The following is a 52,748-nucleotide window of genomic DNA, read 5'->3' on the forward strand; positions in this document are numbered from 1 at the left end:
TCTCCCCCCCGCCCCTCTCCCGTTTACGGGAGAGGGGCGGGGGGGAGAGGGGCTTTTGTTCGTGCCGCTGCTATTTACCTAGCTGTTTGCAGCAACGGTTCCGCCCTGCTGGGCGGATCCCTTTTGGCAGTCGCCCCAAAAGGAACCAAAAGGTCTTGCCCCGCCATCCGGCCCTACGCTTCGCTCCGGGTTCGTTCGTTCCATCGCCGCTCCAGGGGCACGCCGCGAAGGGCCATCCCTGGCCCATCGCGTCTCTCGCGGCATCCATGCCGCTCAACCCCTTCCGCAACGATTCCACTCACCCTTCTGAAGGGGCGGTTGGCGCTGCTAGATAAGTTAGGTGATAGCAGTTAGATGTGCTTGTGCAAAATTCTGATTTCGTACTCTGATAGGCTTTCAAGTAATTTTGGTTGTAGGCGAATTCTAATTTTTATCTCCTCTAAACTCGTGCAGTCTGCAAGTGATTGTTCGAGTTTTGCAATTATGTCAGATGGCACGCCGGAGTCTTTTAGGGCAATGGCTTGAGGGCTTTCAAATCCATACTGCAGTAAAGTTATGATCCATGAGAGGGAGATTTCTTTCTTCCCTATTTCCTTGGCAGCGAAATTGAATATGCTAGAAAAGCAAGTTAAATATTTCGGGAGGGAAAATTCAAAGTATCTTGCTATGAGTTTAAACGCATTACGGATTCTGGTGTCTTCGCTCTTGCCAGATTGAGTGGCGATCATTTGCTTTATGCTTGGGTGATGATAGATATGAAATTTCACCAGTCTATCTAGTTCGAATAGCGGGAAATTTTTGTCAGTGTGTTCTTTTTGTGAAAAAAGATAAGAGTGGCAGAGCTGCAGAATTGTGCTGAGCTTTTCTTTCTCTGGGTAACTGCCAAGGAAATGAATGCTTTCTATTAAATACGGATTTTGGCGTAACACACTTAGTAGTGCGAGTTGCTTTTCAATTGGGATGTATTTGTTTGATTTCACAAGAGCTAAAGGTATTTTAGCTTTCTCTAATTCTTGTGTTATGAGATTTTTTGTTTGTTTGTGTTCGGTAGTCAGATCTTTGTCTTCTATTCGAAGAATTTCGTCTGTTGCTAAATCTTGGCTGTCAAAGTAGTGGAATAGGATTTCTTCCTTCTCATCTTCGGGGACCTCAACGAGATTTATTACCCTGCCGGTGAAGTGGTGTAGAAAGCGCCCAGCTCTTCCTTTTATGTTCTTGTAGTCGAAGCCTGTTAGCTTATCTGTGCCTTTTTCATTGCTAAGTATGATTATGTTTTTTGCAGTTGTATTTACACCCTCTGTTAGGGTCGTTGTGCAGACTAAAGTGTGAATTTTTTCTGAGTTGAAAAAGTCGACTATCTCGCTCTGTATATGTCTTGGCATCGCCCCATGGTGAAAAGCTATCCCCTTTTTAAGGTACTCAATTAGGCTCCATTTCTCAGAAATGCTTTCTGCTATGTATTTTATTAGCTCTGAGGATTTTTCATCAGGATCGGCCTTTGTGTTGGCGCTGATGTTCTTAGCTATCGTCTCGACGCCGCGAGTATCTTTGTAATAGAAGATTTTTTGATCATTTAGTGCTTGAGAGATTCTTTTGATGTTGGTTGCGTCGGTTTTTGCTTTTGTAAATGATGTATTTCCTAGTCTTATTGTTTCGCCATTTTCTATCTCGGTTAAATTAAACACTTCTTTCTGAACTATTTCCGTAGAGTAACGTAGGAAGGCTGATTTTGTTCTGTTAAGGAAATTTTCGCTGAATCTTTTGAAGTATGGTCCGATTAAGTAAAAATCTGCTCCCGAAGTTATGAGGGTGTAAAGGACGCTTGAGAAAACTGCTCGGCGATCTTTGTCGTCTTGTATTTTGTAGATTTCATCCATGGCAAAGAAATCGAATTTAAGATCTTTGTCTTCATCTAGGAGTAGATCTAGTTTTTCGGGTGTAAGCACAAATATTTTGTGAGGCTTTTCGCTTGCGCTAGATGTATTGTTTATTATGTCGAAGTGGGAGAAATTTGGATTGGCTTTGAACTTTGCTACTGTTTCTGACATGAGGGCGATTGTGGGCATTACAATAGCAACTTGCTGGTACTTCATTTGTAAGATTATCTCTTGGATAGCCATTGTCTTTCCAAAAGATGTTGGTGCGCTTACTACCAGTCGCTTGGATTCTTTGAATTTTTCTATTATCTGTTTTTGTTGTTTAGTGAGGGTTGTGCCATGTTCGGTGGTGTAGAGTGATTTCCTGAATGTACTGAGCATATTTAGCTCTGGTTTAGATTCGGGTTTTCTTTTTTGCAGCATGTCTAGATATAGGTAGTTTCTGGAGGCATCTATGCAATCATGTAGGAGTACGGTTTCTAGTTCGTCAAGCTTGTCTCTTTCGGCTGCGTGACAAATAACGGCAAGTGCTGCATTGAGTTCATGCTCGTCTTTTGAAAACGATAAAAGGTAATGTGCCGCCTCCAAAGCATCTGCTGCAATTGGATTTTTTCCTGACAAGATTTCTTCTGAGAATTTTGTGGCGATAAATGTGGCTTCTGTTCGTGCTTCAGGAGTGTCGAAAATAAAATTCATTTTATGGCTTCTTCCACTGATTCAAGGAAGGTCTTTACTGTGTCTACTGATTTGAATGGGAAGAATATAAAGGCTAGAGATATATTTGGTGGTAATACTATGTTTTTTTGAGATATTTTTAATTTGTTTTTCTCGAAGCTATCTTTTAATAATTCGATTAATTTTCCATCTATTGATTCATGGGTTTGTATAATGTTGCAGTCGTATGTTAAAAGTACTGGTATTTTTATTTTGATATTGCTGATTGATTTTCCTTTGAAGGTATTTTTAAGCTTCAGTAAGTGGCTTTCAGATATGCCTTTATTGGCTTCTATGTTTGTGCCTAATATCTTGAATTCACGATTTAAATAGTCGTGCTCTATGTGTTCTTTAATTGAGCTGATTGCGCCTGCAATAGCATTGTTAAAGGAGTTGTGAAATTTTGCCTCTCCGAGCCATAAACATACTTCATCGTTTTCGATGGTGAAATGGGCGCAGTCAAAGCCTTTGATCTGATCGTTTGTAGAGCTTCTAAGCCTTACTTTTGTGACAAATCTCTCGGGCGTCCCTGTCGGGTAGAAGAAGTACAGGGCGAGGAATAATAAGAGCTCTCCGTAGTCCCCTTTACTGTTTTTTCTAGCGTCCGATATTCTGCTCCAGGCTGTGCGTCGAGCCTCTATCATATTTCCAGTTGAGCTGAATTCTTCAAATTCTTCTGGGGTTAGAGCGAAATACTCAACTGCGTCCCTGATTAGGCGGCCTAGTTCTTTTTCTCGATATACTTTGTTGTCATAGTCGAGATGTAGCTTTTGAAATATATCGCTGTTAATTGTTTCTAGCTTAAATATTTGATTTTCTATATACGGTCTTAGATTTTCTAGGCTTTGCATAAAGTTTCTCTAAGGCTTATATGGATTATTTTTCTCAGGGGATGGCGTTAAACCATGCATTACGAATGGTCGAAGATAAGAGTCGAATGGAATAGACGGATGGAGCGTAGAGGAGGGACAGTTGCGGGAGTCCAGTCTGCATAGCGAGTTCCTTATCGCGCCGAATTGATTCGGCTAACCGACCGATAGGCCGACATCCTGTTCGGCGATGCGGTTGGAGTGGCGCATCGCCAGTAGCGTTATCCGAACTTAGCTAATGCCAACCACGTCACGCAAGTTGTCCTTTCGATCAGTGCGTGAATTTCTTTCTCGGGCAGCTTCTAGCCGCTGCCGCTTCGCTGTCATTCCGACCTTTCACCATGTCCTATGGACAGCGTCTCGCCGTTGTCATAGCGACTTCTTGCTTTATCAACTGACTGAAATTAAAGAGAAAAATACCTGGCACGAAAGCTGAGTAGCTCCAGGCGCAACGCCTACATAACGGAGAACTCAGATGAATCGCTTTGCCTTGCTTGCTTTCAGTGTCGGCCTGTTGGCCGTGCAATCCGCTCAGGCCGCCGAGGTGGTGGCGCAGCAGGAAGAGAACTCGGTCGGCACCGGTTTCGGTGGGCTGACCGGGTTGATGGTGGGGGCCGCAGCCGGTGGCCCGGTTGGGGCTGTGGTCGGTGCGGCGGTGGGTGGCTGGGGTGGGGCGCAGGTGCAGCGCGCCAGTGGCCAGACCGGTACTGCCTACATCGTGCGCGACGACGAGGGCGAGGAGCGCTGGATTCGCTCGCCGCATCAGCGCTTCGAGCGTGGCCAGCGCGTGGACCTGCGCCAGGGTCGGCTCTATCCCCATTGATCCCTGTGTTGCCGCTCCGGGCCTGGTCCGGGGCGCGCTCTTTCTTTTCCTGTTTCGAGGTAGTCATGAACAATCAATTCGAGCAACGCCTGGCGGTGGTGACCGGCGCCAGTTCCGGTATCGGCCTGGCCGTGTGTGAGCAGTTGCTGCAACGCGGCGCGCGGGTGCTGGCGATGTCGCGCAGCCTGGGTGGGCTGCAGCCGCTGTTGGCGCAGTATCCCGAGCGGCTGTTCTGGTGCGAGGGCGACGTGACCCGCGAGGCGTCGCTGCTGGCCCTGGCCGAGCGTGCTGCCGAGCTGGGTCCGGTGGATTACCTGGTGCCCAACGCGGGCATCGCCAAGCTGGCGCCGGGCAGTGATCTGCAGGCGTTCGACGAGCAGTGGCGGGTCAACGGTGCCGGCGCGGTGAATACCTTCTATGCGCTGAAGGCGCAGCTGGCCCGGCCGGCGTCGGTGGTGTTCATCAGCACCTTCCTGCGCCACCTGGGCTTTGTCGGTTTGGGTGCGTACATCGCCAGCAAGGCGGCGCTGTCCGCCCTGGTGCGCAGCCTGGCGCTGGAGTATGCGGGCGAGGGCCTGCGCCTGAACCTGGTGTCGCCGGGGCCGACCGCCACGCCGATCTGGAACAGCCTGGGCCTGCCGGACGAGGCGCTGGCCGGCGTGGCCAGCGAGGTGAACGCGCGGCTGGTGGACGGCGAGTTCCTCAGTTCCGAGGCGGTGGCCGAGGTGGTGCTGTTCCAGCTGTCCCACGGGGCGCGTGGGGTGTACGGCCAGGACTGGGTGGTGGACAAGGGCTACACCCTGCGCTGAGGAACGGGGTGGCCGCACGGCGCATTGGCGCTCCTGCCGGCATGGGCGCAGGGGCGTCGGGCACCTGTTCGGCGCGGTGGCAGCTCGTCCGAACCGACCGGGGGTTGGCGAACTCGGGTGGACTCACGCGGTCTGTCACCCGTCGGTCCGTTTGCGCCTTTGCGGGTGGTCGACGTGGTCGTGCCCGCTTGCGGGCTCCGTTCCCCTGTCTGGTGAAGATTGCCCATGCTCTTGTCCCGTCTGCGTTCCGTGATTGCCTCTTTCTTCCAACCCCGCGTGCTCGGCAGCTGTCTGCTGGGCACGTTGTACGCCGCCGGCGCGCAGGCCGAGGAGGGCGCACAGAATTCGCGCTGGGTCAGCGACAGCCTGAGCACCTACGTGCGCAGCGGCCCCACCGATGGCTACCGCATCGTCGGCTCGCTCGTCTCCGGGCAGAAGGTCGAGCTGCTGCGCAGCCAGGGCGACTACAGCCAGGTGCGCAGCGATAACGGCGACAGCGTGTGGATTCCCACCCGCGACCTGCAGAGCGTGCCCGGCCAGGCCGAGCGCCTGCCGCAGCTGGAGCAGAAGGTGGCCGACCTGAGCGCCGAGCTGAAGGGCATCGACGACACCTGGAAAACCCGCGTGCAGGGCATGCAGGAGACGCTGGATTCGCGCAAGGCACTGATCGATGAACTGCAGGCCACCCGCAGCGACCTGGACAGCCAGTTGAACCAGGCCCAGGCGGAACTGCGCGAGGCCCAGGCGCAGCTGGGCGGCGAGAACAAGCAGGTGCTGATGCGCTACATGGTCTATGGCGGCAGCATCGCCGGCGCGGGCCTGCTGGCCGGACTGCTGCTGCCGACCGTGCTGCGCGTGCGGCGCAAGCGCAACGACGGCTGGGTGTAGGACGCTAGCCCCCCCACTGGCTGTAGAGTGCCGCAAGGATGCGGCCACGCAAGGTCAGCGCTGCATGACCAGGGTGCGTGGCTGGCCGGAGGTCTCGTCGTGGACCTCGATATCCATCAGGCCCTCACGGAAGCTCACCGCGATGATGCGGGCCTTGCGGTATTCCCCTGCGGCGTAGTCGTAGAACCTGATGGTCTCGCCGCTCTTGATCATCGCCCCGCGGTCGATGTCGACGTTGGTCTTGCTCTGCTGATCATGACCGTCCCAGGCCATGGCTGGACCGCTCAGCAGCAGGACGAATAGCAGGACTGCACGCATGGCATCACTCTCGCTCGGGTAGTGGTTGCCCATAAAAAAGCCCCGCATGGGCGGGGCTCTTTCGAAGGCAAGCCTTAGATGGCTTGGACCTGTTCGGCTTGTGGGCCTTTCTGGCCTTTGGCCGCGACGAAGGAAACTTGCTGCCCTTCATCGAGCGACTTGAAGCCGTTGCCTTCGATCTGGCGGTAGTGGACGAAGAGGTCCGCGCCGGATTCGGGGGTGATGAAGCCAAAGCCTTTCTCGGCGTTGAACCATTTGACGATACCGGTTTCACGGTTTGCCATGATGTAGATCTCCAGGGGTAAGGGATCAACCAGAAGAGGGTCCTGGTCGACTGAATGCAAAGTGAAGAGGGTGAGCCGAGGAGATGGGAATCAGAGACAGAACATCAAGACGGTGCCGCTAAACAGGACAGGCAGTGGGCGCAGCATACAGGCTTTGGATTGATTGAACAGTTCTATCTGGAATCGGAAGGTAATTAGGGACAGCCGGTCGCTTTAGGCCGGCAAGGCGGGAGAAGTTTGTATAGTGGGTGCTCACCCGCGCAAGGAGCTCCGCCATGAATGACCCCGTCAACGATCATCTGCGGGCTGCACTCGATGCACAGGTCGAGGCATTCCTGATCACGGGTGGCGAGATCACCCAGGTTGCCATCGGCACCACGGGCATCCCGCTCGATCACAAGAAGGCCCACTGGTCGTCGAGGGCCGGTGCCAAGAAGCCGCCCACCAAGGGCTAGCTTGCGCCAGCGGAGTCAGTCAGCGGCGCCGGCGCGCTTGAGCAGTTGCTTGCAGCGCTCGGACAGGTGCACCACGCGCAGGTGCTTGCCGGCCTTGGCGTAACGATCGCGCAGGGTGTGCAGCGCGGCGATGGCGGAGTAGTCGACGAAGCTCAGGTGGCGGCAGTCCAGCGTCACCTGATCCGGGTCCTGCGTCACGTCGAACAGGTTGAGGAAGGGCGTGGTGCTGGCGAAGAACAGCGTGCCATGGGCGCGGTACAGCTTGCTGCCGTCGGGCTGCGTGTCGCTGTCCACATACAGCTCGCGGGCGTGGTGCCAGGCGAAGTTGAGCGCGGCGATGACGATGCCGCAGAGCACGGCGGTGGCCAGGTCGGTGAACACGGTGATCACGGTCACGGCGCCGATCACCAGCACGTCGTTCAGCGGCACCTTGCCCAGCACGCGCAGCGAGCCCCAGGCGAAGGTCTGCTGCGACACCACGAACATCACCCCGACCAGCGCGGCCAGCGGGACCAGCTCGATCAGCGGCGAGAGGAACAGGATAAACAGCAGGATCATCACCCCGCTGACCACGCCGGACAGGCGGCCACGGCCGCCGGAGCTGAGGTTGATCACGGTCTGGCCGATCATCGCGCAGCCGCCCATGCCGCCGAACGCGCCGGAGACGATGTTGGCCGCGCCCAGGGCCACGCATTCGCGGTTGGTGTGGCCGCGGGTCTGGGTGATCTCGTCGGTGAGGTTGAGGGTGAGCAGGGTTTCCAGCAGGCCGACCAGCGCCATCAGGATCGCGTAGGGCGCGATGATGCGCAGGGTCTCCAGGTTCCAGGGGATGTCCGGCAGGGCGAACTGCGGCAGGCCGCCGGCGATGTGCGCCATGTCGCCGAGGGTGCGCGTGGGCAGGCCGAGCAGGTAGACCAGCAGGCCGACGCCGAGGATCGCCACCAGCGCCGGCGGCACCGAGCGGGTCAGTTTGGGCAGCAGGTAGACGATGGCCATGGTCAGCGCGACCAGGCCGAGCATCCAGTACAACGGCGCGCCCTTGAGCCAGCCTTCGCCTTCATGGAAGTGCTCCAGCTGCGACAGGGCGATGACGATGGCCAGGCCGTTGACGAAGCCGAGCATCACCGGGTACGGCACCATGCGCACCAGCTTGCCCATGCGCAGCACGCCGAACAGGATCATCAGCAGGCCGCCGAGCAGCACGGTGGCCAGCAGGTACTGCACGCCGTGCTGCACCACCAGGGCGACTATCACCACCGCCATCGAACCGGCCGCGCCGGAAATCATCCCCGGCCGCCCGCCGAACAGGGCGGTGATGGTGCAGATGATGAAGGCGCCGTACAGGCCCATCAGCGGGTTGAGCTGGGCGACCAGGGCGAAGGCGATGCACTCGGGCACCAGGGCGAAGGACGAGGTGAGGCCGGCCAGGATGTCGGCGCGCAAGCGGGCGATTTTCATGCGGTACCTGAGGGCGGACCGGCCGGTGCCGGTCGGTCGCTGCGGTGAAAACGGGTGGCGGATGTTACGGGGTGGCGCTGGCCGGCGGCCAGCCGCCAATCAATTCAACCGGTAACGCGCCAGGTCGTCGGCGCTGAGTACCCTCATGCGTTGCGGCTCGATGGCCTGCATGTCGGCGGCCAGGCTGGGCGCGACGCCCATGTCGCGCAGGTAGCCGGCCGGGTCGGCGGGCATGCCGCCGAGGCGCGCCTGGGCGGATTCGCCGGCGGGGAAGTGCGGGCGATGGATGCCGACGTAGCCGCGCACGGTCTTCTTGCGGCCGGCGGCCAGCAGGTAGACGCAGCTGCCCTGACACACGCCCTTGGCCGGCACCAGGGTGTCGAAACCGGTTTCGCGCAGCAGGCGGCCCATGCGCATGGCCTCGGCGGCGCTGCCGCCGATGTTGTCGAGCAGGAGAATCTTGCGGGCGAACTTGCCGGGGTGGGCCTGCAGGCCCTTGAACAGCGCCTCGTAGTCGCCGGGGGCGATGTCTTCGGAGATCTTGGCGATCAGGATGCGGCCGATGTTCTTCTGTTCGGCGGCTTCGACTTCGACCTTGGCGAGGACGGGGCTGGCGCACAGGGCGGCGACGCAGAGGAGGGCGATGCGAATCATGGATCGGCGGTTCTGACTGCTATTACTCGGCCGCAGAAGATACCCGGAGCCACGCCCGCGCGCACCTGCCGCTCGCCGCCTGGACTCAGGGTTCGACGGCCAGAGCCACGTCCGGGCAGCGCGCCTCGTCGGTGATCAGCTGGCGCTTGCCCCAGTTCTCGGCGCGGGTGTACCAGGGCTCGGCGCTGTCATCGAGCTGGGCGATGGCGTCCGCCTCGCCATTGGCGGCGGCCTTTTCCAGCCACAGGCGGCGCTGGTCCTGATCCAGCGGTATTACTCCGCTGCCGAAGCTGTAGGCCTCGGCGAGGGCGGCCTGGGCGCGGGGCAGGCCACCCTGGGCGGCCTTGCACAGCCAGTTCGCGGCCTTGGTGTCGTCATGGGCGTAGTGCATGGCGGTCTCGTCACCGCTGGCGATGCCCATGGGTTCCTCGGCCATATCGCTGCGGTACTGTTCGCTGAGCAGGTACTGGGCCTGCAGGTTGCCCTGCTTGGCGGCGGTTTCGAACCAGAACATGGCGCCGATGCGGTCCTGGCCATCTTCCTTCCAGGCCAGCAGGTAGCTGCCCAGCTCCAGCTGCGCCTCGACCATGCCACGCTCGGCAGCGGCCACCAGCCATTCCTCGTAGATCGCCTGCTGCACGATGTTCTCCGAGGTGGTGCGGTACAGCTCGAGCAGGCGCTGGTCGGAACTCAGGTCGCCCTGCTTGGCCGCGAGCAGGTAGTAGTAACGCGAGTTCATGTACTGCTGCTGGCTATCGGAGAAGCGCGCCACCGTGAGGCTGGCGCACACATCGCCCTCGGCGGCCTTCTCCTGCAGGGCGTGGATGTCGACTATGTCGACGTCGGGGGCCGGCACACAGGCATCGGTCGAAGCGGCCTGGACGTGCAGGCAGGGGAGCAGGGCGAGGGCGAGAACGAGGGCGGGGCGCATGCTGATTCCTTCCGTGGAAATGGGTGGCCGGACGCGTGGCCTGCGGGCGACCATAGCCAACGGCCGGCCACCCGACAAGCCGTGGCCAGTGGCCTTCAGCCGCGCCGTGGAATGCTCAGGCCGCGTACCACCGCCGGGCGGGCGAGGAAGGCGTCGAGCACGCGGCGCACGTTGGCGAAGCGCTCGAATTGCACCAGGTCGCCGGCCTCGTAGAAGCCGATCAGATTGCGCACCCAGGGGAAGGTGGCGATGTCGGCGATGCTGTAGGCGTCGCCCATGATCCAGTCGCGGCCCTGCAGGTGCTGGTCGAGCACGCTGAGCAGGCGCGCCGATTCGGCCACGTAGCGGTCACGCGGGCGCTTGTCCTCGTAGTCCTTGCCGGCGAATTTGTGGAAGAAGCCGAGCTGGCCGAACATCGGGCCGATGCCGCCCATCTGGAACATCAGCCACTGCAGGCACTGGTAGCGCGCGGCGGCGTCCTGCGGCATGAGTTGGCCGGTCTTGTCCGCCAGGTAGACGAGGATGGCGCCGGACTCGAACAGGGCCAGCGGCTCGCCGTTCGGCCCGTTGGGATCGAGGATGGCGGGGATCTTGTTGTTCGGATTCAGCGAGAGGAATTCGGGGCTGAGCTGGTCGTTGGTTTCGAAGCTGACCAGGTGCGGCTCGTAGGCCAGACCGGTCTCCTCCAGCATGATCGAGACCTTGACGCCGTTGGGCGTGGGCAGCGAATACAGCTGCAAAACGTCGGGCCGGGTGGCGGGCCATTTGCGCGTGATGGGGAAGGCGGAAAGATCTGGCATGGGTACTCCGGAGAACTGGCGACGTGGTCAGGATAGCCGGCCACCGACAGCGGCGACATCCTTACCTGACTCGCCGGAAGCCGGTATGGTTCGCCTTTGCTTTTTGTCGACCACGGAGAACCCCATGAGCCTGCACGGAACCTATGACGAGCAGAACATCTTCGCCAAGATCATTCGCGGCGAGGCGCCTTGCTACAAGCTGTACGAGGATGAGGACGTGCTGGCCTTCCTCGATCTGTTCCCGCAGTCCTACGGTCATTGCCTGGTGATCCCCAAGCACGCCCCGGCGCGCAACCTGCTGGAGATCGACGACGCCAACCTGGCCAAGCTGATGGCCGTGGTGCGCAAGCTGACCCAGGCGGTGGTGGACGAGCTGGAGCCGGCCGGCGTGCAGGTGGCGCAGTTCAACGGCGCCCCGGCCGGGCAGACGGTGTTCCACATCCACGTGCACATCGTGCCGCGCTACGAGGGCGACAAACTCGGCATCCACGCCACCCACCAGGGTGATGCGGAAGAGCTCAAGGCGCTGCAGGCGCGGCTGGTGAAGCGCATCAACGGCTGATCGGTAGGGCGGGTGAAACCCGCGAGCGGGACCACGCGGGTTTCACCCGCCCTACGTTCAGCGATACGAAAAAGCCCGGCCTAGGCCGGGCTTTTCTTTTGACGAGTCTCGGAGGGGTAGCCCGGATGCAATCCGGGGCGGAGCTGCCTGCTTCCCGGATTACATCCGGGCTACGTGGCGTGGTTGGTCAGGAAGCCGGAGTGTTCAGTGGCCAGACCGAGAGAGTGATTCGGACGCCGCGCTCCTGCTCGTCCTCCAGGGTGACGGTGAACACACCGGCGGCATTTTCGCCGCTCCACTGGGCGACCTGGCCGTCGTCGACGATTTCGCTATCGCCGGCCAGCTGGCGATAGTGCGCCAACAGGTCGTCGAAGCTGGCGTGGCTGAACAGCACTACTTCGGCACTGCGCACAGGTTGGCCGGAGGCCTCTTCCCAACCGGTATCGAAGATATCGCCGGCCATCGGCGCCGGCGCCACGTATACGCCGTCGCGCATGGCTGTGCTCAGCTTGGCGCGTTTGGGCAGTAGCTCCAGCATGACGTCGGGGAGTGCCAGCTCCTTGCTATCCCAGCCGGGTGCATCGGTATCCGGCTCCACATACTCGACCTTGGTTATCTCCTGTACCTGGCTCGCTGAGCCGCGGGATTCGGCGAGATTGGCCAGCAGCGGTGGCAGCTGGCTGGCCCAGTCGCGCAGCGGCTGGACGCGGTCACGGGAGGTCCCGGCCGGCAGGAAGATGGTCAGAATGCCTGCCGGCTCCTTGTAGTAGCAGGTCACTTCCTGGGTTTCTTCGTCCGGTAAGCAAGGGCCGTGCACCAGGCCTATGGCAACCAGTTTGCGACCCTCGATCAACAGTGCGGCACGCTCGTAGCCGCCGGTCATCTTGTTCTCCGAGGCGATCAGCCGGCGGTCATTGGGCAGTTCGGCCGTGACGATGTCCATGGAGGAGTTGAGCGATTCGAGCACCTGTTCGAGCACCAGCGTGTTGTCACTGATGTAGCTGGCGCTGCCGTAACCCAGCAGTTTCTCTACGGCGCTGCGCACCTGCGGATCTCGGTCCAGGCGGTATCGGTCGCTGCCTTGCTGGGTGGGTTCGAATGTCTTCAGGACCACGCCTTGGCTGGCGGGGTGGAGAACTGGGGCAGCCAGGGCGGAGGTGATGCTGAGGGTGCCGAGCAGCAATGCCTGGAATAGCCGGTGCAAGAGCATATGAGTTCCTTCTCGAAGTAGGGCTCGCCTGTCCTTGGGCGAGTGCCGGGGCATTCTAATCAATGCCCCGGCGCGTCGACATGACCGACGCCACGCTCTGGCGCTGTCGTTGTGCTCAGCGATTGGCGATGGCGCGCTGGTTGGACAGGTAGATGTTGTCCGACTGCGGCACTTCACCGGTCTGCAGGGCGTTGAGCCATTCATCGGTGCTGAGTACAGCGGCGAAGCCGGTGTGCATGACCACGGTGAACACCCGGTGGATCTCCTCGGCGGTGGCCGAACCCATGGCGTTGCTATAGGGCGGTGAGCCGGCGGCGTCGTGCAGCAGCTCGACGTTCCAGCCCTCGTGGTGGGCCTGGCGCACGGTGGAGTCGTCGCAGTTGTGGGTCATGTAGCCGATCACGCTGATGGTGTCGATCTCGTGCTGCTTGAGGTAGGCGGCGAGGTCGGTGCCGGCGAAGGAACTGGCCATCTGCTTTTGGATGAAGTGGTCACGCGGGCGGTCCGCCACCAGCGGGTGCAGCTCGGCGTTGTAGCTGCCGGTGGCGAAGATCGGCGCGCCTTCCAGGGTCAGGTGCTGGATGACGATGACCGGGATGCCGGCGGCGGTGGCGGCGTCCATGGCGCGGCCGATGTTGTTCATCGACTGCTCGATGGGCGGGTATTCGATGCGCAGGTTGCCGGTGACATATTCGTTCTGCACGTCGATGACGATCAGGGCGCGTTTCGGTTGCTGGCTCATGGTGGGTTCCTCTGGTTTGGCGTTGTGGTTGGCGATGGGCAGATTGTTTGCCCGTCGCGCCTGTCGCCGTGAGTGGCCCTGAAGCCAGCTTGCGCTAAGATCGGGCCAAACCTTTGGATCGGGACAACGCCATGTCTGCCCACCGCGTCGCCGTGGTCGCCTTCGACCACATCACGCCGTTCCACCTGTCCGTGCCCTGCCTGGTATTCGGCGACCTGGGGCCGGGTGCCGAGCTGTATGAGCTGCGCGTGTGCGCCAGTGCGCCGGGGGCGCTACCGACCACCGCAGGCTTCGCCCTGCAGGTCGAGCACGGGTTGGAGGCATTGCAGTGGGCGCAGACGGTCATCGTGCCGAGCTGGCACGACCCGGCCGAACGCCCGCCGCAGACCCTGCTGGACGCCCTGGTGGCGGCCCATGCGCGCGGCACGCGGCTGGTCGGCCTGTGCCTGGGCGCCTATGTGCTGGCCGAGGCGGGCCTGCTCGACGGCCTGCGCGCCACCACCCACTGGGCCTGGGCCAGGGACTTCGCCGAGCGCTTCCCGAACGTGACGGTGGACGCCGATGTGCTGTATCTGGACGACGGCGGCCTGCTGACCTCGGCCGGCACCGCCGCCGGCATCGACTGCTGCCTGCACCTGCTGCGCCAGCAGCACGGCGCCGAGCTGGCCAACCGGGTGGCGCGACGCCTGGTGGTGCCGCCGCATCGCCAGGGCGGCCAGGCGCAGTTCATCGAACAGCCGCTGCCGGCCACCTCCCGCGATGATCGCCTGGCCGGCCTGCTGGACTGGGTGCGCGCCCATCTCGACCTGCCGCACAGCCTGGACAGCCTGGCCGAACGCGCACTGATGAGCCGGCGCACCTTCACCCGGCATTTCCGCCAGCTCACCGGCATGACGGTGGGCGACTGGCTGCTGGCCGAGCGCCTGGCCCTGACCCAGCGCCTGCTGGAGAGTAGCGAGCAGAGCGTGGAGGCCATCTCCGGCCTGGCCGGCTTTGGCTCACCGGTGTCGCTGCGCCACCACTTCGGCCGCGCCTTCGGCGTGTCGCCCAGCGCCTGGCGGCAGACCTTCCAGGGACACTGATCGGGCTGGACGCGGAGCGCGGCGCTGGGCAAGGATGACGGCTTTTGCCGGAACCGGATCGCCATGCGCCGCCTGCCTTCACTCACCGCCCTGCGTACCTTCGAGGCCGCCGCGCGCCACGCCCACTTCGGCCGCGCCGCCGCCGAGCTGTGCGTCACCGACAGCGCGGTCAGCCACCAGATTCGCCAGCTCGAGGAGCAGCTCGGCACGCCACTGTTCCAGCGTGACGGCCGCCAGGTGCGTCCTACGCCGCAGGCGCGGCGCCTGCTGCGCAGTCTGCAGCAGGCCTTCGAGCTGATCGGCGAGGCCTGCGACGAACTGCGCGACCCCGGCTCGCAGGCGCAGCTGCGCATCGCGGTGACCGTTGAGCTGGCGCAGAAGTGGCTGGTCGGGCGCCTGGCGGACTTCTCCGAGCGTCATCCGCAGATCACCCTGCACCTGCACGAGCAACCGCTGGAGGCGCCGTTGCCCGGCGCCGAGATTGACCTGGCGATCACCTACGGCACCGGCCCGGAGGACGCCAGTGCCTACTTCGTGCGGCCGCTGCCGACCCTACAGTTCTTCCCGGTGTGCAGCCCCGGCCTGTTCAACCAGCTGCCGCTCAAGCACCCGCGCGATCTGGCGCGTCACTGCCTGCTGCACGACGATCAGGACGGCAAGACCTGGACCGCCTGGCTGACCACCCACGCCGGCGACATCCAACCGGCGCGCCATCTGTACTTGGGCCACGCCGGGCTGACCATGGAGGCCGCCGCTCGCGGCCAGGGCGTGGCCATCGGCGACAACCTGACCAGCGCCGAGGATCTGGCCAGCGGCCGCCTGGTGCGCCCATTCGCGGCCCAGGTGGCGTCGCTCGGGCAGTACGCGCTGGTCTGCGAACGGCTGCGCCTGGACAAGCCGGCGGTGGCGCAGTTCGTTGAATGGTTCACCGATCAGCTAGCCGACCTGTGAATTGAATTCAGCTGTTCCGCGATAATGGTCATTGGTCGCGGCCGCTCTGCCACCGGTACTGTCGAGGCATTCCTCAACCACCGACGAGTACCTTGCAATGGCCCGTTCCCTGACCTCCCTGCCTAAAACCGACGGCTTCCGCCTGCCCGGCGAATTCGAACCCAAGGCCCGCTGCTGGCTCGGCTGGCCGGAGCGCACCGACGTGTGGCGCAACGGCGCCAAGCCGGCGCAGAAAGTCTGGGTGGAAATCGTCAGCGCCATCGCCAGCAGCGAGCCGGTCACCGTGTGCGCCTCGGCCAGCCAGTACGCCAATGCCCGCCGTCAGCTGCCGGCCCATGTGCGGGTGGTGGAGATGACCTGCAACGACACCTGGTTCCGCGACAGCGGCCCGGCCTTCCTGGTCAATGACGAGTCCGGCGAAGTGCGTGGCGTGGACTTCGAGTTCAACGCCTACGGCGGCCTCGACGGCGGCCTCTACTACCCCTGGGACAAGGACGACCAGATCGCCCAGAAGATCCTCGAGATCGAAGGCTACGACCGCTACCGCGCACCCTTCATCGCCGAGATGGGCGGCATCCAGACGGATGGCCAGCGCACCCTGCTGACCACCGAGCAGTGCCTGCTCAACCGCAACCGCAACGCTCACCTGGGCAAGGATGAGGTGACCCGCCGTCTGCAGGACTACCTGGGGGCCGAGCAGGTGATCTGGCTGCCGCGTGGCTGCAAGTTCGATGAAACCGATGGCCATATCGACGACCTGGCCTGCTTCGTGCGCCCTGGCGTGGTGGTGATGCAGTGGACGGACGATCGCAACGACCCGCAGTGGGAGATCTACCAGGAGGCCTACGACATCCTGCGCAGCACCCGCGACGCCCAGGGCCGCGAGCTGGAAATCCATAAGCTGCCGCAACCGCGCGTGCTGGAGTGGACGGCGGAGGAGGCCGAGGGCCTGGACCAGGACGATGCCACCCACACGCGCCATGCCGGCACGCAGATCTGTGCGTCCTACATCAACTACTACGCCGGCAACTCGGCCATCGTCCTGCCGCTGTTCAACGACCCGTGCGACCGCATCGCCCAGGCCACCCTGGCCGAGCTGTTCCCGCAGCACCGCATTATCGGCATCGAAAATTCGCGGGAGATCCTCCTCGGCGGTGGCAACGTCGCCTGCATCACCATGCCGCAGTACGCGGCGCCCGAGCGCTAGGAGGCCAGCATGAAGCTGCATGCCATCGCGGCTCTGGCCCTGGCTGTCTGCGCTCAGGCGCAGGCGGCGGAGCCGGCCAAGCAGGTCAATCTGTACATCTGGAACGAGTACCTGGCGCCGGACACCCTGGCGTCCTTCGAGCAGAAGACCGGGATCAAGGTGGTGGTCGATCACTTCGATTCGCTGGAAACCGTGGAGACCAAGCTGCTCACCGGGCGCAGCGGCTACGACCTGGTGCTGACCGCCGGCCAGCACCTGCAGCGGGCGATCAGCAGCGATGCCCTGCAGCCGCTGGACAAGACCGCGCTGCCGCATTTCACCGGGCTGGCGCCGGAGTTCACCACGCACATGGCGGCGTTCGACCCGGGCAACCGCTACGCCGGGCTGTACGTGTGGGGCACCACCGGTTTCGGATACCAGCAGGAGGCCATCGCCAAGCGCCTGGCCAACGCGCCGACCGACAGCTGGGCGATGCTGCTCGACCCGGCCGTGGTGGCCAAGTTCGCCGACTGCGGAGTGAGCTTCCTCAACGACCCCAACGAAGTATTCGCCGCGACCTTCCGCTACCTGGGCCTGGACATCAACCAGCAGAACCTCGACGACCTCAAGCGCGCCGAGGCGCATCTGGCCAAGGTACGGCCATCCATTCGCTACTTCGACAATGATCGCAACATCGCCGACCTGGCCAACGGCGACACCTGCCTGGCGATGTCGTGGAACGGCAACGTGTCGATTGCCGCCGGCCAGGCGCAGCAGGCCGGCAAGCCGTACAGCCTGCACTACAGCATTCCGAGCGAGGGCACGCTGATCTGGTTCGACGCCATGGTGGTGCCGAAGGATGCGCCGCATCCCCAGGAAGCGCTGGCGCTGATGGACCACCTGATGACGCCCGAGGTGATCGGCGCCATCAGCAACACCATCTACTACGCCAACGCGGTGCCGGCGGCCAACGCCACGGTTGATCCGGCGATCCTCGCCGATCCCGGCACCTATCCGCCGGCCGAGGTGCGCGCGCAGCTGTACACCAAGAACGACAACACGCCGGCATTCAATCGCGCGCTGACGCGGGCCTTCAGCCGGCTGAAGTCGGGGCTGTAGTCGGCGGCGGGCAAAAAGAAGCCAGGCCCAGGGGAGGGGGGCCTGGCGTGAGTGCAACCGGTTCTCAGGAGGCGCCGGCTGGCGTGCAGGTCAGCTTGCCGTCGCTGGTGGCGCCGGCGGCGCGAGCGTCCACGCGCAAGGTGGCGCTTTCACCCGGCTTCAGGCTGACCCGTTGCACCTGGGGATCGGCGGCGGTGGGGCCGGGGTCGACCTCGCATTCCACCGCCTGGGTTTCATGGTTGGTCAGCTTGAGCACCAAGGTGGCGTTGCCGGTGACCGGGCCCGCACCGGTGTTGTCCTGGGCGGTCAGCGGGCTGGTGGCGGTTTCCACCTGCAGGCCATTGAGGTTTTCCGTCAGCTCTCCGTCGGCCATGGCCAGCAGCGGCAGGCAGGTGGCGAGGCCGCCAATCAGCAATCGGTTCATGTCGCTCTCCTCTCGGGGGTACTGAGGTGTAGAGGGTGGCGCTGTGCACGAGGTTCAGGATTTTCGCCGACAGGCACATGGCCTCTTGAGCCGCGGCGGCTAAGCGCCAATACTGGCCCGATCCCACGACGCCCAAGGAGGGCTTCCATGCGCCAGTTCTTCGCCGTTCTACCCCTGGTTCTGCTGGCCGGTTGTTCGTCGTTCCGCCCCGATCCCGAGAACATCACCCCGGTGCCGAGCGACCGCCTGCTGGCCTTCCAGGAGGAGCACCAGAACGGTGGCCAGCTGATCGTCAATCGCGACATGGGCCTGATGGGCGGCGGCTGCTACGTGGCCATCGAGGTGGACCGCAAGGTGGCCGCGCGCATCGGCATGGCCGAGGTGGCCAGCTTCAACGTGCCGGCCGGCACCCGCGTGCTGGGTCTGACCATCGACAAGATGGACGACACCCTGTGCGGCATGGGCCGCCTGCACAAGGAACTCGCGGTGAAGGTCACCCCGGGCAGCACCCAGTACTTCCAGGTGGTCAGCGAGAACCGTGGCGGCTTCGACATCCGCCCGGACGCCAATCCGCCAGTGCCGCAGTGACGCGCGACCGGCCGCGCCTGGCGCGGCCGCTCTTTTCCGTTTAGCGAGGGAATCACCATGGATCGCTTCCAGCGAATTGCTCTCGCCACGCTGCTGCTGGCCAGCCTGCCCGCGCTGGCCAAGGACTGGCCACCCGGAGTGCGCGACACCTTTCAGCAGAGCTGTGAGAACAGCGCCGGCCAGCCCCTGGGCAAGCAGCGCGCACAGCAGTATTGCAACTGCACGGTGTCGAGCATCGATCGCGACTTCTCCGCCAGCGAGATCGCCACGCTGGAAAAGGCCGAACTGCCGGAACCGCTGATCAAGCGCCTGCAGCAGGTGTCCCAGCAGTGCCTGGGTGAGCTGGGCGGGCAGGGCTAGCCATGGCGCGAGGCTAGCGGTACGGCTTAGCCACAGACACAGCGGCCTTGGCGCCCAGGCTAGGGGCGCCAGAGCGGATGATTGCCCATCTGCTCGGCGGCCCAGTCGACGAAGGCGCGCACCCGCGCCGACAGATGCCGCGAGTAGGGGTAGACCAGGCTCATGGGCATGCTCTCCAGCTGCCACTCCGGCAGCAGCTCCACCAGCCGACCCTCGGCCAGCGGCTGCTCGGCCTCGGCGGTGGGTACCGTGACGAAACCGAGGCCGGCCTCGGCGGCGGCCACGTAGGCGCCGCCGCTGTTGAAACGCATGGCCGGCTCCTGTTCGATGAGGAAGCGCTCGTCACCACGCTGCAGCACGTTGACCTTCTGCCGCCCGCTGGCCGGGTAGACGAAGGCCAGGTAGCGCAGCGCGGCGAGGTCGCGTGGGTGGCTCAGCGGCGCCTTGTCGGCCATGTAGCCGGCCGAGGCGCAGACGGTGAAGCGCATCTTGCCGATGGGTTTGCACACCAGGTCCGGGTCGTGCACCGGGCCGCCGCGGATGGCGCAGTCGACGCCTTCCTGGACCAGGTCGACAACCCGCTCGCTGCAGCCGACGTCCAGGCGGATCTGCGGATAACGCGCGACGAAGTCGGGCAGGGCGGGGATGACCAGGAAGCGCCCGACCGGGGTGGGCATCTCCACCCGCACCCGGCCACGGGCCAGGCCGCGGTTCTGCGACACGGTGGTTTCCAGCTCGTCGAGGTCGTCGAGCACGGCGCGGGCGCGTTCGTAGTAGGCGCTGCCGTCGGTGGTCGGTGACACCCGGCGGGTGGTGCGGTGCAGCAGCTTGACGCCGAGCTGGGTCTCCAGCGCCACCACCTGGCCGGACACAGTGGTCTTGGCCAGGCCCAGCGCATCGGCGGCGCGGGTGAAGCTGCCGAGTTCGACTATGCGGCAGAAGGCGCGCATCGCTTCCAGGCGGTCGAAGGCCATTGTCCGTTTCTCCGCACAATGTTTACGTTGCCGGCCAATTTATCTCGTTATGGCCGAGCAATACAGTGGCGACCATTCCCGATACGCCATCGGGTCTCTCTCGGAGAAATCGCCATGATGACCAGCAAACGCAACAACTATCACCAGACCGCCCCGCACGTGTTCAAGGCCATCTACGCCCTGGAGCAGACCCAGGCGGCCTTTGGCCTGGAGGGCTCGCTGCGCGAGCTGATCAAGGTGCGCGCCTCGCAGCTCAACGGCTGCGCCCTGTGTCTGGACATGCACAGCGCCGACGCGCTGAAGCAGGGCGAATCGGCCCGCCGCCTGCTGGCCCTCGGTGCTTGGCACGACGCGCCGTTCTTCAACGAACGCGAGCGTGCCGCCCTGCTGTGGACCGACGCCATGACCCAGCTGACCGAGGGCCATCCCTCGGACGCGGTGTACGCCGAGGTAGCGGCGCAGTTTGACGAGGTTGAGCTCGCCGAGCTGACCCTGGCCATCGCCGCCATCAATGCGTGGAACCGCTTCGGTGTCGGTTTCGCCATGCAGCCGGTGAAGTGAACGCCATGCGCAGGTCGATGCTGATATTTGCCCTGTCCGCCCTGTCCAGCGCCGCCGCGCTGGGCCATGGCGGCGCGGGGGACGAGACGGTAACCCCGGTGGCGGCGGCCGAGCTGCCGGCAGCGCCCGGCAGCCACGCCCAGGCGCTGCGGGTGGAGTTCGCCCCGGGCGCCGCCTCGCGGCCGCACACCCATCCGGGCGCGGTGTTCGTGGTGGTGGTCAGCGGCGAGGTGGAGTCGGCCCTGGACGGCCAGGCGCCGCAGCGCTTCAAGGCCGGCGAGGCCTGGTACGAGGCGCCGGGCCAGCTGCACCGTGTCACCCGCAACCCCAGCAGCACGCAACCGGCGACGCTGGTGGCCTGGCTGCTGTCCGACGGCAAGACCGCGCTGGTCCGGCCGGTTGCCCACTGACATCACACGAGCGGGGCGTTCCCCGCAGGAGACCGCCATGTTTCGCGCCGTGCTGATCGAAACCCTGTCGCTGGACGAAACCACCGTGCAGCAGCGCATCGCGGCCTTGGCCGGGGCGCGCGAGTGGCGCCTGGAGGCGCAGGGCGAAGGCTGGCTGCTGTGGCTTGACGACTCCAGGGACAGCGCGCGCCTGTGTGGCGCGCTGCTGGCCTGCAACTGGCTGCGGCGCCTGGACTTCGTCGCTTAACGGGTGAGCGGCAGGGCCAGGCCCATGGCGGCGAACAGCCCGCCGCAGCAACGGTTGAAGCCGCGGCCGGCGCGTTCCAGCCAGGGCCGGGTGCGCTGCGCGGTGCGTGCCAGCAGGTATTCCACGATGCCCTCGACGATGGCGAAGGTGGCCGCCATCACGGCGAACTGCAGCCACAGGCTGCGCGCCGGGTCGAGGAACTGTGGCAGGAAGGCACCGAAGAACAGGATCACCTTGGGATTGGACAGGGCCGACAGCAGACCCTGGCGAAACAGCTGCAGGCCGGGGCGCGGCTCGGCCGACTCGAGCGGCGTGAGGTGCAATGCCGGCGCACGCCACAGCTGGATGCCGAGCCAGATCAGGTAGGTGGCGCCCAGCCACTTGAGTACCAGCAGGGCATGCACCGAGGCCTTGAGCAGGGCGGCCAGGCCGAACATCGACAGCGCCATCAGCAGCACGAAGCCGAGCATGCCGCCGGTGACCGTCCACAAAGCGCGGCGGTGACCGTAGAGGGCGCCGTGGGTGAGGGCGAGCAGGCCGTTGGGGCCGGGCGTCAGCGACAGGCCGAGGACGGCGGTGAGATAGATCAGCCAGGTATGCAGGGCCATGGTGGTCGCCGGAGCTGGTGGGGGCGCTTCAGACGCTAACCGATCAGTGATGCCGGTCACAAGCCGAGCAAGTCGCGGCATGCCGTCATCCGCATGCCAGAGCCTTCACCGCGGGTTGGCGCGGATGGTCGGGCGATACGGCGTGGCCGGTGTTCATGTGCGGTTAACAATCGCTGCTTAACTTCAAGCGCGCCCCGTTTCGGGGTAGCGCCATAACAATAACGAACCATAAGGAAATGTAGCGATGCGAGCTCTTGCAGCCCTCACCCTGCTGGCCCTGAGTGCCCAGGTCAGCGCCCAGTGCCCGGACTTCCAAAGCCCGGCCAATCCACCGAGTTTCACCAAGCCGGCGAAGAAGAACTTCCGCAACTTCGGCAGCCAGGTGCTGGCCGGCCTGTACAAGCCCTGGCACATGGTGCACGACCAGATGGTGCGCAGCGGCCAGGCCGCCACCGTCACCGCCAAGTTCGACTACGACGCCGTGCTGCACAAGGACCTGGAAGGCGAGTACGTGCATGCCTACCTGTACGGCACCGGCATGAGTGGCTGGAGCTACCTGGGCCGCTACACCACCGACAGCGACGGCAAGATCAACGTGGCGGTGGGCACGCGGCCGGTCGGCGAGTATCGCGTACGCTTCGTGGTCGAGGGCGACCTCAGCCAGGTCGACGGCTACCTCAGCGTGGTCGACCCGAATCGCCCGGCCGTGCTGTTCGATATCGACGGCACCCTGACCATCAACGACTTCGAGGCCTACGCCGACTATATCGGGGTCAAGACCGCGCAGGCCTACTACTACGCACCGCAGACGGTGAAGGCCTACCGCGACAAGGGCTACCAGCTGGTATTCCTCACCGCCCGGCCGTACTGGGTGACCAAGGATGCGCGGCAGTGGTTCGACACCCAGGGCATCCCGCAGTGGCACTACCGCTCCAACCCCTACGGCGACGGCCCGATTCCGCCGGACACCCAGGCGCACAAGACCAATTATGTGAAGTACCTGCGCGAGCAGGTCGGCCTGAACATCGTGCGTGCCTATGGCAACGCCACCACCGACATCGCCGCCTATGCCGACGGCGGCATTCCCAAGGCGGAGACCTGGATCATCGGCCAGTACGCCGGGACCAGCGGCACCCAGTCGGTCGGCGGCGACTACAGCTACCACTACAGCACCGTGGTGGCGGCGACCCCGCCGGCCAACTGCAACTGAGGCAAAAAGAAGGGGGCCGCTTGGCCCCCTTCTTCATTAGCGCCGGATCAGACCCGATCGGCCAGCGCCAGCTTGATGCCCAGCGCGGTGAACAGGCCGCCGGTGCAGCGTTCCAGCCACAGACCGACACGCTGGCCGACCTGCAGGCGCTGCTGGGCGAAGGCGGTGGACAGGGCCAGGAAGTGACACCAGAGCATGCCGTTGAAGTTGAAGATGACGCCCAGCAGGATGAACGCCAGCGCCTTGTGCTCGGCGTCCGGGCTGATGAACTGCGGCACGAAGGCGAGGAAGAACAGTGCCACCTTGGGGTTGAGCACGTTGGTCAGGAAGCCCTGGGCGAAGATGCGTCCGTAGGGCAGGGCGGGCAGCTCGATGGCTGTCGGTTCGGCGGCCTCCTTGGGTTTCGCCAGCAGCATGCCGATGCCGATGTACAGCAGGTAGGCGGCGCCGATCAGCTTGACCACCATGAACGCGGTGGCCGAGGTGGCCAGCACGGCGGACATGCCCAGCGCGGCGGCCACTATGTGCACGCAGGTGCCGGCACCGATGCCCAGCGCCGCCGCCGATCCGGCGCGCCAACCCTGGGTGGCGCTGCGCGCCATGATCAGCAGCGAGTCGGGGCCGGGGGCCATGTTCAGCAACAGGCCGGAGAGGACGAACAGGAGCAGATCGTGGGTGCCGAACATGGCGAGTTCCTTTGCCGTGGGAAGGGACGATTCTGCGCCGTTGCTGAGCGCTCGGTCAAAACGGGATGACGCCAGCAGCAGCGCTGTCGATGAGTCTTGCCTACGGCTTTTGCCAAGCCCGACACAATGCTGCCGCTTTTGCCGAAAATCGCCGCAATTACCCTGTGCCTTGCCGGCCTTGTCGAGCATCTCCACTGAAAGCGCGCTGCCGCACCGCCAGTCTGGTGTCGTGTCGCGATGGCAGCGCCACAGGCCCCGGCTATGGCAAACTCCGCACTTTGCAGAGCTGCGCCACTGCCTGGCCTCGAACAGCAGCCGCACCGAATTCGCGCCGCCGTGGCGCAACCGACAAGCCAGCCGCTCCGGGCGGCCATAGAAGAAGAGGAATGTCCCGTGCACAAAGCCGTAATCAGTGGCACTGGCCTGTACACCCCCGCCAACAGCATCTCCAACGAAGAGCTGGTGGCTTCCTTCAACGCTTACGTCCAGCAGTTCAATGCCGACAACGCCGCCGCCATCGAACGCGGTGAGATCGAGGCGCTGACCGAATCCAACAGCGCCTTCATCGAGAAGGCTTCCGGCATCAAGAGCCGCTACGTGATGGACAAGGCCGGCATCCTCGACCCGCAGCGCATGACCCCGCGCCTGCCGCAGCGCAGCAATGAAGAGTGGGGCATCCTCTGCGAGATGTCCGTGGCTGCCGCCAAGGAAGCGCTCGAGCGTGCCGGCAGGACCGTTGCCGATATCGACGGTGTGATCGTCGCCTGCTCCAACCTGGAACGCGCCTACCCGGCGGTGGCCATCGAAGTTCAGGCCGCCCTGGGCATCGACGGCTGGGGCTACGACATGAACGTGGCCTGCTCCTCGGCCACCTTCGGCATCCAGGCCGCCAACAACGCCATCGCCACCGGCCAGGCGCGCGCGGTGCTGATGGTCAACCCGGAGATCTGCACCGGCCACCTGAACTTCCGCGACCGCGACAGCCACTTCATTTTCGGCGATGGCGCCACCGCGGTGATCATCGAGCGCGCCGACCAGGCCACCTCGAAGCACCAGTGGGACATCGTCGGCACCAAGCTGCTGACCCAGTTCTCCAACAACATCCGCAACAACTTCGGCTTCCTCAACCGCGCGGCGGAAGAGGGCATCGGCGCCAAGGACAAGCTGTTCGTCCAGGAAGGCCGCAAGGTGTTCAAGGACGTCTGCCCGATGGTGGCCGAGCTGATCGGCGCGCATCTGGAGGAGAACCAGCTGAACGTCAGCGACGTGAAGCGCTTCTGGCTGCACCAGGCCAACCTCAACATGAATCTGCTGATCGCCCGCAAGCTGCTCGGACGCGACGCCGAGCCGCACGAGGCTCCGGTGATCCTCGACACCTACGCCAACACCAGCTCCGCCGGCTCGGTGATCGCCTTCCACAAGCACCAGGATGATTTGCCGGCCGGCAGCCTGGGCGTGCTCAGCTCGTTCGGTGCCGGGTACTCCATCGGCAGCGTGATCCTGCGCAGAAAGGCCTGATCGCCGCGCATGTCAGGGACTGACGCCGAGCTGCTCGCCCGCCTGCTGGCCGGCGAGCAGCATGCCTTCCGCGAGCTGGTCAGTACCTACCAGGGCGCCATGCGCGCCGTGGCCTACGCCATCGTCGGCAGCCGCAACGCCGACGAGGTGGTGCAGGACGCCTGGCTGGCCGTGGTGCGCAATCTGCCCGGTTTCCAGCAGCGCTCCAGCCTCAAGACCTGGCTGCTGACCATCACCGCCAACACCGCCAAGAGCCGCCTCAAGCAGCAGCGCCGCGAACCGCTGCTCGACGACCTGCCGGCGCCCCATGGCAGCGTCGGCGCCGAGCGTTTCGCCGAGGACGGCCACTGGCAGACCCCGCCCAGCCAGTGGGAGCAAGACACGCCCGAGGCCCTGCTGGCCGCGACGGAACTGCGCGAATGCCTGGAGAAGACCATCGCCAGCCTCTCCGAGACCCAGTCCAGCGTGCTACTGCTGCGCGAGCGCCAGGGCCTGGAGCTGGAGGAGATCTGTAATCTTCTCGATCTCTCGCTCTCCAATGTCAGAGTGCTGTTGCACCGCGCCCGGCTCAAGGTGTTCGCCACCCTGGAGCATTTCGAGGAGACCGGCCAATGCTGAGCTGCAAGGAACTGGTGGCCCATTCCAGCGATTACCTCGACGGCCAGCTGCGCCTGCGCGAGCGCATCAGCGTGCGCACCCATCTGGCCGTGTGCAGCCATTGCCGGCGCTTCATCCGCCAGCTCAGGCTGAGCCAGGCGGTGCTGCGCCAGCTCCCCGACGAAGCGATTCCCGAGCTGGATTCCCTGGCCGAAAAGCTTGCCCGCCAGCGTCGCGAACCCTGATCCGCAGAAATTTTTCCGCCGCGCTGTAACGAGGCGCAACGACCTCCGTCTAGTGTTGCGAAGGGGCCAATCGCCTCCTCGCACAATAACCACGACTGGAGAGATTCCATGAAACAGCGCAATTCCGTAGCCATCACCCTGGGCGCCGCCCTGCTGAGCACTGCCATCGCCGCCCAGGCCGGCAGCAATCCGTTCGCCGCCCAGGAACTCTCCAGCGGCTACAGCCTGGCGGTCCACGAGAAGGGCCACGAAGGCTCCTGCGGCGAGGGCAAGTGCGGTGCTGAGATGATGGGCGCCGAGAAGGCTGCCGAAGGCAAGTGCGGCGAGGGCAAATGCGGCGGCGACAAGGCCACCAAGGAAGGCAGCTGCGGCGAGGAGGGCAAGGCCGGCCACGAGGGCAAGTGCGGCGCCGATAAGACCGAGTAAGGGCGCCGGGACATGGCCTACGGCAACTTCGTCAACGGCGCCGGCCTGGGCCTGCGCCGCGGCCTGCTGGCGGCGCTGCAGGATGGCGCCTCCGGCTCGGTCGACGAGCAGGTGGATTTCCTGGAAATCGCCCCGGAGAACTGGATCGGCGTCGGCGGTCGCTTCGGCCGCCAGCTACGCGCGCTGACCGAGCGCCTGCCGTTCCTCTGCCACGGCCTGTCCCTCAACCTCGGCGGCATCGCTCCGCTGGACCTCAAACTGCTGCACGCGATCAAGAGCTTCCTCGATGAGCACGGCATCCGTGGCTACAGCGAGCATCTGTCGGCCTGCGCCGACGACGGCCAGCTCTACGACCTGATGCCGCTGCCATTCAGCGATGAGGCGGTGCGCCGGGTGGCCGCGCGTATCCGCCAGGTGGAAGAGGTGTTGGAGCGGCCGCTGATCATCGAGAACGTTTCGGCCTATGCGTGCCTGCCCGGCGAGCTGGACGAGGTGGAGTTCGTCCGCGCCGTGCTGGAGGAAGCCGACTGCCAGCTGCTGCTGGATATCAACAACGTGCAGGTCAACGCCCACAACTTCGGCTTCGACCCGTACGCCTATATCGAGGCGATGCCCAGCGAGCGCATCGCCTATCTGCATGTGGCCGGGCATCTGGACCAGGCCGCCGACCTGAAGATAGACACCCACGGCGCACCGGTGTGCGATCCGGTGTGGCGGTTGCTGGCGCACAGCTACGCCGTGCATGGCGTGCGTCCGACTCTGCTGGAACGCGACTTCAACTTTCCGCCGCTGGCCGAGCTGTATGCCGAGGTGGGGCAGATCCGTACGCTGCAGCGGGAGATCGGAGCATGAGCACGCGCGACCAGGCGGCGTTCGCCGCGCGCATTCGCCAGCCCCAGGCAGAACCGCTGTTGCCGGGGATATCGGCCGAGCGCATGGCGGTGTACGAGGAGCTGTTCTTCAACAACCTCGACGGCTTTATCATCAGCGGCTTTCCGGTGCTCTGCCGGGTACTGGGCGAGCCGCGTCGGCGACGTCTGGTGCGCGCCTTTCTCGCCGAGCATCGCAGTGCCACACCCTACTTCCTGGCGATAGGCGAGGAGTTCGTCGCCTGGCTGGAGGCCGGCGGTGGTGCGGAGCAGGGCGATCCCGGATTTGTCGCCGAGCTGGCCCATTACGAGCGCGTCGAGCTGGCGCTGGATGTGGCCACTGATCGCTTGCCGGCCCACGGCTGGTCGCCATTGGCCTGGCCGCTGGCCTATGCCTGGCCGGTACAGCGCATCGGCGCCGATTACCAACCCCGCGAGGCGCCCGCCGAGCCCACCTGTCTGCTGGCCTGGCGCGATTCGGCAGAGCGGGTGCGTTTCCAGCAGCTGTCGCCCTTCGCCTATCACCTGGCCCTGCGTCTGCAGGCCGGTCAGCCATCGCTGCAGGCCCTGCTGGACCTGGCCGAGGCCAGCGGGCTGGAGGCCGACGAACCCTTCTTCACCAATGCCCGCGTGCTGCTGGATGGCTGGCAGCGCCAGGACATCTGGTATCCCTGACGGAGAACATCATGCTGAGCCTGCTCAACCGCCTCCAGGATGGCCTGGACGCTACCCGCCGCCTTGATTTTCTCGCGCCGCTGCTGCTGCGCCTGTATCTGGTGCCGATCTTCTGGATGGCCGGCATCCACAAGCTGGCGGACATGGACAGCACCATCGCCTGGTTCGGCAATCCGGACTGGGGCCTGGGCCTGCCTTTTCCTGTCGTGCTGGCCTGGCTGGCGGCGCTGACCGAGGCTGGCGGTGCGATCCTATTGCTGTTCGGCCTGGCCGTGCGCTGGATCAGCGTGCCGCTGATAGCGACCATGCTGGTGGCGATCTTCGCCGTGCACTGGGAGTTCGGTTGGCAGGCCATCGCCGATGCCTCCGCGCCCTTCGCCAACGAGCGGGTGCTGGCGGCGGGCGAGAAGCTGGAGCGCGCCCGTGAGCTCCTGCAGGAACATGGCAACTACGACTGGCTCACCGGCAGCGGCAAGTTCGTGGTGCTGAACAATGGCATCGAGTTCGCCGTCACCTATCTGCTCATGCTGCTGGCGCTGTTCTTCGCTGGGGCGGGGCGCTGGTTGAGCATCGACCATTGGCTGGCGGTGCGTTTTCGTCAGGCTTGAAGAGGCGCCGGCTCAGGCAGGCCGTGCTTCTCCGACTTATTATGAAAGGGAGTAAAAAGTTCCTGTGTAATTTAACTTTCATATAAATAAAACCGGGCTGAAATAACCCGCCGCCAAGATTCCCCCCCAACACGCAGGGCCGAAGCCCAGTGTTTTTCTAAAGACCAATAGGGGAATTCTTCGATGAAGCACTTTGCCGGTTTTGCTGCCAGCGCCCTGGCCCTGGCCATTTCCGCCCAGGCTTTCGCTGGTACCGTCACCACCGACGGCGCCGATCTCGTGATCAAGACCAAGAGCGGGCTGGAAGTTTCGACTACCGACAAGCAGTACAGCTTCAAACTGGGTGGCCGTATCCAGGCGGACTTCGATTCGTTCGACGGCTTCTACACCACCAATAACGAGAGTGCCAACGAAGCCTTCTTCCGCCGTGCCCAGATCGAAATCGGTGGCAACTACAAGGACTGGCGCTATCAGATCAACTACGACTTCACCGACAACCGCGGCAACGAAAACAAGTTCGACGAAGCCACCATCACCTACACCGGCTTCTCCCCGATCAATATCCGCGTCGGCCGCTTCGATCCGGATTACAGCCTGGAAAAAGCCACCAGCTCCAAGTGGGTGACTGCCAAGGAACGCTCGCCGATCCTCGATCTGGCCTCCTGGACCACCGATCACGAGAACGGCATGGGTATCCAGGTCAACGGTACCTACGGCGGCATGTTCTACGGTTCCGCCAGCCTTCAGCAGCAAGACTCCGGCGTCTACCTCGAGGACGAGGATGGCGAAGATGTGAACAGCTACTTCATGCGTGGCGTGTTTGCCCCGATTGTCAGCGAGACCCAGGTACTGCACTTCGGTCTGGACTATGCCACCCGCAGTTACGGCAACGAGCGCGACGGCACCAAATTCGACGGCCGTATCCGCTCCCGTCTGGGCGTGCGCGGCGTTTCCGAGAACCAGGCCAACTCCGACCAGTTGGTGCTGGCCCCGGCTGATGCTTCTGCCATTGCTGGCAACACCACCACCGGCTTCGAGGATGACGATGTTGTTGGCCTGGAGTTCGCCTACATGCAGGGCCCGTTCTCGGTGCAGAGCGAATACCTCAAGCGTGACCTTAGCGGCTACGGCAGCAACGGCGACCGCGAGGCCACCGGCTACAACGCGCAGCTGGCCTACACCCTGACCGGCGAGTCGCGCATCTACAAGCTGGACGGTGCCAAGTTCGATGCCATCAAGCCGGCGAACAAGCAGACTGGTGCCTGGGAAGTCTTCTACCGCTACGACCATCTGAATGTCGAAGACGACCAGACCATGGCTACCGTCGGCGGCGTCGCCATCGACGAGAGCGAGGCCAAGGTGCACACCCTGGGTGTGAACTGGTACGCCAACGAAGCCGTCAAGGTGTCGCTGAACTACCTGATGACCAAGACCGACGAAGACACCGTCAAGCTGCAGCCGGGCCGCTTCGCTGCCGGTAACGACGATGACGACGGCCAGGCCATCACCATGCGCGCCCAGTACGTCTTCTAAGCACAACGAACGCTTCTCCGCTCCTACTTCCAGGCCCCGCTTCTGCGGGGCTTTTTTTTGCCTCGGCGAGCCGCCAGACTGGCGGCATGCCGCTTATTACCCAGTACCACCTCGCCGATATCGACTCTTCCGTCTGGGACGCCTTGCTGCCCGAGCCGCAGCCGTTCCTGCGTCATGCCTTTCTCTCGGCGCTGGAGGACAGTGGCAGTGTCGGTGGGAGTTCTGGCTGGCAGGCGGCGCATCGCCTGTTGTACGACGCGAGCGGTACGTTGCGAGCGGCGCTGCCGGCCTATCTGAAGCAGCACTCCTATGGGGAATACGTGTTCGACATGGGCTGGGCCGATGCCTGCCATCGCGCCGGGATCGCCTACTACCCCAAGCTGCTCGGTGCCGTGCCCTTCAGTCCGGTAAGCGGTCCGCGCCTGCTGGGCGATGTGCAGGCCGCCGGCCAGTTGCTCGACGAGCTGGTGGCGGAGCTGGCGGGGGAGGGGTTGTCCGGGCTGCATATCAACTTCCTGCGGGCCGAGGACGATGTGCTGTTTGAGGGCCGCGAGGGCTGGCTGCAGCGCCTCGACTGCCAGTACCACTGGCGCAACCGTGGTTACCGCGATTTTCAGGATTTCCTCGACGCTCTCAGCTCGCGCAAGCGCAAGCAGCTGCGCAAGGAGCGCGAGCAGGTGGCCGGGCACGGCATCGACTTCCGCTGGCAGCGAGGTGGTGAGCTGAGCGAGGCGGACTGGGATTTCGTCTATGCCTGCTATGCCAGCACCTACCATGTGCGCCGTCGCGCGCCCTACCTGAGACGCGCGTTCTTCAGCCTGCTGGCCGAGCGCATGCCCGAGGCCATTCGCGTGGTCAGTGCGCTGCGGAACGCTCGTCCAGTGGCCATGGCCTTCAGCCTGGTGGGCGGCGACAGCTTCTACGGGCGCTACTGGGGTTGCCTGGGCGACTTCGATCGCCTGCATTTCGAGACCTGTTTCTACCAGGGCATCGAGCTCGCCATCGAAGAAGGCCTGCAGCGCTTCGACGCCGGCGCCCAGGGCGAGCACAAGCTGATCCGTGGCTTCGAACCGCAGATCACCCGCTCCTGGCATTACCTGTTGCATCCCGGTTTGCGCGCCGCCGCGGATCAGTTCCTCGCCGAGGAGCGGCCGGCCGTACTGGCCTATGCCGAGCAGGCGCGGCAGCTGTTGCCCTATCGCCAGGCAGGAACCTGACATGCAGAAGCTGTTGCTGAGCCTGGGTGTTCTGGCACTGAGTCTGCCGCTCGGCGTATTGCTGGCCTTGCTACTGGTGCCGTTGTGGCGCTGGCTGGAGGATGTCGGCGGTGTCGAAGCCATTGGCCATTCCGGGCCTGCGGCCTGGTGCTATGGCATCTGCATCGGTCTGTTCGCCCTGCTGGTCTTGCTGCTGTTGTGGCGTCGGCCGTGACCCGCGCCCTGTTCATCTGCAGTCGCAACCGCCTGCGCAGCCCCACGGCCGAGCAGGTCTTTGCCGCCTGGCCTGAAGTGGAGAGCGACTCGGCCGGACTGGCGCCGGATGCCGAGGTGCCGCTGTCCGCCGAGCAGGTGCAGTGGGCCGAGCTGATCTTCGTCATGGAACGGGTGCACCAGCGACGCCTGCAGCAGCGCTTCGGTCCGCTGCTCAAGGATCGGCGGGTGATCTGCCTGGGCATTCCGGACGACTACGAATACATGCAGCCGGAGCTGGTCGAGCTGCTGGAACGCAAGGCGGGCGCCTATTTGCGCTGAGGCGGAGCAATAGGGGAAAGAGGTTGGCGCAGCCGCTGCAGCGGCCGCGCCAGGAGTCGCAGTCAGAGCTTCTTCGCGCTGAGGATCAGCACCGGTTCGACCGGCACGTTCTGGTGCATGCCGCGGTTGCCGGTGCGTACCTTGGCGATGCGGTCGACCACGTCCATGCCGCGCACGACCTTGCCGAACACCGCGTAGCCGAAGTCGCGGCCGCCGTGGTTGAGGAAGTCGTTGTCCTTGTGGTTGATGAAGAACTGGCTGGTGGCCGAGTCCACCACCTGGGTGCGCGCCATGGCGAGGGTGCCGCGGTCGTTGCGCAGGCCGTTGTCGGCCTCGTTCTTGATCGGCTTGAAGGTGTCCTTCTCGCCCATGTCGGCATCGAAGCCGCCGCCCTGGATCATGAAGCCCGGGATCACCCGGTGGAACTGGGTGCCGTTGTAGAAGCCGGCGTCCACGTAGCCGAGGAAGTTCTGCGTGCTGATCGGCGCCTTCTCGGCGTTGAGCTCGATCTCGATGTCGCCGAGGCTGGTGGTCAGCAGCACGTGGGGATTGCCGGCGGCCAGCAGGCTGGTGCTCAGCAGCAGGCCACAGGCGGAGAGGAGGAGTTGCTTCAGCATGGTTGTGGGTCCTTGTTTTTCTCTTGCGGTTGATTGCGCTCGACCTGGGCGAGGAACTCGTCCAGGACGGCATTGAAACGTTGCGGCTGGTCCATCGGGGTGGCGTGGCGCGAGCGCTCGATCACCACCAGGCGCGCGTTGGGAAGCTCGCGTACATAGGCCTCCTTGCTGGCGACCGATGTGTAGTCGCGGTCGGCCGTGACCACCAGGGTGGGACAGGTGATCGCGGCCAGGCGTTCGCGCACGCTCCAGCCGATGATGGCGTCGAGGCTGGCCAGGTAGGCGCGCTTGTCGTTCTCTGGCCAGCGCTGCTCGATCTTGGCGCGCAGCTCGGCCTGCTCCGGAAGCGGGAAGAGGATGCGGCCAAGCCCCTGGCCGATGGTCTGCATGCTCAAAACCCGCGACAGGGTCCAGCGCTTGGCCAGCATCCACCAGTCGGCGGCGCTCTTGGCGCGCACCTCGGGGCCGCTGTTGACGATGCATAGGCTGCGCAGCAGCTCCGGCCGGTCGACGCCCAGCTGGAAGCCGACCATACCTCCCATGGAGATGCCGACCAGATGTACGCGTGGCAGGCCCAAGTGTTCGATCAGCGCCGCCACGTCGGCGGCGAAGCCGGCCATGCTGTAGCGCTCGCGCGGCTTGCCGGAGCGGCCGTGGCCGCGCAGGTCGATGGCCAGCACGCGGCGGCCTTGCAGCAGGTGCGGCATCTGGTATTCCCAGTCCTGGATACTGGAGCCGAGGCCGTGGACCAGCAGCACCGGTTCGCCCTGGCCGCGGTCTTCGTAGTGCAGCTGGCAGCCCTGATGTTCGAAGTAGGACATGGTGTTGGCCTCAGTTGCCCGACAGTGGCGCGGCGAAGGGCGCCTCCAGCGGCGCACCGTCGAAGTTCTTGATCAGCTCGATGAGAATCTGGGTGGCCGGGCCGAGCACCTTGTCCTTGTTGCTGTAGAGGAAGAAGCGCGGCCGGCGGGTGCCGCCCTGTTCCATCGGCAACGGCTTGAGCAGGCCTTCTTCCAGTTCGCGGGCGATCAGGTGGTGCGGCAGCCAGGCGAAGCCCAGGCCGCTGCTGACGAAGGTACGCGCGGTAGGCAGGCTGCCCACCGTCCAGCGCTGTTCGGCGCCGAGCCAGCCGGCGTCGCGCGGCTGCACGCGGCCGCTGTCGCGGGTCACCACCTGCATCTGGCCCTCCAGGTCCTGGAAGGTCACCGGGCGTTGCAGGCGATGCAGCGGATGTTCCGGGTGGGCCACGGCGAGGAATTCCACCTCCCCCAGTTCGATGGGCAGATAGCCGGTGATGTTGAGGGCGCTGATGGCCAGGTCCGCGGAACCTTCGCGCAGCACTTCCTCGACGCCGGACAGCACCTCTTCGCGCAGGCGCACGCGGCAGCCACGGCTCTGCGGCATGAAGGCGGAGAGGGTGCGCACGATGTTGGCGGTGGGGTAGGCGGCGTCCACCACCAGGCGCACCTCGGCCTCCCAGCCCTGTTCCATGTGGTGGGCCAGTTCCTCCAGCTGGCTGGCCTGCTTGACCAGCTGCCGCGAGCGGCGCAGCAGCACTTCGCCGGCCTCGGTGAGCACCGCCTTGCGCCCGTCGATGCGCAGCAGCGGTGCGCCCAGCTGCTCCTGCATGCGCGCCACCGTATAGCTCACCGACGACTGCGAGCGGTGCAGCGCCTCGGCCGCCTGGGCGAAGCCGCCGTGGTCCACCACCGCCTGCAGGGTGCGCCATTGATCCAGCGTGACACGGGGCGCTTTCATCGCCGCTTCCTCTTCTCTAATCTGAGCACCCCCAATAGGAGAGTGCCGATGAAAAACTGCTGCCTGGTCCTGCTCGCTATGCTGCCGCTGACCGCCTTCGCTTACCCCACCGAGCTGAAGAAGCAGCTGAACGGCGCCGAGGTATCCGCCACGATCCAGGAGATCGACAGCAATATCGGCGGCCTCACCCTGTACAACTACGGCACTCTTGATGCCAAGTGCAGCGCCCGCTTCCAAAACGGCCCCGAGGCGCCGCGCACCCGTGCCTCCGAGCTGAAGGCCGGGGAGAGCGTGACCCAGACGGTGAAGTTCGCCCGCAACATCATCAAGCTGCGGGTGGATCTTACCTGCGAGCAGAAGTGAGCCTAGGACTCGCTTCGCAAATAATCAACTTAATCGATTATTTGAAGCGGATATTTGCGCTTTTTAATCTTATTGGCTGACCATAACCTTCGCTCCATCGAAGCAAACAACCCCGATGGAGTTAGCCAAATGTCCCGCATCCTCGTTATCGAAAGCAGTGCCCGCCAGGAAGGTTCCGTATCCCGCCAGCTGACCGCCGACTTCATCGCCCAGTGGCAGGCCGCCCACCCGCAAGACCAGGTGACCGTACGTGACCTGGCCAAACAGCCGGTGCCGCACCTGGACGAAACCCTGCTCGCCGGCTGGATGAAGCCTGCCGAGCAGCAGAGCGATGCCGAGCAGGCCGCCGCCGCCCGCTCCAACCAGCTGACCGACGAAGTGCTGGCCGCCGACGTGCTGGTACTGGCCGCACCGATGTACAACTTCGCCATCCCCAGCACCCTGAAAGCCTGGCTGGACCATGTGCTGCGCGCCGGCGTCACCTTCAAGTACACCGAGACCGGCCCCCAGGGCCTGCTCACCGGCAAGCGCGCCGTCGTGCTGACCGCCCGTGGCGGCATCTACGCCGGTAGCGGCCTGGATCACCAGGAACCCTACCTGCGCCAGGCTCTGGCCTTCATCGGCATCCACGACGTGCAGTTCGTCCACGCCGAAGGCCTGAACATGGGCGCCGAGTTCTCCGAGCAAGGCCTGGCCAAGGCGCGCGAGCAACTGGCTCAGGTCGCCTGATTCACCGATTCTCCCCTGGGGCCGAGCTTTGTCGGCCCATCCACCGGTTCGCACGGGTGCTCCTCCCGGCGGGCCGGTTTTTTATTGGTCGCGAGAAAGTCCGCGAGCGCGTTGCCAGGCGCAACCAATCGGCTGTTTCCGTAGCGCGACATGACTTCGCCGAGCTGTACTCATCCGCCTGTTCATAACTGTGTTTGAAATATTGAACGGCATGTGTTGCCATAGCCCCACCTTGAATCGGGTGGTCGGAGGCGACGGTGCAGTTGTCGGGTCGTGGTGTGGTGCTGTCGGTGGTGGCGTCGGTGTTGTTCGTGCTGATTCCCGGCTATGTGCGTGAACTGGCGCCGCTAGACGGCTTGCAGGTATTCGCCCAGCGCATCCTCTGGTCGATTCCAGCCGTGCTCCTGCTGGTGGCCCTGGCACGGCAGTGGCAGGTACTCGGCGCCGCCTTCGTAAGGCTGCGTCGCGAGCCGTTGCTGCTGGCTGCGCTGCCATTGGCGGCCGCCTTGATGGGCGTGCAGTGGCTGCTGTTCGTCTGGGCTCCGCTGGCCGGCAGGATGCTCGATGTGTCCCTCGGCTACTTCCTGCTGCCGCTGGCCATGGTGCTGGTCGGCCGGCTGTTCTACGGCGAGCGCCTGCGTCCGTTGCAGCGCATCGCCGTGGCCTGTGCGCTGCTGGGGGTGGCGCACGAGCTGTGGCTGACCCGTGCCTTCTCCTGGGTGACCCTGGTCGCCGCCCTCGGTTATCCGCCGTACTTCATGCTGCGCCGCTGGATGCGCCTGGACGCGCTGTCCGGCTTCGTCCTGGAGATGCTGATGCTGGCGCCGCTGGCCATCTGGCTGATCCACTCCTATGGCCCGCCGGCGGTGTTCACCGGGGCGCCGCAGCTGTGGTGGCTATTGCCGGGCCTGGGCCTGCTCAGCGCCCTGGCCTTCGGCGCCATGATGGCGGCCAGCCGCCTATTGCCGCTGGGGCTGTTCGGCATTTTCAGCTATGTGGAGCCGGTGCTGCTGTTCGGCGTCGCCGTGCTGTTTCTCGGCGAGGCCTTCGCTCCGCAGCAGCTGTGGACCTACGGGCCGATCTGGCTGGCGGTGCTGCTCACCGGCTGGGACAGCGCGCGCCTGCTGCACAAGCAGGCGCGGCGGGTGAGCTAGTCAGGCGTCTTCCGCCAGCACCTGGTAGTGCAGCTGCGCCACGCCGCTGGGGAACATCCGATGTGCCTGCAGACTCAGGCGGTGCTCGAGGCCGGTGGCGAACAGCTGGATGCCGGCACCGAGCAGGTGCGGGATGACGCTCACTATGAGTTCATCGAGCAGACCGGCGGCCAGGCAGTTGCCGGCCAGGCTGCCGCCGCCGACCAGCCAGACTCGCTTGCAGCCCCTCGCGGCCAGCTCATCCAGGGCCTCGGTCGGTGTGCAGTGACGCCCCTGCACGTCGGCCGGCGGCTGCTCCAGCGGATTGCGGGCGAGGACCAGACAGGGCTTGCCGGGGTAGGGCCAGTCGATGCCGAAGCCGCGCACCATGTCGTAGGTGGCGCGGCCCATCAGCAGACCATCGATACTCTGGTAGAAGCCTTCGTAGCCGTGATCCTCGCCGGAGGCCTCGATGCTCTCCAGCCAGTCCATGGCGCCATCGGGGCGGGCGATATAGCCATCCAGGCTGGCGGCCACGTAGTAGACCAGTTGCGGCTTCATGCGGCGCCGATCAGTCCAGCACGTTCTCGATGATCTCGTAGATCAGCCCGCTGGCCAGGGCCACCAGCACCACGTCGGTACCGACCTGGCGCCACTCGTAGCCGTCGTAGTGCGGCAGCTGGCCGAGCAGACGGTTGTCGAAGCGCTTGGCGATGCCCGGTGGCAGCGGCTTGCCGCGTGCCAGGTTCTTGCGGATGCCCGGCGGCAGTGAGTCGGCGGGGCCGATCAGGTTGCGGTTGTCGCCGAGGACGACACGCACCCGGCCGATATCGATGCTCGGGCCGCGCAGGTCGACGGTGACGTCGGGATCACCGCCGCCGCCGTGCTTGTCATGCTTGTCGTGTTTGGGTGCGGCGCCGGCGCTGTTCAGGCCAAGGGCGAGAGCGGCGGCGAGCAGGGTGAGCGGCAGGATGCGAGGCATGGGCACCTTCTCCGATAGGGTGTACAGATTCGAACCCCGCCTCGCTTGAATGTTCCTTCAGGCCGGCGCCTGGGCTCGGTTATCCAGCACTCGCAGTATGGCTCGCAGCAGCACGCCGTACAGCGGCACGAACAGCATCAGGCTGACGGCCAGCTTGACCCCGTAGTCCACCGTGGCGATTTCCACCCAGTGCTCGGCCATGAACGGGTTGTCGCTGCGCCAGAAGGCCACCGAGAAGAAGGCGAAGGTGTCCAGCAGGTTGCCGAGGATGGTCGAGGCGGTCGGCGCTATCCACCACTGCGGCAGCTGGCGCAGGCGGTCGAACACCTGGATGTCGAGCAATTGGCCGAGCACGTAGGCGAGGAAGCTGGCCACCGAGATGCGCAGGACGAACTCGTTGTACTCGCCCAGTGCCGCCAGGCCGCGGAAGGCGCCCTCCTGGAACAGCACCGAGACCACGTAGGAAGCGAGCAGGGCGGGAATCATCACCCGGGCGATCACCTGGCGCGCCGGGCTCTTGCCGAGCAGGCGCACGGTCAGGTCGCTGGCCAGGAAGATGAACGGAAAGCTGAACGCGCCCCAGGTGGTGTGCCAGCCGAACAGGGTGATCGGCAGCTGCACCAGGTAGTTGCTGGCGATGATGATGAGGATGTGGAAGGCGATCAGCACGGCCAGGGCCGAACGCTGGTGCGCCGCATGGGGCAGAAGCATGGAGGCTACCTTTTTAATGGATGGGGTTAGGGAACCCATGCCGGCCGGAATGGCTGGCGGCGCGCATTCTATCCGCTCGGACGGTTTTGTACAAAATTCGATCAGATGCGGCCTTTTGCCCCGACAACCGTTACCCTATGCAACCTGTTTTCGATCTGTGCCGAGGTAAGTCCCCCGTGTTTTCCCAATTCGCCCTGCATGAACGCCTGCTCAAGGCCGTCGCCGAGCTGAACTTCACCGAGCCGACGCCGGTGCAGCTCGCGGCCATTCCGCCGGCTCTGGAGGGGCGTGACCTGCGGGTGACGGCGCAGACCGGCAGTGGCAAGACCGCGGCCTTCCTGCTGCCGCTACTCAACCGCCTGCTCGGCGACGCCAACTCCAAGCAGCGCACCGACGTGCGCTCGCTGATCCTGCTGCCGACCCGCGAGTTGGCCCAGCAGATCCTCAAGGAAGTCGAGCGCTTCTCCCAGTTCACCTTCATCAAGTCGGCGCTGGTCACTGGCGGTGAGGACTTCAAGGAGCAGGCGGCCCTGCTGCGTCGCCAGCCGGACCTGCTGATCGCCACCCCGGGTCGGCTGATGGAACACCTCAACGCCGGCAGCCTGAAGCTCAATGGTGTCGAGGTGCTGGTGCTGGACGAGGCCGACCGCATGCTCGACCTGGGCTTCGCCGAGGACATCGAGCGCATCACCGCCGAATGCGTCAACCGCCAGCAGACCCTGCTGTTCTCCGCCACCGGCGGCGGCAAGGTGCTGCGCGAGATGATCGCCAAGGTGCTGCGCGAGCCGGTGCACCTCAAGCTCAACAGCGTCGACCAGCTCAGCGAGACCACCGTCCAGCAGATCATCACTGCCGACGACCCGGGCCACAAGGAACGTCTGGTGCACTGGCTGCTGACCAACGAGACCTACCGCAAGGCCATCGTCTTCACCAACACCCGGGTCCAGGCCGATCGCCTGTACGGACACCTGGTGGCGGCCGACTACAAGGCCTTCGTGCTGCACGGCGACAAGGACCAGAAGGACCGCAAACTGGCCATCGACCGCCTCAAGCAGGGCGGGAGCAAGGTGCTGGTGGCCACCGACGTGGCGGCCCGTGGCCTGGATATCGAGGGTCTGGATCTGGTGATCAACTTCGACATGCCGCGCTCCGGCGACGAGTACGTGCACCGCATCGGCCGTACCGGTCGCGCCGGCGCCGATGGCCTGGCGGTATCGCTGATCTGCCACAACGACTGGAACCTGATGTCGAGCATCGAGCGCTACCTCAAGCAGCGCTTCGAGCGTCGGGTGATCAAGGAGCTCAAGGGCAGCTACCAGGGGCCGAAGAACGTCAAGGCATCCGGCAAGGCCGTCGGCGTGAAGAAGAAAAAGACCGACAAGAAGGATGGTGCGAAGAAGAGCGCGGCCAACAAGCCGGCAGCCGCCAAGCGCCGCTCGAACGCACCGAAGGCCGCGCCCTCCAGCCTGGTCAGCCAGGACGGCATGGCCCCGCTGAAGCGCAAGAAGCCGGCGGCGGAGTGAAACGAAGAGGGGGCCTGATGGGCCCCCTCTGTTTTTTACGGCTCGGTGGGCGGCGGACTGTCGCTGCGCTCCAAGGCCACTCTGGGACTCGTGCTCCCTCTCCCTTTGGAAAAGGGCTGATACAGGCCGCTTCGAGCCGCTTATGATCCCCTCACCCCGACCCTCTCCCGGAGGGAGAGGGCGCTTACTACGGCACGATCAGAATCTTGCCGTCGCGCTCGCCGGCGGCGGCCGCGGCGATGGCTTCCTTGATCTGGCTAATGTCGTAGGTGGCGGCGACACGGGCCTTGAGCTTGCCGCTGGCGATCAGCTGGGTCAGCTCGCCGAACACGCGGAACTGGTCGGCCTGGCTGGCCTTCTGGAACCACTTGGCCAGCCAGAAGCCGCGCAGGGTCACGTCGCGGAACACGAAGGAGGCCGCCGACACCTGGCACGGCTCGCCGCTCATCAGGCCGTAGTTCACCAGGGTGCCGCCCTCGCTCAGGCAGGCGGCCACGTGATCGGTGGCCGCGCCACCCACGGCGTCGATGCCGAGCATCACCGGCGCACCACCGGTGGCCTCGCGTACGCGCTTGTGCAGGTCCGGGCCGTCCAGCAGCACCACGTCACCACCCTCGGCCTTGACCCCGGCTACCGCGGCCTCGCGACGCACCACGTTGATGGTCTTGAAGCCGCGCAGCTTGGCCAGCTGGATCAGGTAGCCGCCGACGCCGGAGTTGGCGGCGTTCTGGATCACCCAGTCGCCCGGCTTGAGGTCGACGAACTCGCTGAGCAGCAGCGAGGCGGTCGGCGGGTTGATGGTCATCATCGCCAGCTGCTGCGGATCGGCGTCCGGCAGCGGGATCAGTTTGGCGGCGGGGGCGTGCAGGTGGGTGACCCAGGTGCCGATGCCCACCGGCAGCAGCACGGTCTGGCCGACCTTGACGTTGCTCACGCCTTCGCCCAGCGCTTCGACGCGGCCGACGCCCTCGTTGCCGCCGATGGCCGGCAGTGGCGGCAGCATGCCGTATTCACCGGTCAGGGTCAGCACGTCGGAAGGGTTGATCGGTGCCGCCAGCACCTTGACCAGGGCCTGGCCGGCGGGCAGCGGCGGCAATTGCAGTTCCACCGCTTCGATCACGTCCTGTGGGACCTTGCCGCGGTGTTGGTATTCGGCTTTGAGCATGGCAGTTCTCCATCGTCTGAGAGCGCTGAGTCTAGACCCAAGATGCCGCCATGGGATGAATCGCCCTGCATATGCGCGGGTGATGGCGCCAGCCATGGACGAACACCTATGCTTGGTCCATCGCTAAGGGGGACCGCATGTTTTCACGCGTCTGGCCGTGGCTGGTTCTGCTGCTGGCTCCCGCCGCCCCGGCAGAGCCGCTGCGCATTGGCTTCGGCACGCACAAGCCGCCCTACGTATTCGAGGGCGAGAGCCGTGGGCTGGAGTACGACATAGTGGTGGCCGCCGTGCGCGCTGCCGGCGACGAGGTGGAGGTGCGCTACGCACCGATGGAGCGGCTGCACCTGGCCCTGGGGCGCGGCGACCTGGATGGCATCGCCACCACCAATGCCTACAGTGGCCTGCCGGCGTACTACTCGGCGCCCTATATCCATTGCCAGAACGTCGCCCTGGCGCTGTCCTCGCGGGGCTATCGCATCACCAGCATCGCCGACCTGGGGCGCTACTCGATCAGCACCTTCCAGCGCGCCCGCCACCTGCTGGGGCCGGAATTCCAGGCCATGGCCGAGGCCAACTCGCACTACCGCGAGGAGGCCCAGCAGATCAACCGCAACCGCCTGTTGTACAGCGGGCGCATCGACGTGGTGGTGGGCGATCCGCGCATCATGCGCTACTTCAACCGCGAGGTCGGCGAGCAGGTCGATACCAGCCAGCCGGTGACCCAGTACATGCTGTTCCCACCGACCGCCTACAGCGTCGGCTTCCGTTTGGCGGAACAGAGCGAACGCTTCAACCGTGGCCTGGCGGCCATCCGCGCCAATGGCGAGTACCAGCGCATAGAACAGCGCTACGCCGACTATTGATCAGAACTTCTCGTTGAGCCCCAGGTAGCGCCACTGGCCGACCGGCACCTTGGCCAGACCGGTGCGGCCGAAGCGCAGGCGGCGGATGCCCAGCACCTGCAGGCCGACGTTTTCGCACATGAAGCGCAGCTGGCCGGGCTGCACGGCCTTGATGGCGAAGCGCAGGCGCGTCTCGCTCTGCCAGCTGACCTTGCACGGCGGCACCGTCACGCCCTTGTAGGTCTGGCCGAAGCTCAGGCGCTTGAGGCCCTTTTCGTCTAGGCTGCCGGCGACCTCCACCAGGTATTCCTGCTCCAGCGTCGCGCCTTGTTCCTTGAACAGGCGCACCACCGCATGGCTCTGACTGAACACCAGCAGGCCGCTGGCATCGGTTTCCAGCGGGGTGAGCAGCTCCAGGCGGCGCAGGTGGCGCTGCAGCGGGCGGATGCCGCTGGCGTCCTCGGCCCAGTGGTGGGCATGGCTGAGCAACTGCTGGGTGGAGTTGGCGCCCATACCGCAACCGAGGCCGACCGGCTTGTGCAGCAGCAGGGTGATCGGCGGCTGGGTCTCGGCCTTGGCGCCGGGCAGCAGCACGATATGCTCATCGCGCACCGGGTGCTGCGGCTCCTCGATCACCTGGCCATCCACGGTGACCCAGCCGCCCTCGATATACAGCTCCGCCTCGCGGCGCGAGCAGGAGGTGAGCTGGATCAGGCGTTTCGACAGGCGTTCGGCTTCGGTCATGGCAGCGGGCGTCACATCAGGAAATGAAAGGCATTGTAACCGGCCTGGGGCCCGCACCGGGATTGGGCTAAAAGAAAGGTCGGGCGAAGGCCGGTCGAGAGCGAGGACGAGCATGAGGCGGATATTGGCAATCCTGATCACGGGCACGCTGCTGGCGTCGCCGGCCATGGCCGAGCGCAGCGAGCTGGGCGAACTGCAGCTGACCGAGGTGGTGGGCGGTCTGGAACATCCCTGGAGCCTGGCCTTCCTGCCGGATGACCAGGGCAGCCTGATCACCGAGCGCCCCGGGCGCCTGCGCTGGCTGGATGCCCAGGGCCGCCTGCAGGCACCGCTGGCCGGCCTGCCGCAGGTGTATGCCCGGGGCCAGGGCGGCTTGCTGGACGTGGCGCTGTCGCCGGACTTCGCCCGCGATCGCCTGGTCTACCTGAGCTACGCCGAGGCGGACGAGTCCGGTGACAAGGCCGGTACGGCGGTCGGCCGAGGGCGGCTGAGCGAGGACATGCGCGGGCTGCAGGATTTCCGGGTGATCTTCCGCCAGCAGCCCAAGCTGTCCGAGGGCATTCATTTCGGCTCGCGCCTGGCCTTCGATCGTCAGGGTTTCCTGTACATCAGCCTGGGCGAGAACAACCAGCGCGCCACTGCCCAGGAGCTGGACAAGCTGCAGGGCAAGCTGGTGCGGCTGAACCCGGATGGCAGCGTGCCGCCGGACAACCCCTTCGTCGGCAAGCCCGGTGCGCGCGCGGAGATCTGGTCCTACGGCCACCGCAATCCCCAGGGGATGGCGCTCAATCCGTGGAGCGGCGCCATCTGGCTGCACGAGCACGGCCCGCGTGGCGGCGACGAGATCAATGTTCCGCTGAAGGGGCGCAATTACGGCTGGCCGCTGGCTACCCACGGGGTCAACTACAGCTTGTTGCCGATTCCCGAGGCCGAAGGCGAGCAGGTGGCCGGCACCGAGGCGCCGCAGCATGTGTGGGAGAAGTCGCCGGCGGTTTCCGGCATGGCCTTCTATTCCGCCGAGCGCTTTCCGGCCTGGCGGCACAGCCTGTTTATCGGCGCGCTGGCCGACCAGTCGCTGATTCGTCTGCAGCTGGATGGCGACAGGGTGGGGCACGAGGAGCGGCTGCTGCAGGACCAGGGCTGGCGCATCCGCGATGTGCGCCAGGGACCGGATGGCTATCTTTATCTGCTGACCGATGCGCCGGACGGCAAGCTGGTCCGGCTGGGGTTGGGTGGTGCGGGCCCCTAAAGCCGGGACGCCCTCTCCCGTATACGGGAGAGAGCGGGGAGAGGGTCAGACGTGTAGCCCGGATGCAATCCGGGAAACAGGAGGCTCCGTCCCCGGATTGCATCCGGGCTACGGGGCTAGCGAAGTAGTAGAGCGGGGCCTTCAGTGGGCCGCCGCCTCCATCGCCGAATCGACTTCCTGGTTGGCCACCAGCTCCGGCGGCAACGGCTCGGTGACCACGCTGAAGTCGCTGATGCGGATGGCGCCACGGCCTTCGCCGAGCAGGTGGAAGGAGAAGGCCTTGCGGGTTTCCGGGTTGTCGAAGTCGAAGCTCAGCTCGACGCTCTCGCCGCGCTTGAGCGCCGGCAGCGGCGGAATGGCCAGGCTGTTGTTGCGATCGAACTCCTTGGTGATCAGGCGTAGCACGGCGCCGCTGCGATCCAGACGCACGGCGTCGATCTTCAGGGTCACGCGGGTGCGGGTGCCCTTGGGCATTTCCAGGTATTGGGCGCCGATCAGGTTGTCCGCCCAGTCGTCACGCGACTCGAGCTTGAGGTCGATGCGCTCGCGGTTGGCGAACTGGTAGCGTTGGCCGATCTGCCCGCCGGTAATCGACTGGTCGAGCAGGGCGGCGCGCTGGCTGACCAGGCGTGCCTGGCGGCCGCTGACACGGCCCAGGTACTTGGGATGGTCGGCGATGAAGCTCGTGCTCTCGTAGCGTCGGCAGACCTGCTGGAAGTTGCACTCGGTGAACACCTTGCCATCGTGCTGGCGCAGCAGACCGTTGGTGTAGGACATGATCTCGCGGGGCGTGGCGTAGTCGCGGAACAGCGAGCGGCCGGCGATGTTGTCCGGCACCGGCAGGTCGAAGTAATCCAGCACCGAGGCGGTCAGGTCGACATGACCGTACACGCCGGGTTTGACCTTGGGCAGCTTGTCGCCGTCCGGCGCCAGCACCAGGTTGAAGCCCCAGGCCGAGGCCAGGCGCACGTTCTCCAGGCCGTGGGACTCGTCCGAGGTGACGATCACCAGGGTGTCCTTGAGCACGCCCTGTTTCTCCAGACCGGCGAGGAAGTCCGCGACCGCGTCGTCCAGGTAGCCGATGGCGGCCTGCTTGGCGGTGGGGTAGCGCTCCAGGTATTCCTTGGGCGCGGAATAGGGCTGGTGGGTGCCGACGGTGAGCAGGGTGAGCATCCACGGCTGCTGGTTGCCGCGCAGCTGCTTGACGTACTTCAGCGCACCCTCGAAGTAGGCCTTGTCGTCCATGCCCCAGGGGAATTCCAGGTACGGTTTGTTCTTGAACCAGTCGCGCCCATGGGTCTGCTGGAAGCCCATGTGCGGCATGATCTGGTCCTTGGCCATGAAGCGCAGCCCGGCGCCTTGCAGGAAGTGGGTTCGGAAGCCCATGGTGCGCAGCTGGTGCGGCAGGCACTGCAGGTTGCGGGTCTGGCTGTTGAGCAGCTCCACGCCCTTGGGCGTGCCGGAGTCCAGCTTGCCGTAGTCGCCGCAGAGCATGGCGTACAGGCCGCGAATGGTCTGGTGGCTGTGCAGCACGTAGTCCGGGGTGGTCATGCTGCGCTCAGCCCATTCGCTCAGGCGCGGCATCAGGTCTTCCTGGTAGCTGCTGCCGATCAGCTGGCGGTTCTTGGCGATGTAGGCGCCGGGAATGCCTTCCAGGGTCACGATCAGCACGTTGCGCGCCTTGCCGCCACCCGGTAGCAGCGGCGTGCCGGACAGGTCCAGCTTGCTCAGACCGTCGATGTCCGGCGGCAGGCCGGAGTCGTCGCCGGCGTACCAGTCCTCCACCGCCACCCGGGCGCGGCTGGTGCCTTCGGCCAGCACCTTGTGCGGCAGGTTGAACAGGCGCCACTGGTCGTCTTCGCTGGGCTCGATGTACTGGTCGATGGCGTGGCTGAACAGCAGGGCGACCGGCAACACGAAGGCGTAGCGGGAAATCTTCGGTCCGGCGCGGCGCCCGAGCAGCAGGCAGGCCAGCACGCTGATCACCAGGGCGCCGGCCAGTAGCGGGTAGCGCAGGCCGCTACCCTGGGTGGACTGGCTGACGAACTGGGGATCGCTCAGGTACTTGATGTCGCTCGGTTCGGGCATGCGGCCCACGGCGTTGACCAGCTCGGCATTGCTCAGCAACAGCAGGGCCCAGGCCGCCGTCAGTGGTACGGCCAGCAGCGGGCGGCGATAGCACAGCAGCAGGAGCAGCCCGCCGATGCCCAGGTCGGAGACATAGCCCGGCCAGCTCGACCAGCCTAGCCAGTAGCGAGCGGCGATTGGCAGCACAACGAACAGCAGGCCGAGGGCAAAAAGCGACGCGGCAGGGTACGGCAGCCAGCGACTGGAAAGGCGCACAGGAGCTCCTGAGATAGGGCAGCGAGAATCCGTGTAATTCAGACAGATGGAGCGGGTCGAAGTTGCGGGATGCCATGATTCTGAAACATGCCCGTGCTAGACGCCAGTGGCGCATGTTACCGGCTGTCTCCCGACGCTAGGGTGTAGAATGCCGGCCTCTTCGAATTGGGTGGTGAACATGGCTCTGATCGGGCGCTACAACTCTCTGCAGGTGGCCAAGCTGGCCGACTTCGGCCTCTATCTCGACGGCGATGCCGATGGCGAGATCCTCCTGCCCAAGCGCTACATCCCCAAGGGCGAGCCGTGTGAGGTCGGCGACTGGCTCAACGTGTTCGTCTACCTGGACAGCGAAGACCGTCTGATCGCCACCACCGAGAAGCCCAAGGTGCAGGTCGGTGGCTTCGCCAGCCTCAAGGTGGTGGATATCAACCGCATTGGCCTGTTCTTCGACTGGGGCCTGTCCAAAGACCTGCTGATGCCGCACTCCGAGGAGAAGCGCCCGCTGCAGGTCGGTGACTACTGCGTGGTGCACGTCTACCTCGACCGCAGCCGGCGCATCACCGCCACCGCGCGTCTGGATCGCTACCTGGACAAGACCCTGGCGAACTACCAGGTCGGCCAGGAAGTGGACCTGCTGGTGGTGGAGCAGACCGATCTTGGCTTCAAGGCCATCATCAATGGCCAGCACTGGGGGCTGATCCACAAGAACGAGGTGTTCAAGTTCATTCGTGGTGGCTCCCAGGAGAAGGGCTTCATCAAGGAGCTGCGCGCCGACGGCAAGATCAGCCTGAGCCTGCAGCAGGTCGGCCAGCAGGCCCGTGACGAGCTGTCCGAACAGATACTGGCGCGCCTGCGCGAAGCCGGCGGCAGCTTGGCGCTGTCCGACAAGAGCTCGCCCGAGGCCATCAGCAAAATCTTCAGCGTCAGCAAGGGCAACTTCAAGAAGGCCATCGGCGGGCTATTCAAGCAGGGCCTGATCCGCATCCACGACGACCGCATCGAGCTGGTCTGAGACGATCCGCGAGGCGGAGGGCCGCTTAGCGGCCGATTCCGCCATGCTCGCGGGCTGTCCGGCCGTGATGAGTTCGCCGTCTTCAGAGCGCGATAGAGTGGGGCGAACCCAGAATAACGGAGTCGCCATGAGCCCCGAGGAACACTATCAGCGTCTGCAGAGCATGTATGCCGCCGCCCCGGTCAACGCCTTCTACCAGCCGGTCATGCGCATCAGTGATGGCGCGGCGGAGATCGAGGTCCAGGTGGAAGAGAAGTTCTTCCATGCAGCCGGCGCGGTGCACGGCTCGGTATACTTCAAGCTGCTCGACGATGCCGCCTTCTTCGCCGCCAATTCCCTGGAGCCCGAGGTGTTCGTGCTGACCACGGCCTTCACCACTTACCTGACCCGCCCGGTGTCCGCCGGCCGACTCAAGGCGGTGGGCAAGGTGGTCAACCGCAACCGGTCGCAGTTCATCGCCGAGGCCGTGCTCTACGGCGAGGATGGCAAGGAAGTGGGGCGTGGCAACGGCGTGTTCGTGCGCAGCAAGATCAACCTGGCGGACGCCCTGGGCTACGCCGACTGAGTCGCTGCCCTCAGGGCTTGCGCGCCAGCAGTACCGCGCGGGTCGGTGCCGGCAGGCCTTCGAGGGTGCGGCTGTGGTCGGCCGGGTCGAGGAACTCCGGCAGCGACTGGTAGCGCATCCAGTCGGTACTGCGCTGTTCGTCGACGCTGGTGGTGGAGACATCCACGCAGCGCACATCGACGAAGCCGGCGCGGCGCAGCCACAGTTCCAGCGCTGGCACCGAGGGCAGGAACCAGACGTTGCGCATCATCGCGTAGCGGTCCTCGGGCACCAGCACCTGCTGGGCGTCGCCTTCTATCACCAGGGTCTCCAGCACCAGTTCGCCGCCCTTGAGCAGGCAGTCCTTGAGCTCCAGCAGATGGTCGATGGGCGAACGGCGGTGATAGAGCACGCCCATGGAGAACACGGTGTCGAAGCCTTCCAGCTTCGCCGGCAGCTCCTCCAGGGCCAGCGGCAGGTGCCAGGCTGGCGAATCGGGCAGGTAGTTCTTCACGGCGAGGAACTGGTTGAGGAACAGCCAGTTGGGGTCGACGCCGACCACCGCATCGGCGCCGGCGCCGAGCATGCGCCACATGTAGTAGCCGTTGCCGCAGCCGACATCGAGGATGCGCTTGCCGGCGAGATCCAGGTGGGGCGCGACCCGCTGCCATTTCCAGTCCGAACGCCATTCGGTATCGACATTCACGCCGAACAGTTTGAATGGCCCCTTGCGCCAGGGAATCAGTCCCTGCAGCGCGGTCTTCAGCGTGGCGCGGGTGGCCTCGTCGCAGGCGCCGTCCAGACGCAGCGCGGTACGCAGTTCGGCCTTTTCCAGCGCCAGCGTCGGCAGCGCCTCGACGGCGGCGAACCAGCGCGCCAGGTCGCCATGGCCGACGGCGAGCTTGGCGTCGAGCTGGGCGGGCAGGTCGGCGGCCCAGTCCTGCAGCGGACTGCCGGCCAGTTGCTGTTGCAGGGCGTCGAGGTCGAGGCGGGAGAAGATCATGGCAGGGCGATCAGCGAGGCGAAGTTGAGGCACTGGAACCAGGGCACGACCTTGGAGAAGCCGGCGGCCAGCAGGCGTTCGCGATGCTGCTCAAGGCTGTCGGGTTTCATCACGTTTTCGATGGCGCTGCGCTTCTGGGCGATTTCCAGTTCGCTGTAGCCATTAGCGCGCTTGAAGGCCAGGTGCAACTCGCCGAGCAGGGCCTGCTCCGCGGCATCTTCGAAACGCAGCTTCTCCGAGAGAATCAGCGCGCCGCCTGGCAGCAGGGCCTGGCGGATGCGGCTGAGCAGCTCCAGGCGCTGTTCCGGGGCGACGAACTGCAGGGTGAAGTTGAGCGCCACCAGCGAGGCGGGCTGGAAGTCCAGGGTCAGGATATCCGCCTCGATCACCTCGACCGGCAGCAACTCCTGGAACATGGCGTCCTGGGCATGCAGGTACTCCGAGCAGCGCTCGACCATGGCGGGGGAGTTGTCCACCGCGATCACCCGGCAGTCGTCGGTGCGCACGTGGCGGCGCAGGGCCTGGGTCACGGCGCCGAGGGAACAGCCGAGGTCGTACAGGGCGCTGTGCGGCTGGGCGAACTGGGCGGCCAGCACGCCGAGGTTCTCGACGATGGTCGGGTAGCCGGGCACCGAGCGCTTGATCATGTCCGGGAAGACCTTGGCCACGTCCTCGTTGAAGACGAAGTCCGGCACCTGGTCCAGGGGCTGGGCGAAGAGGCGGTCGGGCTGCTGTTTCACGGTGATCGGTCCGGGCGGAAAGGCCGGCATTCTAGCCAAGAGCGTGCGGCAACCCAACCGCCATCAGGGCAGTTGATCCAGGATGAACTCGCCGCCGCCTTGCAACGGGCCCAGCGGATTGCGCTTGACCTCGTAGCGGCGGATGTTCGGCTCGCCGTTGCTGACCTTGTGCACCAGCACGTCGTCGACCAGTACGAATACCGCACGGAAGGTCCAGCCCTTCAGCTCCCGCGTCTTGCGGAAATTGAGCACATCGGCCCAGAAGCTGCCCACCCGCTGGGTGTCGGTCTTGTTGAATTCGAAGGCGTAGCCGATACAGCGATCCTTGGCCTCCAGGCAGCGCAGCATGCCGTCCGGCAGGTACTCGATGGGTACGTTGGGCTGGACGAACAGCAGGCGCAGGTCGATGAACGAGAGCATCTTGCCGTTGCCCTGGCTCAGCGGATCGAAGCCCAGGTCGAACAGCTCGACGCGGGTGGTCTTACCCGGCTGCGCCTGGGAGTAGCGGATCTCGGTGTCGGTATAGTCACCGAAGGGCGATGTGACCTCCGCTCGCTGGCTGGGTAGCAGGCTGGTGCAGCCGGGCAGCAGAAACACGGAAAGCATCAGCAGCGCCCACGAGTTGCCGCGCATGGCAGCCTCCTTGAAAGGTCCTGACTCCTTCTATAGACGATTTGGCGAAGCGCTGCCGTTTCAGCCGCGAGACAGTCGGCTTATCCACGGCGATGGCCGGGAGCGGGTGGGCTATCCACGCTGCAGGGGTTACTCTTGTGCTATCTGCCCGATAAGGAATGGAAATGCGGACGGCAACCCGACTCCAGGCCGGTTTCATACTTGCCATACTGATGCTCTGCCTGAACCTGCTGGTGCCGCTCTTCGGTGAACGCTGGGTCGACGCCACCCAGGTTCGCTATGAGCAGGAGGAGAAACTGTTGGCGAACAGCCAGCTACTGCTGGCGGCCCTGACCGATGGCGAGACCGGACAGCGTGGTTTCGTCATCACCGGCCGTGACGATTTCCTCTCGCCGCTCTACCTGGGTTTTTCCGAAGTGGATCGTCTGCTGCTGGTGCTGGAGCAGAGCGCGGTCGAGGACGCGCAGCTCAAGCACCACCTGGACAGATTGAAGCCGGTGATTGCCGAGCAGCGCAGCTACCTGCAGGGCATCGTCGATGTGCGCCGTCAGGCGGGGATGGATGCCGCCGTGGCACGCATCTCCGCTGGCAAGGGCAAGCAGCTGATGGACGCATTGCGCACCTTCAGTAGCGAGATGCAGGCCGACTTGAATGTGCGTTTGCAGATACTCGAACAGCGCCGCGAGTGGCAGCAACGTGCGCTGGTAGGTGGGCTGGTCGTAATCGGCCTGCTCGACCTGTTGCTGATCGCCCTGCTGTTCCATTTCACCTTCCGCACGCTCAAGGAAGGCCGCGCCGCCCGCAACAGTCTGCGCAACCTCAGTGAGCAGCTGTCCAGCGGCATGCAGCGCCTGGAGCTGCGCAATCGCCAGATATCGCTGCTCAGCCGCATGGCCGGTGCGTTGCATTCGATCAACAGTTTCGACGAGTGCTACGGCATCATCGGTCGCTTCGCCGCTCAGCTGTTCCCACGCAATGCCGGCAGCCTGACGCTCTACCATCCCTCGCGCGACGTGTTGGAAAGCGTGGCCCACTGGGGCGACTGGCCGCAGGACATCGATCTGTTCGAGCCGCATTCGTGCTGGGCCATCCGTCGCGGTCAGAGTCATCAGGTGGCGGACCCCGGCAAGGACCTGCTGTGCCCGCATCTGCTGGGCACGCCCCTGGTCGAGCATGGCTATGTCTGCGTGCCGCTGATGGCCCAGGGCGAGCCGCTGGGCGTGCTGACCCTGAGCGGCGAGCAGGCCGCCGACCTGGAGCTGGCCGAGGCCTTTGCCGAGCAGGTGTCGCTGGGTGTATCCAATCTGTCGCTGCGCGAGAGCCTGCGCCAGCAGTCGCTGGTGGATGCACTGACCGGCCTGCACAACCGCCGCTTCCTCGACGAGACTCTGCGCCGCGAACTGCTGCGCGCCTCGCGCAAGCAATCGCCGGTGGCCGTGGTGCTGCTCGATGTGGACCACTTCAAGCGCTTCAACGACACCTTCGGCCACGAAGCCGGCGACCTGGTGCTGCGCCATCTGGCCATGGAGATGAAGCGCAGCGTGCGTACCAGCGACCTGGCCTGCCGTTATGGCGGCGAAGAGTTCTGCCTGGTGATGCCGGAGATCAGCCGCGAGGACGCCATCGAGCGCTGCGAGTCCCTGCGTCTGGCGGTCAGTCGTCTGCAGGTGCGCTACGGCGGCCAGCCCCTGGGACCGATCAATATTTCCCTCGGCCTGGCCTGGTTCCCCCTGGATGGCGAGCAGATGGATGCCCTGCTGCACGCCGCCGACCTGGCCCTGTATCAGGCCAAGCGCGGCGGGCGTAACCGCCTGTGCGTCTATCGTCGGGAAATGGATGGCGCCGAGGAGGCACCTTCCAGCTGAGCCGGTCGGGCGAGCAGGGCCACCGCCGAGGCGGTGATGCCGAGCTGGCCCAGCCAGTAGCTGAGGATGATGGCGTAACTGGCGCCCTCGAACGGTGCGACGAAGCGATTGATGCCGATCAGGCTGTCCGACAGCACGAACAGCGCCGCACCGCCCGTCGCCAGCCAAGCCGAGGTGCTACCCACCACGCCGATCCGCGCCAGCGCCCGCCACAGCATCGCGCCGATGGCCAGGCTGTACAGCGCCACCGGCAACAGCAGTGGCCCGAGGCCGGCGCCGGCCAGCACGAAGAACATGCCGCCGGCCGCCAGGACTGCTAGCAGCAAGTCCATCGGCGCCAGGCGGCGGGTGTCGCTCAGGTAAGCCACCAGATAGGCCATATGGGCGAGCAGGAAGGCGCCCAGACCGAACACGAACAGGTCGGCCGGCCACTGCAGCAGCATGTCACCCAGCAGCGACAGTCCCAGGCCGATGGCGATCCAGCGCCGGTAGGTGCCGGCGGGCGCCTGGCGCAGCCAGATCAGCAGACAGAGCATCGGCAGTGGCTTGCTCAGCAGCGTCAGCCACTTGAGTTCGAGGTGCAGGCCGAGCAGGAACAGGGCGACGCCGGCGAGGGCGGCGATCGGCAATAGTGGGCGCATGGCGGGGCTCTCTTGTTGTTTGCGCCATTATTGCCATCGCGCCGGCCGAGGCCAGTGCGTCAAGTGCCACGCGGGGTGCTTTATCGCGTCAGTTGCTAAAGCCAGATTTCTTCTTGCTTGTCGCTTTCG

Annotated in this window: 62 protein-coding genes; 35 read left to right on the plus strand and 27 right to left on the minus strand. The window is 64.6% G+C overall.

Annotated elements, in window-relative coordinates:
- Positions 1–350: 350 nt before the first annotated feature.
- Together FFS62_RS07780 and FFS62_RS07785 are read right to left on the minus strand one after the other, a co-directional pair.
- Positions 351–2,573 carry a DEAD/DEAH box helicase gene (locus FFS62_RS07780; protein ID WP_137972265.1) on the minus strand — a complete coding sequence of 741 codons (2,223 nt, stop codon included), beginning with the start codon at positions 2,571–2,573 and terminating at the stop codon, positions 351–353.
- Complete coding sequence (locus FFS62_RS07785; protein ID WP_137972266.1) at positions 2,570–3,442, minus strand: DUF1837 domain-containing protein; 873 nt, start codon at positions 3,440–3,442, stop codon at positions 2,570–2,572. The genes FFS62_RS07780 and FFS62_RS07785 overlap by 4 nt, the downstream gene beginning before the upstream one ends.
- Positions 3,443–3,935: 493 nt before the next feature.
- Here FFS62_RS07785 and FFS62_RS07790 point away from each other — a divergent pair, with 493 nt between their 5' ends.
- The 3 genes from FFS62_RS07790 to FFS62_RS07800 all read left to right on the plus strand — a co-directional run bounded on the left by FFS62_RS07790 (position 3,936) and on the right by FFS62_RS07800 (position 5,980).
- Positions 3,936–4,283 carry a hypothetical protein gene (locus tag FFS62_RS07790; protein ID WP_137972267.1) on the plus strand — a complete coding sequence of 116 codons (348 nt, stop codon included), beginning with the start codon at positions 3,936–3,938 and terminating at the stop codon, positions 4,281–4,283.
- Positions 4,284–4,348: 65 nt separating this feature from the next.
- On the plus strand, positions 4,349–5,092 hold the full coding sequence (locus FFS62_RS07795) for an SDR family NAD(P)-dependent oxidoreductase (RefSeq protein ID WP_137972268.1): 744 nt from the start codon (positions 4,349–4,351) through the stop codon (positions 5,090–5,092).
- A 225-nt stretch (positions 5,093–5,317) separates the two neighbouring features.
- Positions 5,318–5,980, plus strand: a complete 663-nt coding sequence (locus FFS62_RS07800) for a TIGR04211 family SH3 domain-containing protein (protein WP_137972269.1) — start codon at positions 5,318–5,320, stop codon at positions 5,978–5,980.
- 54 nt (positions 5,981–6,034) lie between these two features.
- Here the strand turns inward: FFS62_RS07800 and FFS62_RS07805 are convergent, their stop codons facing one another.
- Positions 6,035–6,298, minus strand: a complete 264-nt coding sequence (locus FFS62_RS07805; protein WP_137972270.1) for a DUF5334 family protein — start codon at positions 6,296–6,298, stop codon at positions 6,035–6,037.
- Positions 6,299–6,372: 74 nt separating this feature from the next.
- Positions 6,373–6,582: a cold-shock protein gene (locus FFS62_RS07810; RefSeq protein WP_137972271.1), complete on the minus strand. Its 210-nt coding sequence runs from the start codon at positions 6,580–6,582 to the stop codon at positions 6,373–6,375.
- 275 nt (positions 6,583–6,857) lie between these two features.
- Between FFS62_RS07810 and FFS62_RS07815 the strand changes: the two genes are divergently transcribed.
- Positions 6,858–7,037: a hypothetical protein gene (locus FFS62_RS07815; protein ID WP_137972272.1), complete on the plus strand. Its 180-nt coding sequence runs from the start codon at positions 6,858–6,860 to the stop codon at positions 7,035–7,037.
- A 15-nt stretch (positions 7,038–7,052) separates the two neighbouring features.
- Here the strand turns inward: FFS62_RS07815 and FFS62_RS07820 are convergent, their stop codons facing one another.
- From FFS62_RS07820 to FFS62_RS07835, 4 genes are all read right to left on the minus strand, one after another.
- Positions 7,053–8,495, minus strand: coding sequence for a SulP family inorganic anion transporter (locus FFS62_RS07820; protein ID WP_137972273.1), 1,443 nt, complete (start codon positions 8,493–8,495; stop codon positions 7,053–7,055).
- A gap of 99 nt (positions 8,496–8,594) precedes the next feature.
- Entirely contained in the window at positions 8,595–9,149 is a 555-nt protein-coding gene (locus tag FFS62_RS07825; protein WP_137972274.1) for a hypothetical protein, read from the minus strand.
- An 85-nt stretch (positions 9,150–9,234) separates the two neighbouring features.
- Entirely contained in the window at positions 9,235–10,080 is an 846-nt protein-coding gene (locus FFS62_RS07830) for a tetratricopeptide repeat protein (protein ID WP_171016294.1), read from the minus strand.
- Between the two features lie 95 nt (positions 10,081–10,175).
- Positions 10,176–10,880 carry a glutathione S-transferase N-terminal domain-containing protein gene (locus tag FFS62_RS07835; protein ID WP_137972276.1) on the minus strand — a complete coding sequence of 235 codons (705 nt, stop codon included), beginning with the start codon at positions 10,878–10,880 and terminating at the stop codon, positions 10,176–10,178.
- Positions 10,881–11,004: 124 nt separating this feature from the next.
- Here FFS62_RS07835 and FFS62_RS07840 point away from each other — a divergent pair, with 124 nt between their 5' ends.
- The gene (locus FFS62_RS07840) at positions 11,005–11,442 is read left to right on the plus strand and encodes an HIT family protein (RefSeq protein ID WP_137972277.1); all 438 of its coding nucleotides are present in this window, start codon (positions 11,005–11,007) and stop codon (positions 11,440–11,442) included.
- A gap of 187 nt (positions 11,443–11,629) precedes the next feature.
- Here the strand turns inward: FFS62_RS07840 and FFS62_RS07845 are convergent, their stop codons facing one another.
- Positions 11,630–12,652: a hypothetical protein gene (locus FFS62_RS07845; protein WP_137972278.1), complete on the minus strand. Its 1,023-nt coding sequence runs from the start codon at positions 12,650–12,652 to the stop codon at positions 11,630–11,632.
- Between the two features lie 115 nt (positions 12,653–12,767).
- On the minus strand, positions 12,768–13,394 hold the full coding sequence (locus FFS62_RS07850) for a cysteine hydrolase family protein (protein ID WP_137972279.1): 627 nt from the start codon (positions 13,392–13,394) through the stop codon (positions 12,768–12,770).
- 131 nt (positions 13,395–13,525) lie between these two features.
- On the opposite strand from FFS62_RS07850, the gene FFS62_RS07855 reads away from it, so the two are divergent.
- The 4 genes from FFS62_RS07855 to FFS62_RS07870 all read left to right on the plus strand — a co-directional run bounded on the left by FFS62_RS07855 (position 13,526) and on the right by FFS62_RS07870 (position 17,732).
- Positions 13,526–14,476 carry a GlxA family transcriptional regulator gene (locus FFS62_RS07855; protein ID WP_137972280.1) on the plus strand — a complete coding sequence of 317 codons (951 nt, stop codon included), beginning with the start codon at positions 13,526–13,528 and terminating at the stop codon, positions 14,474–14,476.
- Between the two features lie 63 nt (positions 14,477–14,539).
- A complete protein-coding gene (locus FFS62_RS07860; protein WP_137972281.1) occupies positions 14,540–15,427 on the plus strand; it encodes a LysR substrate-binding domain-containing protein in 888 nt (295 codons plus the stop codon).
- 97 nt (positions 15,428–15,524) lie between these two features.
- Positions 15,525–16,634, plus strand: a complete 1,110-nt coding sequence (gene aguA, locus FFS62_RS07865) for an agmatine deiminase (protein ID WP_137972282.1) — start codon at positions 15,525–15,527, stop codon at positions 16,632–16,634.
- A gap of 9 nt (positions 16,635–16,643) precedes the next feature.
- Positions 16,644–17,732 (plus strand): extracellular solute-binding protein, encoded by a 1,089-nt coding sequence (locus FFS62_RS07870; protein ID WP_137972283.1) that lies wholly within the window; start codon positions 16,644–16,646, stop codon positions 17,730–17,732.
- A gap of 64 nt (positions 17,733–17,796) precedes the next feature.
- Here the strand turns inward: FFS62_RS07870 and FFS62_RS07875 are convergent, their stop codons facing one another.
- Positions 17,797–18,156, minus strand: coding sequence for a hypothetical protein (locus FFS62_RS07875; protein ID WP_137972284.1), 360 nt, complete (start codon positions 18,154–18,156; stop codon positions 17,797–17,799).
- A gap of 147 nt (positions 18,157–18,303) precedes the next feature.
- Here FFS62_RS07875 and FFS62_RS07880 point away from each other — a divergent pair, with 147 nt between their 5' ends.
- Positions 18,304–18,744 carry a 3-isopropylmalate dehydratase gene (locus FFS62_RS07880; protein WP_137972285.1) on the plus strand — a complete coding sequence of 147 codons (441 nt, stop codon included), beginning with the start codon at positions 18,304–18,306 and terminating at the stop codon, positions 18,742–18,744.
- A 57-nt stretch (positions 18,745–18,801) separates the two neighbouring features.
- A complete protein-coding gene (locus FFS62_RS07885) occupies positions 18,802–19,104 on the plus strand; it encodes a hypothetical protein (protein ID WP_137972286.1) in 303 nt (100 codons plus the stop codon).
- A gap of 59 nt (positions 19,105–19,163) precedes the next feature.
- Here the strand turns inward: FFS62_RS07885 and FFS62_RS07890 are convergent, their stop codons facing one another.
- Entirely contained in the window at positions 19,164–20,078 is a 915-nt protein-coding gene (locus FFS62_RS07890) for a LysR family transcriptional regulator (protein ID WP_137972287.1), read from the minus strand.
- Positions 20,079–20,195: 117 nt separating this feature from the next.
- Here FFS62_RS07890 and FFS62_RS07895 point away from each other — a divergent pair, with 117 nt between their 5' ends.
- The 3 genes from FFS62_RS07895 to FFS62_RS07905 are packed head-to-tail and all read left to right on the plus strand — an operon-like array spanning position 20,196 to position 21,296.
- Positions 20,196–20,639 (plus strand): carboxymuconolactone decarboxylase family protein, encoded by a 444-nt coding sequence (locus FFS62_RS07895; RefSeq protein ID WP_137973383.1) that lies wholly within the window; start codon positions 20,196–20,198, stop codon positions 20,637–20,639.
- Between the two features lie 5 nt (positions 20,640–20,644).
- Positions 20,645–21,049: a cupin domain-containing protein gene (locus tag FFS62_RS07900; RefSeq protein WP_137972288.1), complete on the plus strand. Its 405-nt coding sequence runs from the start codon at positions 20,645–20,647 to the stop codon at positions 21,047–21,049.
- Between the two features lie 37 nt (positions 21,050–21,086).
- Entirely contained in the window at positions 21,087–21,296 is a 210-nt protein-coding gene (locus FFS62_RS07905) for a hypothetical protein (protein ID WP_137972289.1), read from the plus strand.
- Here FFS62_RS07905 and FFS62_RS07910 read toward each other — a convergent pair.
- On the minus strand, positions 21,293–21,904 hold the full coding sequence (locus FFS62_RS07910) for a LysE family translocator (RefSeq protein WP_137972290.1): 612 nt from the start codon (positions 21,902–21,904) through the stop codon (positions 21,293–21,295). The two genes, FFS62_RS07905 and FFS62_RS07910, sit on opposite strands and share 4 nt — an antisense overlap.
- Positions 21,905–22,148: 244 nt before the next feature.
- On the opposite strand from FFS62_RS07910, the gene FFS62_RS07915 reads away from it, so the two are divergent.
- Positions 22,149–23,114: a lipin/Ned1/Smp2 family protein gene (locus FFS62_RS07915; RefSeq protein WP_137972291.1), complete on the plus strand. Its 966-nt coding sequence runs from the start codon at positions 22,149–22,151 to the stop codon at positions 23,112–23,114.
- A gap of 47 nt (positions 23,115–23,161) precedes the next feature.
- Here the strand turns inward: FFS62_RS07915 and FFS62_RS07920 are convergent, their stop codons facing one another.
- Entirely contained in the window at positions 23,162–23,800 is a 639-nt protein-coding gene (locus FFS62_RS07920) for a LysE family translocator (RefSeq protein ID WP_137972292.1), read from the minus strand.
- Between the two features lie 393 nt (positions 23,801–24,193).
- On the opposite strand from FFS62_RS07920, the gene FFS62_RS07925 reads away from it, so the two are divergent.
- The 11 genes from FFS62_RS07925 to FFS62_RS07975 all read left to right on the plus strand — a co-directional run bounded on the left by FFS62_RS07925 (position 24,194) and on the right by FFS62_RS07975 (position 32,022).
- A complete protein-coding gene (locus tag FFS62_RS07925) occupies positions 24,194–25,318 on the plus strand; it encodes a beta-ketoacyl-ACP synthase III (protein WP_137972293.1) in 1,125 nt (374 codons plus the stop codon).
- Positions 25,319–25,327: 9 nt separating this feature from the next.
- On the plus strand, positions 25,328–25,936 hold the full coding sequence (locus tag FFS62_RS07930) for an RNA polymerase sigma factor (RefSeq protein WP_137972294.1): 609 nt from the start codon (positions 25,328–25,330) through the stop codon (positions 25,934–25,936).
- Positions 25,930–26,160: an anti-sigma factor gene (locus tag FFS62_RS07935; protein WP_137972295.1), complete on the plus strand. Its 231-nt coding sequence runs from the start codon at positions 25,930–25,932 to the stop codon at positions 26,158–26,160. The genes FFS62_RS07930 and FFS62_RS07935 overlap by 7 nt, the downstream gene beginning before the upstream one ends.
- Positions 26,161–26,268: 108 nt before the next feature.
- A complete protein-coding gene (locus tag FFS62_RS07940) occupies positions 26,269–26,586 on the plus strand; it encodes a hypothetical protein (protein ID WP_137972296.1) in 318 nt (105 codons plus the stop codon).
- A 12-nt stretch (positions 26,587–26,598) separates the two neighbouring features.
- On the plus strand, positions 26,599–27,438 hold the full coding sequence (locus FFS62_RS07945; protein WP_137972297.1) for a DUF692 domain-containing protein: 840 nt from the start codon (positions 26,599–26,601) through the stop codon (positions 27,436–27,438).
- Positions 27,435–28,130, plus strand: coding sequence for a DUF2063 domain-containing protein (locus FFS62_RS07950; protein WP_137972298.1), 696 nt, complete (start codon positions 27,435–27,437; stop codon positions 28,128–28,130). The genes FFS62_RS07945 and FFS62_RS07950 overlap by 4 nt, the downstream gene beginning before the upstream one ends.
- A gap of 11 nt (positions 28,131–28,141) precedes the next feature.
- A complete protein-coding gene (locus FFS62_RS07955; RefSeq protein WP_137972299.1) occupies positions 28,142–28,738 on the plus strand; it encodes a DoxX family protein in 597 nt (198 codons plus the stop codon).
- A gap of 183 nt (positions 28,739–28,921) precedes the next feature.
- Positions 28,922–30,271: an OprO/OprP family phosphate-selective porin gene (locus FFS62_RS07960; protein WP_137972300.1), complete on the plus strand. Its 1,350-nt coding sequence runs from the start codon at positions 28,922–28,924 to the stop codon at positions 30,269–30,271.
- Between the two features lie 86 nt (positions 30,272–30,357).
- Positions 30,358–31,488 (plus strand): GNAT family N-acetyltransferase, encoded by a 1,131-nt coding sequence (locus FFS62_RS07965; protein ID WP_137972301.1) that lies wholly within the window; start codon positions 30,358–30,360, stop codon positions 31,486–31,488.
- 1 nt (position 31,489) lies between these two features.
- On the plus strand, positions 31,490–31,702 hold the full coding sequence (locus FFS62_RS07970; RefSeq protein ID WP_137972302.1) for a hypothetical protein: 213 nt from the start codon (positions 31,490–31,492) through the stop codon (positions 31,700–31,702).
- Positions 31,699–32,022: a low molecular weight protein tyrosine phosphatase family protein gene (locus FFS62_RS07975; RefSeq protein WP_137972303.1), complete on the plus strand. Its 324-nt coding sequence runs from the start codon at positions 31,699–31,701 to the stop codon at positions 32,020–32,022. Before FFS62_RS07970 ends, FFS62_RS07975 begins: the two co-directional genes overlap by 4 nt.
- Before the next feature lie 62 nt (positions 32,023–32,084).
- Here the strand turns inward: FFS62_RS07975 and FFS62_RS07980 are convergent, their stop codons facing one another.
- Genes FFS62_RS07980 through FFS62_RS07990 form a run of 3 tightly spaced genes read right to left on the minus strand, consistent with a single transcriptional unit; the run spans position 32,085 to position 34,397 of the window.
- Positions 32,085–32,639 carry a peptidylprolyl isomerase gene (locus tag FFS62_RS07980; protein ID WP_137972304.1) on the minus strand — a complete coding sequence of 185 codons (555 nt, stop codon included), beginning with the start codon at positions 32,637–32,639 and terminating at the stop codon, positions 32,085–32,087.
- Complete coding sequence (locus tag FFS62_RS07985; RefSeq protein WP_137972305.1) at positions 32,633–33,460, minus strand: alpha/beta fold hydrolase; 828 nt, start codon at positions 33,458–33,460, stop codon at positions 32,633–32,635. Before FFS62_RS07985 ends, FFS62_RS07980 begins: the two co-directional genes overlap by 7 nt.
- Positions 33,461–33,470: 10 nt before the next feature.
- Entirely contained in the window at positions 33,471–34,397 is a 927-nt protein-coding gene (locus FFS62_RS07990; protein WP_137972306.1) for a LysR family transcriptional regulator, read from the minus strand.
- Between the two features lie 48 nt (positions 34,398–34,445).
- On the opposite strand from FFS62_RS07990, the gene FFS62_RS07995 reads away from it, so the two are divergent.
- From FFS62_RS07995 to rarD, 3 genes are all read left to right on the plus strand, one after another.
- Complete coding sequence (locus tag FFS62_RS07995) at positions 34,446–34,760, plus strand: 3-phosphoglycerate kinase (RefSeq protein WP_137972307.1); 315 nt, start codon at positions 34,446–34,448, stop codon at positions 34,758–34,760.
- 129 nt (positions 34,761–34,889) lie between these two features.
- Positions 34,890–35,489, plus strand: coding sequence for an FMN-dependent NADH-azoreductase (locus FFS62_RS08000; RefSeq protein WP_137972308.1), 600 nt, complete (start codon positions 34,890–34,892; stop codon positions 35,487–35,489).
- Positions 35,490–35,746: 257 nt separating this feature from the next.
- Positions 35,747–36,643, plus strand: a complete 897-nt coding sequence (rarD, locus tag FFS62_RS08005; RefSeq protein ID WP_137972309.1) for an EamA family transporter RarD — start codon at positions 35,747–35,749, stop codon at positions 36,641–36,643.
- On the opposite strand, the gene FFS62_RS08010 is transcribed toward rarD, so the two are convergent.
- From FFS62_RS08010 to FFS62_RS08020, 3 genes are read right to left on the minus strand one after another with little or no spacing between them, the layout of a single operon-like run.
- Entirely contained in the window at positions 36,644–37,183 is a 540-nt protein-coding gene (locus tag FFS62_RS08010) for a dihydrofolate reductase family protein (protein WP_137972310.1), read from the minus strand.
- A gap of 10 nt (positions 37,184–37,193) precedes the next feature.
- Positions 37,194–37,604, minus strand: a complete 411-nt coding sequence (locus FFS62_RS08015) for an anti-virulence regulator CigR family protein (RefSeq protein WP_137972311.1) — start codon at positions 37,602–37,604, stop codon at positions 37,194–37,196.
- A 57-nt stretch (positions 37,605–37,661) separates the two neighbouring features.
- Entirely contained in the window at positions 37,662–38,315 is a 654-nt protein-coding gene (locus FFS62_RS08020; protein ID WP_137972312.1) for a 7-cyano-7-deazaguanine/7-aminomethyl-7-deazaguanine transporter, read from the minus strand.
- Between the two features lie 176 nt (positions 38,316–38,491).
- Between FFS62_RS08020 and FFS62_RS08025 the strand changes: the two genes are divergently transcribed.
- Positions 38,492–39,838, plus strand: coding sequence for a DEAD/DEAH box helicase (locus tag FFS62_RS08025; RefSeq protein WP_137972313.1), 1,347 nt, complete (start codon positions 38,492–38,494; stop codon positions 39,836–39,838).
- Between the two features lie 187 nt (positions 39,839–40,025).
- Here FFS62_RS08025 and FFS62_RS08030 read toward each other — a convergent pair whose 3' ends face one another.
- Positions 40,026–41,003, minus strand: a complete 978-nt coding sequence (locus tag FFS62_RS08030; protein ID WP_137972314.1) for a zinc-dependent alcohol dehydrogenase family protein — start codon at positions 41,001–41,003, stop codon at positions 40,026–40,028.
- Between the two features lie 137 nt (positions 41,004–41,140).
- On the opposite strand from FFS62_RS08030, the gene FFS62_RS08035 reads away from it, so the two are divergent.
- Positions 41,141–41,866, plus strand: coding sequence for an ABC transporter substrate-binding protein (locus tag FFS62_RS08035; protein WP_137972315.1), 726 nt, complete (start codon positions 41,141–41,143; stop codon positions 41,864–41,866).
- On the opposite strand, the gene FFS62_RS08040 is transcribed toward FFS62_RS08035, so the two are convergent.
- Positions 41,867–42,589: an rRNA pseudouridine synthase gene (locus FFS62_RS08040; protein WP_137972316.1), complete on the minus strand. Its 723-nt coding sequence runs from the start codon at positions 42,587–42,589 to the stop codon at positions 41,867–41,869.
- Between the two features lie 166 nt (positions 42,590–42,755).
- Here FFS62_RS08040 and FFS62_RS08045 point away from each other — a divergent pair, with 166 nt between their 5' ends.
- Positions 42,756–43,838 (plus strand): PQQ-dependent sugar dehydrogenase, encoded by a 1,083-nt coding sequence (locus FFS62_RS08045; RefSeq protein ID WP_171016331.1) that lies wholly within the window; start codon positions 42,756–42,758, stop codon positions 43,836–43,838.
- 141 nt (positions 43,839–43,979) lie between these two features.
- Here FFS62_RS08045 and FFS62_RS08050 read toward each other — a convergent pair whose 3' ends face one another.
- Entirely contained in the window at positions 43,980–46,181 is a 2,202-nt protein-coding gene (locus tag FFS62_RS08050; protein WP_137972318.1) for an LTA synthase family protein, read from the minus strand.
- Between the two features lie 178 nt (positions 46,182–46,359).
- Here FFS62_RS08050 and FFS62_RS08055 point away from each other — a divergent pair, with 178 nt between their 5' ends.
- Together FFS62_RS08055 and FFS62_RS08060 are read left to right on the plus strand one after the other, a co-directional pair.
- Positions 46,360–47,193, plus strand: coding sequence for a S1 RNA-binding domain-containing protein (locus FFS62_RS08055; RefSeq protein WP_137972319.1), 834 nt, complete (start codon positions 46,360–46,362; stop codon positions 47,191–47,193).
- Positions 47,194–47,320: 127 nt separating this feature from the next.
- Positions 47,321–47,758, plus strand: coding sequence for a PaaI family thioesterase (locus FFS62_RS08060; RefSeq protein WP_137972320.1), 438 nt, complete (start codon positions 47,321–47,323; stop codon positions 47,756–47,758).
- 10 nt (positions 47,759–47,768) lie between these two features.
- On the opposite strand, the gene cmoB is transcribed toward FFS62_RS08060, so the two are convergent.
- Genes cmoB through FFS62_RS08075 form a run of 3 tightly spaced genes read right to left on the minus strand, consistent with a single transcriptional unit; the run spans position 47,769 to position 50,113 of the window.
- A complete protein-coding gene (gene cmoB, locus FFS62_RS08065) occupies positions 47,769–48,740 on the minus strand; it encodes a tRNA 5-methoxyuridine(34)/uridine 5-oxyacetic acid(34) synthase CmoB (RefSeq protein ID WP_171016295.1) in 972 nt (323 codons plus the stop codon).
- Positions 48,737–49,510 carry a carboxy-S-adenosyl-L-methionine synthase CmoA gene (gene cmoA, locus FFS62_RS08070; RefSeq protein WP_171016296.1) on the minus strand — a complete coding sequence of 258 codons (774 nt, stop codon included), beginning with the start codon at positions 49,508–49,510 and terminating at the stop codon, positions 48,737–48,739. The genes cmoB and cmoA overlap by 4 nt, the downstream gene beginning before the upstream one ends.
- 33 nt (positions 49,511–49,543) lie before the next feature.
- A complete protein-coding gene (locus tag FFS62_RS08075; RefSeq protein ID WP_137972322.1) occupies positions 49,544–50,113 on the minus strand; it encodes a hypothetical protein in 570 nt (189 codons plus the stop codon).
- 212 nt (positions 50,114–50,325) lie between these two features.
- Here FFS62_RS08075 and FFS62_RS08080 point away from each other — a divergent pair, with 212 nt between their 5' ends.
- Entirely contained in the window at positions 50,326–51,978 is a 1,653-nt protein-coding gene (locus tag FFS62_RS08080) for a diguanylate cyclase (RefSeq protein ID WP_171016297.1), read from the plus strand.
- On the opposite strand, the gene FFS62_RS08085 is transcribed toward FFS62_RS08080, so the two are convergent.
- Positions 51,933–52,619, minus strand: a complete 687-nt coding sequence (locus FFS62_RS08085; RefSeq protein ID WP_137972324.1) for a lysoplasmalogenase — start codon at positions 52,617–52,619, stop codon at positions 51,933–51,935. The genes FFS62_RS08080 and FFS62_RS08085 overlap by 46 nt on opposite strands.
- Between the last annotated feature and the right edge of the window lie 129 nt (positions 52,620–52,748).

Origin of the sequence: Pseudomonas sp. F(2018) (genome assembly GCF_005508865.1) — a bacterium.
GTDB lineage: Bacteria > Pseudomonadota > Gammaproteobacteria > Pseudomonadales > Pseudomonadaceae > Aquipseudomonas.

Excerpts from the sequence above, each read along its gene's own strand:
- FFS62_RS07780 (WP_137972265.1), bottom strand. The coding sequence starts at position 2,573 with ATGAATTTTATTTTCGACACTCCTGAAGCACGAACAGAAGCCACATTT.
- FFS62_RS07785 (WP_137972266.1), bottom strand. The coding sequence starts at position 3,442 with ATGCAAAGCCTAGAAAATCTAAGACCGTATATAGAAAATCAAATATTT.
- FFS62_RS07790 (WP_137972267.1), top strand. The coding sequence starts at position 3,936 with ATGAATCGCTTTGCCTTGCTTGCTTTCAGTGTCGGCCTGTTGGCCGTG.
- FFS62_RS07795 (WP_137972268.1), top strand. The coding sequence starts at position 4,349 with ATGAACAATCAATTCGAGCAACGCCTGGCGGTGGTGACCGGCGCCAGT.
- FFS62_RS07800 (WP_137972269.1), top strand. The coding sequence starts at position 5,318 with ATGCTCTTGTCCCGTCTGCGTTCCGTGATTGCCTCTTTCTTCCAACCC.
- FFS62_RS07805 (WP_137972270.1), bottom strand. The coding sequence starts at position 6,298 with ATGCGTGCAGTCCTGCTATTCGTCCTGCTGCTGAGCGGTCCAGCCATG.
- FFS62_RS07810 (WP_137972271.1), bottom strand. The coding sequence starts at position 6,582 with ATGGCAAACCGTGAAACCGGTATCGTCAAATGGTTCAACGCCGAGAAA.
- FFS62_RS07815 (WP_137972272.1), top strand. The coding sequence starts at position 6,858 with ATGAATGACCCCGTCAACGATCATCTGCGGGCTGCACTCGATGCACAG.
- FFS62_RS07820 (WP_137972273.1), bottom strand. The coding sequence starts at position 8,495 with ATGAAAATCGCCCGCTTGCGCGCCGACATCCTGGCCGGCCTCACCTCG.
- FFS62_RS07825 (WP_137972274.1), bottom strand. The coding sequence starts at position 9,149 with ATGATTCGCATCGCCCTCCTCTGCGTCGCCGCCCTGTGCGCCAGCCCC.
- FFS62_RS07830 (WP_171016294.1), bottom strand. The coding sequence starts at position 10,080 with ATGCGCCCCGCCCTCGTTCTCGCCCTCGCCCTGCTCCCCTGCCTGCAC.
- FFS62_RS07835 (WP_137972276.1), bottom strand. The coding sequence starts at position 10,880 with ATGCCAGATCTTTCCGCCTTCCCCATCACGCGCAAATGGCCCGCCACC.
- FFS62_RS07840 (WP_137972277.1), top strand. The coding sequence starts at position 11,005 with ATGAGCCTGCACGGAACCTATGACGAGCAGAACATCTTCGCCAAGATC.
- FFS62_RS07845 (WP_137972278.1), bottom strand. The coding sequence starts at position 12,652 with ATGCTCTTGCACCGGCTATTCCAGGCATTGCTGCTCGGCACCCTCAGC.
- FFS62_RS07850 (WP_137972279.1), bottom strand. The coding sequence starts at position 13,394 with ATGAGCCAGCAACCGAAACGCGCCCTGATCGTCATCGACGTGCAGAAC.
- FFS62_RS07855 (WP_137972280.1), top strand. The coding sequence starts at position 13,526 with ATGTCTGCCCACCGCGTCGCCGTGGTCGCCTTCGACCACATCACGCCG.
- FFS62_RS07860 (WP_137972281.1), top strand. The coding sequence starts at position 14,540 with ATGCGCCGCCTGCCTTCACTCACCGCCCTGCGTACCTTCGAGGCCGCC.
- aguA (WP_137972282.1), top strand. The coding sequence starts at position 15,525 with ATGGCCCGTTCCCTGACCTCCCTGCCTAAAACCGACGGCTTCCGCCTG.
- FFS62_RS07870 (WP_137972283.1), top strand. The coding sequence starts at position 16,644 with ATGAAGCTGCATGCCATCGCGGCTCTGGCCCTGGCTGTCTGCGCTCAG.
- FFS62_RS07875 (WP_137972284.1), bottom strand. The coding sequence starts at position 18,156 with ATGAACCGATTGCTGATTGGCGGCCTCGCCACCTGCCTGCCGCTGCTG.
- FFS62_RS07880 (WP_137972285.1), top strand. The coding sequence starts at position 18,304 with ATGCGCCAGTTCTTCGCCGTTCTACCCCTGGTTCTGCTGGCCGGTTGT.
- FFS62_RS07885 (WP_137972286.1), top strand. The coding sequence starts at position 18,802 with ATGGATCGCTTCCAGCGAATTGCTCTCGCCACGCTGCTGCTGGCCAGC.
- FFS62_RS07890 (WP_137972287.1), bottom strand. The coding sequence starts at position 20,078 with ATGGCCTTCGACCGCCTGGAAGCGATGCGCGCCTTCTGCCGCATAGTC.
- FFS62_RS07895 (WP_137973383.1), top strand. The coding sequence starts at position 20,196 with ATGACCAGCAAACGCAACAACTATCACCAGACCGCCCCGCACGTGTTC.
- FFS62_RS07900 (WP_137972288.1), top strand. The coding sequence starts at position 20,645 with ATGCGCAGGTCGATGCTGATATTTGCCCTGTCCGCCCTGTCCAGCGCC.
- FFS62_RS07905 (WP_137972289.1), top strand. The coding sequence starts at position 21,087 with ATGTTTCGCGCCGTGCTGATCGAAACCCTGTCGCTGGACGAAACCACC.
- FFS62_RS07910 (WP_137972290.1), bottom strand. The coding sequence starts at position 21,904 with ATGGCCCTGCATACCTGGCTGATCTATCTCACCGCCGTCCTCGGCCTG.
- FFS62_RS07915 (WP_137972291.1), top strand. The coding sequence starts at position 22,149 with ATGCGAGCTCTTGCAGCCCTCACCCTGCTGGCCCTGAGTGCCCAGGTC.
- FFS62_RS07920 (WP_137972292.1), bottom strand. The coding sequence starts at position 23,800 with ATGTTCGGCACCCACGATCTGCTCCTGTTCGTCCTCTCCGGCCTGTTG.
- FFS62_RS07930 (WP_137972294.1), top strand. The coding sequence starts at position 25,328 with ATGTCAGGGACTGACGCCGAGCTGCTCGCCCGCCTGCTGGCCGGCGAG.
- FFS62_RS07935 (WP_137972295.1), top strand. The coding sequence starts at position 25,930 with ATGCTGAGCTGCAAGGAACTGGTGGCCCATTCCAGCGATTACCTCGAC.
- FFS62_RS07940 (WP_137972296.1), top strand. The coding sequence starts at position 26,269 with ATGAAACAGCGCAATTCCGTAGCCATCACCCTGGGCGCCGCCCTGCTG.
- FFS62_RS07945 (WP_137972297.1), top strand. The coding sequence starts at position 26,599 with ATGGCCTACGGCAACTTCGTCAACGGCGCCGGCCTGGGCCTGCGCCGC.
- FFS62_RS07950 (WP_137972298.1), top strand. The coding sequence starts at position 27,435 with ATGAGCACGCGCGACCAGGCGGCGTTCGCCGCGCGCATTCGCCAGCCC.
- FFS62_RS07955 (WP_137972299.1), top strand. The coding sequence starts at position 28,142 with ATGCTGAGCCTGCTCAACCGCCTCCAGGATGGCCTGGACGCTACCCGC.
- FFS62_RS07960 (WP_137972300.1), top strand. The coding sequence starts at position 28,922 with ATGAAGCACTTTGCCGGTTTTGCTGCCAGCGCCCTGGCCCTGGCCATT.
- FFS62_RS07965 (WP_137972301.1), top strand. The coding sequence starts at position 30,358 with ATGCCGCTTATTACCCAGTACCACCTCGCCGATATCGACTCTTCCGTC.
- FFS62_RS07970 (WP_137972302.1), top strand. The coding sequence starts at position 31,490 with ATGCAGAAGCTGTTGCTGAGCCTGGGTGTTCTGGCACTGAGTCTGCCG.
- FFS62_RS07980 (WP_137972304.1), bottom strand. The coding sequence starts at position 32,639 with ATGCTGAAGCAACTCCTCCTCTCCGCCTGTGGCCTGCTGCTGAGCACC.
- FFS62_RS07985 (WP_137972305.1), bottom strand. The coding sequence starts at position 33,460 with ATGTCCTACTTCGAACATCAGGGCTGCCAGCTGCACTACGAAGACCGC.
- FFS62_RS07990 (WP_137972306.1), bottom strand. The coding sequence starts at position 34,397 with ATGAAAGCGCCCCGTGTCACGCTGGATCAATGGCGCACCCTGCAGGCG.
- FFS62_RS07995 (WP_137972307.1), top strand. The coding sequence starts at position 34,446 with ATGAAAAACTGCTGCCTGGTCCTGCTCGCTATGCTGCCGCTGACCGCC.
- FFS62_RS08000 (WP_137972308.1), top strand. The coding sequence starts at position 34,890 with ATGTCCCGCATCCTCGTTATCGAAAGCAGTGCCCGCCAGGAAGGTTCC.
- FFS62_RS08010 (WP_137972310.1), bottom strand. The coding sequence starts at position 37,183 with ATGAAGCCGCAACTGGTCTACTACGTGGCCGCCAGCCTGGATGGCTAT.
- FFS62_RS08015 (WP_137972311.1), bottom strand. The coding sequence starts at position 37,604 with ATGCCTCGCATCCTGCCGCTCACCCTGCTCGCCGCCGCTCTCGCCCTT.
- FFS62_RS08020 (WP_137972312.1), bottom strand. The coding sequence starts at position 38,315 with ATGCTTCTGCCCCATGCGGCGCACCAGCGTTCGGCCCTGGCCGTGCTG.
- FFS62_RS08030 (WP_137972314.1), bottom strand. The coding sequence starts at position 41,003 with ATGCTCAAAGCCGAATACCAACACCGCGGCAAGGTCCCACAGGACGTG.
- FFS62_RS08035 (WP_137972315.1), top strand. The coding sequence starts at position 41,141 with ATGTTTTCACGCGTCTGGCCGTGGCTGGTTCTGCTGCTGGCTCCCGCC.
- FFS62_RS08040 (WP_137972316.1), bottom strand. The coding sequence starts at position 42,589 with ATGACCGAAGCCGAACGCCTGTCGAAACGCCTGATCCAGCTCACCTCC.
- FFS62_RS08045 (WP_171016331.1), top strand. The coding sequence starts at position 42,756 with ATGGCCGAGCGCAGCGAGCTGGGCGAACTGCAGCTGACCGAGGTGGTG.
- FFS62_RS08055 (WP_137972319.1), top strand. The coding sequence starts at position 46,360 with ATGGCTCTGATCGGGCGCTACAACTCTCTGCAGGTGGCCAAGCTGGCC.
- FFS62_RS08060 (WP_137972320.1), top strand. The coding sequence starts at position 47,321 with ATGAGCCCCGAGGAACACTATCAGCGTCTGCAGAGCATGTATGCCGCC.
- cmoB (WP_171016295.1), bottom strand. The coding sequence starts at position 48,740 with ATGATCTTCTCCCGCCTCGACCTCGACGCCCTGCAACAGCAACTGGCC.
- cmoA (WP_171016296.1), bottom strand. The coding sequence starts at position 49,510 with ATGCCGGCCTTTCCGCCCGGACCGATCACCGTGAAACAGCAGCCCGAC.
- FFS62_RS08075 (WP_137972322.1), bottom strand. The coding sequence starts at position 50,113 with ATGCGCGGCAACTCGTGGGCGCTGCTGATGCTTTCCGTGTTTCTGCTG.
- FFS62_RS08080 (WP_171016297.1), top strand. The coding sequence starts at position 50,326 with ATGCTCTGCCTGAACCTGCTGGTGCCGCTCTTCGGTGAACGCTGGGTC.
- FFS62_RS08085 (WP_137972324.1), bottom strand. The coding sequence starts at position 52,619 with ATGCGCCCACTATTGCCGATCGCCGCCCTCGCCGGCGTCGCCCTGTTC.